Origin of the sequence: Oribacterium sp. NK2B42, assembly GCF_000424445.1 — a bacterium.
Lineage (GTDB): Bacteria > Bacillota > Clostridia > Lachnospirales > Lachnospiraceae > Oribacterium.
Genome location: NZ_AUJX01000033.1, coordinates 1 through 48,706, shown reverse-complemented (window position 1 = coordinate 48,706; position 48,706 = coordinate 1). Strand labels below are relative to the sequence as shown.

33 protein-coding genes and 2 pseudogenes are annotated in these 48,706 nt (G+C 42.7%); 27 read left to right on the top strand and 8 right to left on the bottom strand.

From position 1 onward, the window contains the following. Positions 1–380: 380 nt before the first annotated feature. The 4 genes from G625_RS0109660 (at position 381) to G625_RS0109645 (ending at position 3,862) form a co-directional block, all read left to right on the top strand. Positions 381–1,415 (top strand): aldo/keto reductase, encoded by a 1,035-nt coding sequence (locus G625_RS0109660; RefSeq protein ID WP_029200966.1) that lies wholly within the window; start codon positions 381–383, stop codon positions 1,413–1,415. A 92-nt stretch (positions 1,416–1,507) separates the two neighbouring features. Beyond that, a complete protein-coding gene (gene amrS / locus G625_RS0109655; protein ID WP_029200965.1) occupies positions 1,508–2,368 on the top strand; it encodes an AmmeMemoRadiSam system radical SAM enzyme in 861 nt (286 codons plus the stop codon). 192 nt (positions 2,369–2,560) lie between these two features. Continuing rightward, a complete protein-coding gene (locus G625_RS0109650; protein WP_029200964.1) occupies positions 2,561–3,649 on the top strand; it encodes a hypothetical protein in 1,089 nt (362 codons plus the stop codon). A gap of 15 nt (positions 3,650–3,664) precedes the next feature. Continuing rightward, positions 3,665–3,862 (top strand): hypothetical protein, encoded by a 198-nt coding sequence (locus G625_RS0109645; protein ID WP_029200963.1) that lies wholly within the window; start codon positions 3,665–3,667, stop codon positions 3,860–3,862. A 106-nt stretch (positions 3,863–3,968) separates the two neighbouring features. Here G625_RS0109645 and mnmA read toward each other — a convergent pair whose 3' ends face one another. After that, positions 3,969–5,027: a tRNA 2-thiouridine(34) synthase MnmA gene (gene mnmA / locus G625_RS0109640; RefSeq protein ID WP_029200962.1), complete on the bottom strand. Its 1,059-nt coding sequence runs from the start codon at positions 5,025–5,027 to the stop codon at positions 3,969–3,971. A gap of 226 nt (positions 5,028–5,253) precedes the next feature. Here mnmA and G625_RS19255 point away from each other — a divergent pair. Continuing rightward, a pseudogene (locus tag G625_RS19255) lies at positions 5,254–5,976 on the top strand (transporter substrate-binding domain-containing protein); the annotation flags it as partial. 162 nt (positions 5,977–6,138) lie between these two features. Here the strand turns inward: G625_RS19255 and G625_RS0109630 are convergent. Together G625_RS0109630 and G625_RS19250 are read right to left on the bottom strand one after the other, a co-directional pair. Further along, on the bottom strand, positions 6,139–7,281 hold the full coding sequence (locus tag G625_RS0109630; protein WP_029200961.1) for a M20/M25/M40 family metallo-hydrolase: 1,143 nt from the start codon (positions 7,279–7,281) through the stop codon (positions 6,139–6,141). A 303-nt stretch (positions 7,282–7,584) separates the two neighbouring features. Further along, complete coding sequence (locus G625_RS19250; RefSeq protein WP_049895833.1) at positions 7,585–8,886, bottom strand: hypothetical protein; 1,302 nt, start codon at positions 8,884–8,886, stop codon at positions 7,585–7,587. 460 nt (positions 8,887–9,346) lie between these two features. Here G625_RS19250 and G625_RS0109620 point away from each other — a divergent pair, with 460 nt between their 5' ends. The 7 genes from G625_RS0109620 to G625_RS21265 all read left to right on the top strand — a co-directional run bounded on the left by G625_RS0109620 (position 9,347) and on the right by G625_RS21265 (position 23,071). Continuing rightward, entirely contained in the window at positions 9,347–15,958 is a 6,612-nt protein-coding gene (locus G625_RS0109620) for a Cna B-type domain-containing protein (RefSeq protein ID WP_029200960.1), read from the top strand. A gap of 320 nt (positions 15,959–16,278) precedes the next feature. Then, positions 16,279–17,643 (top strand): class II fumarate hydratase, encoded by a 1,365-nt coding sequence (gene fumC / locus G625_RS0109615; protein ID WP_029200959.1) that lies wholly within the window; start codon positions 16,279–16,281, stop codon positions 17,641–17,643. A 150-nt stretch (positions 17,644–17,793) separates the two neighbouring features. Further along, positions 17,794–19,176, top strand: coding sequence for a 2-hydroxycarboxylate transporter family protein (locus G625_RS0109610; protein WP_029200958.1), 1,383 nt, complete (start codon positions 17,794–17,796; stop codon positions 19,174–19,176). A gap of 70 nt (positions 19,177–19,246) precedes the next feature. Beyond that, complete coding sequence (locus G625_RS0109605) at positions 19,247–19,762, top strand: hypothetical protein (protein ID WP_029200957.1); 516 nt, start codon at positions 19,247–19,249, stop codon at positions 19,760–19,762. Between the two features lie 12 nt (positions 19,763–19,774). Beyond that, a complete protein-coding gene (locus G625_RS0109600; RefSeq protein ID WP_029200956.1) occupies positions 19,775–20,947 on the top strand; it encodes an NAD(P)-dependent malic enzyme in 1,173 nt (390 codons plus the stop codon). Between the two features lie 238 nt (positions 20,948–21,185). Then, positions 21,186–21,641 (top strand): IS200/IS605 family transposase, encoded by a 456-nt coding sequence (tnpA, locus tag G625_RS0109595; RefSeq protein ID WP_029200955.1) that lies wholly within the window; start codon positions 21,186–21,188, stop codon positions 21,639–21,641. A gap of 407 nt (positions 21,642–22,048) precedes the next feature. Next, the gene (locus G625_RS21265; RefSeq protein ID WP_049895832.1) at positions 22,049–23,071 is read left to right on the top strand and encodes a hypothetical protein; all 1,023 of its coding nucleotides are present in this window, start codon (positions 22,049–22,051) and stop codon (positions 23,069–23,071) included. Between the two features lie 688 nt (positions 23,072–23,759). Here the strand turns inward: G625_RS21265 and G625_RS0109585 are convergent. Then, positions 23,760–24,308 (bottom strand): histidine phosphatase family protein, encoded by a 549-nt coding sequence (locus G625_RS0109585; RefSeq protein WP_029200954.1) that lies wholly within the window; start codon positions 24,306–24,308, stop codon positions 23,760–23,762. Between the two features lie 321 nt (positions 24,309–24,629). Here G625_RS0109585 and G625_RS21260 point away from each other — a divergent pair, with 321 nt between their 5' ends. From G625_RS21260 to G625_RS0109545, 8 genes are all read left to right on the top strand, one after another. Continuing rightward, positions 24,630–25,469 carry an SH3 domain-containing protein gene (locus tag G625_RS21260; RefSeq protein ID WP_029200953.1) on the top strand — a complete coding sequence of 280 codons (840 nt, stop codon included), beginning with the start codon at positions 24,630–24,632 and terminating at the stop codon, positions 25,467–25,469. A 91-nt stretch (positions 25,470–25,560) separates the two neighbouring features. After that, positions 25,561–26,802 (top strand): metallophosphoesterase family protein, encoded by a 1,242-nt coding sequence (locus G625_RS0109575; RefSeq protein WP_029200952.1) that lies wholly within the window; start codon positions 25,561–25,563, stop codon positions 26,800–26,802. Between the two features lie 4 nt (positions 26,803–26,806). Further along, positions 26,807–27,307: a hypothetical protein gene (locus G625_RS0109570; protein ID WP_029200951.1), complete on the top strand. Its 501-nt coding sequence runs from the start codon at positions 26,807–26,809 to the stop codon at positions 27,305–27,307. A 1-nt stretch (position 27,308) separates the two neighbouring features. Then, entirely contained in the window at positions 27,309–28,430 is a 1,122-nt protein-coding gene (locus G625_RS0109565) for a DUF6765 family protein (RefSeq protein WP_029200950.1), read from the top strand. Positions 28,431–28,498: 68 nt separating this feature from the next. Beyond that, positions 28,499–29,035 (top strand): DUF308 domain-containing protein, encoded by a 537-nt coding sequence (locus G625_RS0109560; protein ID WP_029200949.1) that lies wholly within the window; start codon positions 28,499–28,501, stop codon positions 29,033–29,035. Positions 29,036–29,459: 424 nt separating this feature from the next. Beyond that, on the top strand, positions 29,460–30,314 hold the full coding sequence (locus tag G625_RS0109555) for a PRD domain-containing protein (RefSeq protein WP_029200948.1): 855 nt from the start codon (positions 29,460–29,462) through the stop codon (positions 30,312–30,314). Between the two features lie 364 nt (positions 30,315–30,678). Next, entirely contained in the window at positions 30,679–32,640 is a 1,962-nt protein-coding gene (locus G625_RS0109550) for a beta-glucoside-specific PTS transporter subunit IIABC (protein ID WP_049895830.1), read from the top strand. 18 nt (positions 32,641–32,658) lie between these two features. Beyond that, positions 32,659–34,098 (top strand): glycoside hydrolase family 1 protein, encoded by a 1,440-nt coding sequence (locus G625_RS0109545; RefSeq protein WP_029200946.1) that lies wholly within the window; start codon positions 32,659–32,661, stop codon positions 34,096–34,098. A gap of 210 nt (positions 34,099–34,308) precedes the next feature. Here the strand turns inward: G625_RS0109545 and G625_RS21255 are convergent, their stop codons facing one another. Further along, complete coding sequence (locus tag G625_RS21255) at positions 34,309–35,268, bottom strand: hypothetical protein (protein ID WP_049895829.1); 960 nt, start codon at positions 35,266–35,268, stop codon at positions 34,309–34,311. A 279-nt stretch (positions 35,269–35,547) separates the two neighbouring features. Here G625_RS21255 and G625_RS0109535 point away from each other — a divergent pair, with 279 nt between their 5' ends. Then, positions 35,548–36,732: a GGDEF domain-containing protein gene (locus G625_RS0109535; protein WP_029200945.1), complete on the top strand. Its 1,185-nt coding sequence runs from the start codon at positions 35,548–35,550 to the stop codon at positions 36,730–36,732. Positions 36,733–36,948: 216 nt separating this feature from the next. On the opposite strand, the gene G625_RS0109530 is transcribed toward G625_RS0109535, so the two are convergent. Beyond that, on the bottom strand, positions 36,949–37,164 hold the full coding sequence (locus G625_RS0109530) for a hypothetical protein (protein WP_029200944.1): 216 nt from the start codon (positions 37,162–37,164) through the stop codon (positions 36,949–36,951). Positions 37,165–37,809: 645 nt separating this feature from the next. Between G625_RS0109530 and G625_RS19230 the strand changes: the two genes are divergently transcribed. The 6 genes from G625_RS19230 (at position 37,810) to G625_RS0109480 (ending at position 47,162) form a co-directional block, all read left to right on the top strand. After that, entirely contained in the window at positions 37,810–39,051 is a 1,242-nt protein-coding gene (locus G625_RS19230; protein WP_049895828.1) for a haloacid dehalogenase-like hydrolase, read from the top strand. A gap of 368 nt (positions 39,052–39,419) precedes the next feature. After that, the gene (locus tag G625_RS0109515) at positions 39,420–41,309 is read left to right on the top strand and encodes a leucine-rich repeat domain-containing protein (RefSeq protein WP_084152837.1); all 1,890 of its coding nucleotides are present in this window, start codon (positions 39,420–39,422) and stop codon (positions 41,307–41,309) included. A gap of 93 nt (positions 41,310–41,402) precedes the next feature. Further along, complete coding sequence (locus tag G625_RS0109510; RefSeq protein WP_029200942.1) at positions 41,403–42,755, top strand: CapA family protein; 1,353 nt, start codon at positions 41,403–41,405, stop codon at positions 42,753–42,755. Between the two features lie 20 nt (positions 42,756–42,775). Continuing rightward, the gene (nagA, locus tag G625_RS0109505; RefSeq protein ID WP_029200941.1) at positions 42,776–43,954 is read left to right on the top strand and encodes an N-acetylglucosamine-6-phosphate deacetylase; all 1,179 of its coding nucleotides are present in this window, start codon (positions 42,776–42,778) and stop codon (positions 43,952–43,954) included. A 340-nt stretch (positions 43,955–44,294) separates the two neighbouring features. Continuing rightward, positions 44,295–45,887 carry an AAA-like domain-containing protein gene (locus G625_RS0109495; RefSeq protein WP_029200940.1) on the top strand — a complete coding sequence of 531 codons (1,593 nt, stop codon included), beginning with the start codon at positions 44,295–44,297 and terminating at the stop codon, positions 45,885–45,887. A gap of 423 nt (positions 45,888–46,310) precedes the next feature. Then, positions 46,311–47,162, top strand: a complete 852-nt coding sequence (locus tag G625_RS0109480) for a hypothetical protein (protein ID WP_029200939.1) — start codon at positions 46,311–46,313, stop codon at positions 47,160–47,162. A 367-nt stretch (positions 47,163–47,529) separates the two neighbouring features. On the opposite strand, the gene G625_RS0109475 is transcribed toward G625_RS0109480, so the two are convergent. After that, the gene (locus tag G625_RS0109475) at positions 47,530–48,390 is read right to left on the bottom strand and encodes a TrmH family RNA methyltransferase (protein ID WP_044932184.1); all 861 of its coding nucleotides are present in this window, start codon (positions 48,388–48,390) and stop codon (positions 47,530–47,532) included. Between the two features lie 70 nt (positions 48,391–48,460). Continuing rightward, a pseudogene (locus G625_RS22850) lies at positions 48,461–48,706 on the bottom strand (hypothetical protein); the annotation flags it as partial.

The following is a 48,706-nucleotide window of genomic DNA, read 5'->3' as shown; positions in this document are numbered from 1 at the left end:
GGGTATGACCCGAACGCACCACCACCGGCGGTTCCACCTGCCGAAACCGAACGCTGCGAATGAGGGGCCGGAAGGCTGGCTTTAGTACGGACGCAAAGTCCAAGTCACGAGATGCCTTACCGATTGCCCCATCATTCTACAGCCTAAGCAACAAGATGGCCATGCTCATAACTGGCTGCTATGTTTCATGACCATCTTTATAGTAGTAGTCACGAGAATGCGGCGGCAATTATTCAACAAGTATATTCCTTATAACCTTATCTTAAATTGTCGAATATAAAAGTAGTATAAGTATTTTTTCAGATGTATTCAGTTAGAATTTGAAGAATAGTTTTTATCGTATTTTATTTGAACCTAAGTTTAAAAACGGAGAGAAAACTATGAAAAACGTGGTATTGGGAAGAACTGGAATCGAAGTGCCCCAGAACGGGTTCGGAGCATTACCTTTACAGAGGGTTTCGGTTGAGGAGGCTGTAAAGATTTTGAGACGAGCTTACGACGGAGGCATTCGCTTTTTTGACACGGCAAGAGCCTACAGTGACAGTGAGGTGAAGCTAGGGGAAGCCTTCGGAACGGGATATGTGGATCGTAAAGACATATACATTGCTTCGAAGACCAAGGCTACAACACCGGAGGATTTTTGGAAGGATCTGGAAACAAGCCTTTCAAATCTTAAGACGGATTATATTGATATCTATCAGTTCCATATGATGAATACCTGCTACAGACCGGGTGACGGAAGCGGCATGTATGAATGTATGGAGGAAGCAAGGCGTCAGGGGAAGATACGTTTTATTTCCGGAACTGCTCACAAGTATGGAATCGCACAGGAGCTTATCGAGTCGGAGCTTTATGATACGGTTCAGTACCCCATGAGTTATTTGGCTTCGGAAAAGGAAATCGAACTGATTGAGTTTGCCAACCAGCATAATGTTGGCTTCATCTGCATGAAGGGTCTGGCAGGTGGTCTCATCACGAATTCAAAGGCTGCCATGGCTTTCATATCTCAGTTCGAAGGCGCAGTTCCCATCTGGGGAATACAGAGGGAGTCAGAGCTTGAGGAGTGGCTTTCCTATATGGATGAGACACCGGTCATGGATGACGAGATCTTTAACTTCATTAAGTCAGAGCGTGACGAGCTTATGGGAGAATTCTGCCGGGGCTGCGGCTACTGTATGCCATGTACGGTTGGTATAGAAATAAACAACTGCAACAGAATGTCTCTGATGCTGAGACGGGCACCCAGCAAGGGCTGGTTCAGTGAACATTGGCAGAAAGAGATGGAGAAAATCGAAGACTGCGTTAATTGTGGAAAATGTATAAGCAAATGTCCGTACGAGCTTCAGATACCGACACTCCTCAGGAAGAACCTGGAGGACTACAGGGAGGTTCTGAAGGGGAACAGGAAGGTTTGATACCGGAGTAAACCACCGTGGACGGTTCTCGCCGGCGAGAACCGTCCACGGTGGTTTACTGGTATATTATAAAAGGTTTTGGGAGACCAACTATGGCAGAATGTAATGTATGTTTCAGACATTGTCATATCGATGAAGGGAAATATGGGTTTTGCAAAGTGAGAACCTGCAGAGGTGGAAAAATTGTCCCTGACAATTATGGGAAGGTAACATCCATAGCACTGGATCCCATAGAGAAAAAACCTCTTAACAGGTTTTTCCCGGGGAGCATGATAGTTTCCGTGGGAAGCTATGGCTGTAATCTGAGATGTCCATTCTGTCAGAATTACAGTATTTCATGGGCTGAGGAAATTGAAAAGTGGCCTGAAAAGGCTAAAAATATTTCCCCGGAGGAGTTGTGTCGTATAGCTGTAGCAGAGAAACCTTATGGAAATATCGGAGTTGCTTTTACTTACAATGAGCCCCTGGTTTCCTACGAGTATGTTCTGGATACAGCAAGACTGTTGAAAGAGCATGATTTGAAAACAGTTCTTGTTACAAACGGCATGGCAGATGTTTTGGCTGTCGGTGAACTTTTCGGATACGTTGATGCCATGAACATCGATCTAAAGGGCTTTTCGGATCATTACTATGAGAATCTCCTGAAGGGAAACCGTCGGATGGTTATGGATTTCATCAGAGAAGCGGTGAAGCATTGCCATGTGGAAGTCACGACTCTTATCATCCCCGGTGAAAATGATACCGATGATGAGATATTTGAACTTAGCCGATGGATACGCGAGCTTACAGATAATGACGGAAATCAGATTGGCGAAAATATTCCCCTTCACCTGTCCAGATTCTTTCCAAAGTTCCATATGACTGACAGAGACGCCACAGATGTAGCTAATGTTTACCACTTAAAAACAGTAGCAGAAAAGAATCTGAAGTATGTGTATACGGGGAATTGCTAGTTGTAAAAAAAGAACCCAATGACACCTGATAATAGAGTGCCATCGGGTTCTTTTTTTGTAACCTGAAATCAGTAAAGTATTGAGCCAAAAGTAAAATATTGATATCATAGTAATGAAAAGTAAAAAAACAACCCTTTTAGTAATGAAACGTAAAATTATCTGATATATAGTAAAAAACATGGAGGAAAAGTAATGACACCCAAAATTGATCCGTTTACCAGAACTCCGGGGCTGGCAGGCAAAGCATATATAGATACAGGTATTGCTGATACTGTAATTGCAAATTTTAAAAGTGATGAATCTGAAAAACATGTTTATAAGATCACAGGCCTTCGTGGGTCCGGCAAATCAGTTGAATATGGAAGGATTATGAAGGCGTTAAAGGAAGAGAAAAACTGGCTTGTATATAACCTTTCCTCTGCCGGAAATACAATTGCTACATTTCATGATCTACTTGCAAGCGAAAAAGGTTTAGGTATAAATAACAAGACAATTGAAAAAAGTTTCAGTGCATCTCTCGGAGGAAGTTTTCATGGTGCGTCAGGAGAAGGGAGCGTAAAGGTCACAAATACAAAAAGCATTGAAAAGTTTCATAAATCCGAAGAAGCTGCAATAATAAAAATGATAGAGACAGCCAACAAAAAGAAGTACAGGATACTTGTTGGGATAGATGATATTTCCAAAACAGAAGAAACAGTCAAGCTTCTTTCGATAATAGGGTCAATGATAGTTGTGGGAGCAGAACTCTATCTTGTTGTGACAGGACTCTCGGAGAACATTGAAGAATTTTCAACTGAGAAAAACCTTACCTTTTTTAAAAGAGCTGACGCTATTGAAGCAACTACTCTAAACAAATACGACATAGTGAACAGATATCAGGACTTACTTGATATAGACTCATTTGAAGCCAAAAAGATTGAACAAACAACACGGGGTTATGCTTATGCGTATCAGGTTCTTGGTTCATTATATTTTTGCAAAAAGGAAAATGAGACTCTTGAAGATCTAATGCCGGCCTTTGAGAACATAATGTTTAAAGATTCATATGATATGATATGGCAGAAGCTGACAGAAGGCGAAAAGGAAATGGTCAGATGCATCTGTAAAACAAAAGATGGGAAAACAGAGGACATAAAGTCTTTGATGAAAAATCCGGCATCATATAATGTATTCAGAAATAATCTCATAAATAAGCATCTGGTGGATGGAAGTAAAAGAGGATATTTGAAAATAAATCTCCCCAGATTTGACAATTTCGTTGAACTTTGGGGTGATGATTAAAGGGAGGAAATAATTATGTTAACTATATCCGCTGTTTTGCTGCTGAGCTTTCTGACGGCCTGTGACATGGCATCCGGTATCAGCACGGTGGAAAATAGCGCCAGCACGACGGAAAATAGTATCAACTCAGCGGAAAATAAACAGGAGGACGGAGGCGGCATCGAAGGACTTCGTATACATGGCGGCTCTGGCATACCCGCCAACAGAAGTTGAGCATTAAAAAAACGGAAGAAGTAGTCATTACCTTTTGCGGATGCGAACAGGAAGACAGGGTTGTCAGTAAAGGTTTGAAATGATAATGGGTGATGATTTGTTTTTGTCAGCAGATTACTCCTCCGCCGATCACACAGTCGTTTTCATCATAGAACACCGCGGCCTGTCCCGGAGCGGCAGCCCTCACGGGAGAGTCAAAATGTACCTTTATATGGTTATCATCCATCCGCTCAATGTACGCTCCCTGACCGGGATGATGATAGCGGACTTTAACATTACAATGAAGCTTCCCGGTAAGCTCAGGAATACTCATAAGGTTAATGTCTCCGCATATTATCTCATCACTGAAAAGCGACTCTTCACTCCCGATAACAACCTCGTTACGGTCGGCTCTTATTGCCTTTACATAAGCAGGATATCCCAGCGCGATACCAAGACCCTTTCTCTGACCAACGGTATAGTGGATGATGCCTTTATGAACTCCCAGTACATTTCCTTCTTCATCAACAAAATTACCGGCCTCAGGCATAGGCGCATCCGAGTACTCTGCTATATAGTCAGTGTAGTTTGTACCCTCACTGACAAAACATATTTCCTGGGAATCCGGTTTTTCCGCAACCGGAAGACCGGCCTCCGTCGCGATATTCCTGACTTCATCTTTGGTAAGCTTCCCGAGAGGCATCAGCGTTGCCCGGATCTGATCCTGGGTTAGGGAATACAGCATATATGTCTGATCCTTTTTTGCATGAAGCGCCTGCTTAAAAGTGAACCTTCCGTTTTCAAGCTTCACCACCTCGGCATAATGTCCGGTGGCTATGTAATCCGCCTCCATTACCTTTGCCACATAAAGCATCTTGTCCCATTTTACGTATCTGTTGCATCTGGTGCAGGGATTCGGGGTTCTGCCTGAGATGTAGTCATTGACAAAAGGTTCTGTAACGTTTTTCTCAAATTCCGCAATGCAGTTGAAGGGATAATATTTAATCCCAAGCTTCCATGCCACCCTTCTTGCATCATCGATCTCGCAGCATCTGCTTTCTTTTCCATCCTTTGACTGCCAGGTACGGAGGGTCACTCCTATAACCTCATGTCCTTCCTGCTTCAGCAGATATGCAGCAACCGCACTGTCCACTCCTCCGGACATGCCTACAATAACCTTTGACATATATAATCCTTTCTGATTCCGGGTCAGAATCATTTTCCCCGGTGGTATTGCAGTTTTGATCTATTACCTATTATAGCGATAGGTAATATTTATATCCAGTGATAAAACACCGGTATTATACGAACTGGCACCAAGGTGGCATAATCTCATTATGAAATTGAGGAAATCAAAAAGGGTTTGGGGAGTCCCTTTACGATGAACCGGTTTCCAAAAGGAGGAGAAGATTATGAAAAACAAGATTATTGCAGCAGTACTTGGCACCGCAGTAGTGGCAGGAACATTGGCAGGATGCCAGACAAACAGTGTTCCGGCAGGCACTGAAAAATCAACGGAAGCCGAGGCAAAGGGGGACGGCAAAGTATATAGAACTCTTGATGAGATCAAGGAAAGCGGAACCATCAACATAGGAGTTTTTTCAGACAAAAATCCTTTCGGATATGTTGATGAAAACGGTGAGTACCAGGGCTATGATGTTTATCTCGCAGAGAGACTCGGCAAGGATCTGGGAGTAGAGATCAATTATGTATCAACTGAGGCAGCCAGCAGAGTTGAGTACCTGGAGACTGGCAAGGTAGATATCGTACTTGCCAACTTTACGGTAACCGAAGAAAGAGCAGAGAAGGTTGATTTTGCACTTCCTTACATGAATGTTGCACTGGGAGTCGTATCACATAATGATAATGTTATCGAGAGTCTGGATCAGATCTCCGCGGATGACCAGGTTATCGTAATTTCGGGTACTACAGCTGAGACTTATCTTGAAAAGGAGTATCCTGACATCAAGCTACAGAAGTTTGATACTTATGCGACAGCCAAGACAGCTTTTGAAAACGGAACCGGTGTTGCCTGGGCAAACGATAACACAGAGGTTATCGCTTACGCCATCGAGAATGAGGGATATACAGTCGGTATCCCTTCACTCGGAAGCCAGGATACCATCGCACCTGCTTTCATATGAGAGGTAATAAAAATCCGGTTCTCAATCACGAGAACCGGATTTATTTGTTACTATTAAGGATTGTGGAACCCGAAAACAAACCATTTCCATCCATTACCTGTAGCTTGCCAAAACAGTACATACTAGGCTGATGTACAGCGATTTTTTATATTATCATTCAAATAATCTTGATTTATATGTCATGAGATTTAACGTTAGTTCCGCGGATCGGTACAGATCCTTCAGATATACATATTCTTTAGTGGAATGAACCTTTTCCATTCCGCAGGCATTAACTATGGTTGTAATGCCAAATTCATTTAACACATTGGCATCGCTTCCTCCCAGAGTTATCACAAGCTCCGGATCAAGCCCGGTCAGTTTTGCTGTTTTAACAAACCTCTTTACAACTTCCTCATCCTTCGAAACATTATATGCCTTAACATGTTCTGTGAAAGAGAAGCCCAATTTCGCTTCCACTTTTGATGAGCATTCTCTGAAAATTTCATTAATCTCATTTATCTGCTTCAGAGCCTTTTCGTGGTTAAGGCTTCTTACCTCACCGGCAAGCTTTATTCTCTCGGGCACAATGTTTCTGGCAGTTCCGCCTTCTATAGTACCTACATTAACTGTGGTATTTTCGTCCACCCTTCCGGTTTTGATATGAACCAGGGCTTCTGCTGCCACGTTTAATGTATTGATCCCTTCCTCTGGTGCAAATCCTGCATGTGCAGCTTTGCCTGTGATGTTTGCCTGAAATGAGACGATGGAAGGAGCGCATATGGCACTGCTTCCGATGGGCCCCGTAAGATCGAGTGCATATCCAAACTTTGACTTAATGAGATCATAGTTAAAATTGACGGACCCTACGCCAAATACTTCCTCTGCAACGGTGAAGAGGATTTCAATATCCGGATGATCCAGATTCTTTTCTTTAATAACGGATATCGCTTCCATTATAGAAGAAATTCCCGATACATCATCCGCTCCTAGAACAGTGTCCCCCTGAGAAGTAATGAATCCATCTTCCGTTATTACGGTTTTTTTATTGATCCCGGGAGACACGGTATCCAGATGAGCTGTAAAAAGGATTGGTTCTCCGGGAATATTTCCTTTGAAAAAGGCATAGATATTTGGATGGGAATCCGGGTGCTCTTTCAGATAAGTTTCTTTGGTAGTATTTTCCGTGTCAACCTGAAGCCCGAGATTTAAAAGCTTGCCTGTAACATATTTCCCAATCTCTTTTTCTGAATATGACTCACTGTCAAAAGCGACAAGTTTCAGAAATGATTTTTTTAAACGATTTTCATTAATCATATTTTTCATGCCTCATCTTCGGGAACATTGACCTGTTAAAAGATCGATTTATACGGGACCGCTCCCACTGTATTATGGTTTGTTGAATGCTGTACTATGATTATGCCGTATAAATGACTGACAGTAAATTATGAGCAATTTATCTTGGGGTATAGGCAATACCTATTACGACCTCTAAAAGACAAAAATTAGAAAAAATCCGGTTCTCGTAATTGAGAACCGGCCTTGCTTATTTTGGAGAAATCCACCGTGGACGGTTTTCGCCGGCGAGAACCGTCCACGGTGGATTTCTTTTTACTGTCTTTACTTTTTGACATTCTGCGGTTTTTCCGTCTTCTCGGTCTTGTAATACAGGAAACGGTCAACATTGGCAGCTAATTTCAGAGAACTGTCCTTTAAATATCCCGCTGCAGTACGCTTAGGAGCGATGGTGTTCATGGCGCCCTTAAGTCCGTTTGCGTACAGCCATCCGACGAGAAGAGCGATCACTGCAGCGATCAGTTCTCCCGTAAGTGTTATTCCGTTTGAAGTAAAGAGTAAAGAAAATGCAGAGCATATGATGAAAGCTATGAGCCAGGCAATGCCCATATATTTATAGTATTTACCCATATCTATAGGAAGGCTGCCCACCAGCTTGCCGCTCTGACCGTTTATACCGAAGGTATAGGATTTGCCTTCGTATTTTGTGGTCATCATCCATACCGGAAGCATGGCGTATTCTGCCTTGGCGTTTGTGAGGTTAATGCTTTCGCTTTTCTGCGTAACCTCCGTATACCCGTTCACGGCATCCCGCATCTTGCTTCTGAAGGAGTTCTGGACTCTTTCATTGGCTCTGGGCTGAGCGTCACTTTCCTTTACATCATAGCGGTCAGCAAGATAGCCTGAGAAGTAGGCGGGATCATATTCCGTTGCTTTATCAAAATCAAAGGGCTCCAGGGAATCCATTGTGGCATCATCCATTTGGGATGCGGCATCTACAGGGATTCTGTTAAAGTCCATCTCTCCGGATCTTGTGATGTGATAATGATTCTTTCTCACATATGTGTAGTTCGCATCTTCCCAGCATTTTGCCTTAACTCCGTCGAAGGAAACAGAACCGGAGGCATGACAGCTGTAAAGCCAGAAGGGTACGTAAATACCCGTAATCTTTTCTATACGGTTTCCGGCTGTAAAGGAATCCGGCAGAAGCTTTTTGCCTCTGGTGAATTCCTTCAGTTTTTCACTTGCCTGCTTTTTACCTACGGCAAAGGGGATCATCAGATCCGGGCGGTACAGCCCCTCGAAGGACTGAGGAATGATGGAGGGATTTCCGCAATACGGGCATTCTGTTGCGGCAGTATTTTCATCCGCAACCATTTCGGCTCCGCAGGACTGACATCTGTAACCCTGCACCTTTCCGTTTTCATCACTGATTATCTGTTGATCCGCTGTGTTCCACACCATATTATTGCCGCCGGTTGAATCCTTCAGAGATTCTTCGGCAGCCTTTATCTGTTCCATGCTGAACTGTGAGCCGCAATACTCACAGGTCATCTCCTGTACCTCTCCGTTGTAAACCAGTTTTGCTGCGCAGCAGGGACACTTAAAGTTCATTACATTACCCATATACACACCCCTTTATTATGATTTTGCTTTAAATTTTCACGAATTTAAAATCCATCTGAATAATATTGTAATATTTTTTCTCCGAATAAGGAATGTTTTTAATACAAAAAAGGTATATAAGGATGTCCGGGATCGGCTCCCGCAGGTGAGAACCATTCCTGATGTGTTCTCATAAAATGGTGTGATAAAGTGGTTAACTATTGGCTGAAAAGAACACACCAAGGGTGGTTCTAATAGCTATGTAAGAAGCCTTATCAGAAGAGAAGACAGTCAGGATGATCCAAACAGCACTGAACTCCACGGAGGACAGTTCATACTTAACGGAGAGACACTTGTAAACCTTATAACAGATAAGGTTACTGTTAAGGCTACCAAGACCTGGACAGCAACTGCAAGACAGGATGTTGACGCAAAGGTTGAGCTTAAACTTTACAGCCGTGATAAAGATGGAAATGTTAAGGTGGCATCATCTTCAACACTTACAGGATTCTCATCTGAGCAGAAGTCAAAGAGCCATAGCTGGACTATGGATAAATATGATAAGGAAGGTAGAAGACTTTACTACTATGTAGAGGAAGGTGAAGTATCTACTAAGGTAGTAAACGAGGATAAACAGGAGGTATTTGAGGCTGCCGAGAAGAGACAGGAAAATGGCAATGGTCCGACATACTATCTGACAGCTGACGGATACAGATATATTCAGGAAATTGCAACAAAAAGCAATACTGACGATAATGTAGATATCGAAATCAAAAACAGACTTGTGGGTAATGCTGAGATTAAAATCACAAAGACATTCCCTAAGGGAATTTCACCTACCGATCTTACCAAAAAAGAAGCAACGGTTAGTTTTGATGTATTCCAGAACAACAATAAGATAGGTGTTATTACCAAAACCTATAAAGTCGGAAGCACGATCCAAAGCTATGACAAGGATGGTAATTTAATTACTACAAAAATAGAAGATCTCACTCAGTTACAGAAAGAGTTTACTGATGTGATAATCGTAAACAGGTATGACGATCCCAATGATGATATGACCCTTGAGAAAGGTTTCAGTAAATTTACCGATCTTCTTCCAAGGTATGATCATGAGGGTGCCGAATACACATATTCTGTATTTGAACATGAGGATGCCATAGACCACGGATATAATCCAAAATATGAGAATATAATCTCTGAGGCGGTTTATAAAGTCACAAGTACAACGGATGTTAACCCATACATTGCCGACAGAGACAAATATCTGGTAGACGAGATCAAGATCAGTAACGATATCGGTGAGGATGAGTACATCACTGTATATAAGGAATGGCTTGACGGAGAAGAGTCTCAGAAGAGACAGGCAGTAACCTTTGTTCTTCAGCATCAGAAGACTGCAGGAAGCGAATGGGAGGATGTAAGTACACCATCAACTATCGATCCGACTGCCGAGGTATATTCAAAGTATTCGTTCATGAAGATACCCACAGCTGTTCATGATGAGTTTATTGACTGGAGAAACAATAATTACAGTCCTACTGAAACATCCGGTGACTTCCGTGTTATAGAGACCTATATGGGATCTAATCCGGTGCACTATTATACAGGCGAAGGAAGAACCATCGTTGATGATTTCCCTAACAAGGATTATTACATTGGACATGTTTGGGATAAGTATTCCGGTGATGAGGCAACTTTCTCAGAGCTCCAGAAAAAGCAATATGAAAATGATGATTATGGTTTCGTACAGGGGAATTTCTATGATTATGATGTACTGATCTGTAACAGTAAGACAGCTAATGGCAGATACGTTAACTATCAGTACACTGAGGACGGCAATGTCATCGGTAACAGAAACTTCGACTTCGCAATTTCTAATGTAAGAGTCGGTGTAATTTACATTGACGTTACAAAGGAATGGGTTGATGGTCGTATGGCTAAGACTGCAAGACCTGATGCCTTAGAGCTTCAGATCAAGGTTGGAGAGAAAACCAAGTATGAGAAAACTGAGACTGTAACACTTGATGATTCCAATAAGTGGACAGCTAAGCTTGGTCCATATCGTAAGTATGATGATAAGGGTAATCTTATAAACTACAATCCACATCTTGAGAAGTATTCGGATGATAAGTACGAGAAATTTGTTTACGACGCAGGAAGAGAGGATGCAGCAGAGAAGTATAAAAACGCTTATGTAATGAGTGGAAATACTGCTGAATTTGAGCTTGGAAAGGATCACCATACAGGTGACAGATACTCATTCGCTATCAAGAATACCCTTTCAGCTACGATAACTCCTGTAGTCAACAAGTTCTGGGATGACTATGACGACAGAGATAATGACAGACCTGATATTTATTCTCATCTCTATCGAAAGTATACAGATGATAATAATGTAGATCATGTTGAGCTTCTCGATACGAAGAGTTACATCGATTACGATTGGGATACAACAAGTTTTGATAAGAAAGCTCATAACTGGTGGCAGGTTAAGTACAATCCTCAGTCAAGATTTACAAAGGAATTCTACGAGTATGACTACTATATTAGCGAGTCTTATGCTTCTGAGAATACCAACGAGTATGTGGAGATAGGTGCATATGAAGGAGCACCTAAATATACGGATGTTTCAAAGAATGTGGCTACCTTCTCAACCGTTAACAAAACGATTCAGAAGTTAGAGTATGAAGAAAATGGTGAGAAAAAGGTTATAGTTGCTGCAAAGGTTGCTCTTGATGAGGACGATGCAGGAACTCTTGTAAACAGACCGAGAAACAAGCGTACAGTTAGCGGTGTTAAGATTTATGAAAACCTTCCGGATGGTTACAGCAATAAGAATCTTCCGGATGTAGAACTCGAACTCTGGAGAAGACCTTACGGAGAACCGGAGGGAAGTCCAAAGGAAGAAAAGGTTCCTGAGTATGACATAATAAGGGATCTTATGGGTCAGGAGGATATCGAGGCTACTGATAACAATCTCGTAGCTATACTTGAGGGAGCAAATGAACTCTATAAGAGAAACTTTACATTCTACAAGGGTAATAAAACCGAAAATGATGAAGACAAGGTTCAGGCATATGTACCGAAGTATGATAATACAGGACGTCCTTACACATATTTTGTAAAGGAAGCGGATACGTATTCCATACTTGACGCAAAGAAAGGAGACAAGGAAACAGCAGAAAGAATAAAGGTTCTGCATGCAGCCTATGACTTTGAGGTAACGGAAAATGATACTTTGACAAATGGTGTCAAGGCGGTCAATAAGTATAAGGAGACCAAGAACTATTCAGTCAAGTTCTGTAAGAAGTGGGATGGATTCAAACCCGAAAATGAATATGACGAGAAGTATCTGGATCCTGTTCAGGGCAATGATATGCCTAAGATCACCATTCGTCTTTACAGATATCTCCAGAATGCAGATGGCAATATCATTAACGGCACCGGTAAGAAACTTGATGAGCAGGAGCTGACATATAAGATTGACAAGAACGATCCTGATAAGTCGGGATACGCATATGCTGAGTGGAATGATCTGGTGTACTACGCACCAAACCTTAATCCATATAAGTATGTGATTTCTGAAAAGGTTGAGGAGACATCCGATGGCGGCAAAGTACCTAACACCAGAGCTTATGATGTATACAATGCTTCTGTAGCCGTTGACGAGGATGGTAATTACATTCTTGAGAATGGTCATGCAAAACTTGAAGCGAAAGAAAACCTGAAGACCGGAGCTTCATCAAAAATTACTTTTGATGAAACCAGGTCTGCGAAGGCAACAGCAAGTACTATCGAAGAAAGAAAGGTAGTCCGTCATGACAGCAGCTGGGATGGATATGATGTCGCAGTAGATGGCAGCTATGACATTGACAGCGGTAAGGGTAGCGGTGTTGCAGGTATCATCAATACCTATAGAAAGGACCGTGAGCCACTTAAGGTCTTAAAGCTTTGGGATACTAAGGATAGCGGATATGATGGAATTAACATCCTTCTTGAGGAAATTCATTTCAATCTTTACAGACTGTATCATAACAACAGTACGGCGGCAGATAACAGAACATTAATCAAGAAAGACGATCAGGATTATACATTCACTCTTAATGAGGCTAACGGATGGACTGCTACAATAAGTGAGCTTCTGAAGTATGAGCCAACAAGAGGTTACTACTACAGATACTATGTAGAAGAGGTTAAACCTGAAGGCTGGAAGAATTATGCTCCGTTTGTTGTTGAGACAAGAGACGGCAGCTTCTGGTACGGAGGTGCAGGCGTAAAGAATACACCTGACGGAGTGGTATATCTTGACGGCGGTGTAGACGGAACCAATCCACCTGACGGTAAAGTCGTTGATGAGAGCGGTAAAGGTGTTACAGTTACCGGCCGAAAGAACGTATTCAAGACCATTGATCTTCATGCGGTCAAGAAGTTTAAGACCGGTAATGGTAATAAGGAGATTTCAGGAGAAAAGCTTTTGGAACTTTACAATAAGAAAGCTTTACCTGAGACCATCACATACCATATTTACTATCAGATCCAGGATGGTAAAAACGAATGGAAGCGACTTGAGCTTAAAGAGAAGGATCCGGATACCAACGAAAATATTCCGGTGACAATGGAATCTGTATTCAGGAAAACAGTGGATGAAAATGGAAAGGAGACAGGCGCTTACAGTATTGCAGAGAAGACAGGACTTTTCCCTTATGCTTACGATGATGTAAATCATACTTATCATGAGATAAAGTACCGTGCTGTGGAGTACTTGGTAACATATCCTGAGGGTGCAGACGGAAGCACGATTGTGAGAACTGTCGAGAATCCTGACAGCATTTCCGGAGAACTTGCGGGAGAAACCAATGGAACAGGCTTTGGTGAATTCAGTAAGGTTGAATCAGTTTACGATGTAACGGGCGAGGATGGCACGATAACAAGTGAAGTAATCAGCGCAGAACTCTCACATGAAGATGCAGTAGCGAAGAAGACAGTATCCTTCGAATACTTACCAACCAAGGATTCGAATGGTAATGAATATTCTTACAGAGCGGTTGAGAAGAAGATCGTTCTTAAGGATGGAACAGTTGTTGATGTTACCGGAAATGAAAACGGTACCGGTAACCAGGAAGGTGGCACAATAGCTTATGAATATAAGTCTGAGAACACCGATCCTGAGAAGTCTGAAGGCATTTATACAAAGGTACTTAAGACAGATTTCACCAACAGACTTAGATTAGGAAGCATTTCCGTATCTAAGATCTGGGATGATATGGATGATAAGTACGAACTCCGTACAGACATCAACGTTAGACTTACAGCATCTGTAGACATGAATGACAAGTCCGGTGAGAAATCTATATCGAAAGAGATCAAGACACTTAACGCCGCTAATGGTTATAAGGAATCATGGTCAGAGCTTCCTATATACGATGCAGACGGCACTGCTATCAACTACACTGTTAAGGAATACGCTGTTGTTGAAGGTAAGGAAGTCGAACTTAATCTGTTAGGTGCTGAAAATGAAGTTCCGGAGGAGGAGTCAGACGAAGACGCCGAAATCAATCTTACCGAAGGTGAGATGTCGATGAGTAATTACTCCAACATCCACAGGATCAGTACAGTAGATATCGATGCTGTAAAGAAGTGGGATGATTCGGACGACAAGTATGTCGACAGACCTGAGGAAATCAAGGTTACACTGTATGCTACATATACAGATGCCGATGGTTCTGAGGTTACTGAAGAAGTAAAGAATCTTGAACTAGCTTATGGCGAGGACAAGAAGATTACAAATCCTGAAACCCTCAAGGCTTCAAATGACTGGAAGGCTTCATGGACAGGACTCCCTGCTTATAAGAGAGGACTTGTGGGAAGCAAGATCACTTACAGCGTTGAAGAAACAGAGGTTAAGGGTTACACAGGAGATATCACTCTTGCAACTGAGTCTTCAATCGAGAAGAACGATGTTGAGAAGTGGGAGTTCAGCATTAAGAACACACTTGATCCTGTAGATATCGTCGTAACCAAGAACTGGGACAATGAATTTGCCGGAATCGGAGATGGCGTAACAGGAGCCGAGGTTGTACTCCAGAGAAAGACCGGAGCAGCTGACTGGGCAAATGTTTACGAAACTTTTGATGGTAAAGAATCACTGGTGACTCATGTGATCGACAAGACAGATTCAAGCTGGACTGTAAAGGATCTTCCAAGGTTCGACAAGGATGGTAATGAGTACAGCTACCGTGCAGTGGAGAGCAGAATCATTCTCTCTGATGGAAGAAAGGTTAATGTTAAGGACGATGGTCTCGTAAAGGGAACAGTCGGAGCTTATGTTTACACATCAACTACCGGAAAGACCGGTACAGGATTCCGTACGGATATCACAAACCGTATGGATACTGCATCACTCAAGGTTTCAAAGATATGGGATGATGAAAATAACAGTGGAAACAGACGTCCTGCAGAAATCAAGGTAAATCTCAAGACAGTTACCGTTTCAGACGGAAAGGAAAATGAGATTAACATTGATGGAATAGCAAAGACTGTAACATTGTCCGCAGGCAACAGCTGGACAGACACAACTACCTGGGATGATGTACCGGTATATACAGCAGATGGAAAGCGTATTTACTACGTTCTTTCTGAGGAGAATGTAAGCGATTATACTGCTTCATATTCATCCGGAACCTATGGTCAGGCTGCTGTAACCGGAAGCGGAAGCGAGGCAGTAAGGGTTTACCTTGAAAACGGACAGACCTCTGAAGTTCAGTTTACGAACTACTACAGACCGAACGGAGGAGGACATGATGACGATGATTCTTCGGATTCATCCGGAGACAGCTCTGATTCATCCGGAGACAGCTCCGGTTCATCTTCAAACGGAAATGTCCTTGGTGCTGACAGAGAAACTCCTGATGAAGGAAGTGTTCTCGGTGCCGACAGAGATATGCCGGAGGAGCCAAGTGTTCTCGGAGCAGCGAGACGTCCGGGAACCGGAGATATGTCTCATATGACAATCTACGGAATCATATCCGTCTTCTCACTTGCAGTACTTGGCGCATGGCTCAGTGTCTACAAGAAAAAGAAAAAAGCATAATGCGGTGTAAACCGTAAAACGGAAAAGGTCATGGGCAGTTTGCCTGTGACTTTTTTCTGTTTGAACTTATATCTGCCGGTAACCCACCGGGGACGGTTCTCGCCGGCGAGAACCGTCCCCGGTGCTCCATTCAGGATTATCTAAATAAGATGATTGCTGCTAAGGGTGGGTTATATTAGATATCTGTCACAGGACGATTCGGTGTCGACTTTGAGACTTATGTCATGATATGATGTGAATGTTGCTGTATGAAATCTGCACGATGGTACAATTAAGTGGATTTCGAATTTGAAGTGGAAGCAATTAAATGAGGAGAAAGCATGGAATATAGGATAGAGCATGACACAATGGGAGAAGTAAAGGTTCCGGCAGATCATTTCTGGGGAGCCCAGACTGAGCGTTCTCTTGAGAACTTCCGTATAGGAACAGAAACTATACCGAGAGAGGTTATATTTGCATTTGCAGTTCTTAAGTCTGCGGCAGCAGGTGCTAATCTGAAGCTTGGAAAGCTTGCAAAGGATAAAGCGGAAGCCATCATCGATGCCTGCGAGGATATCATGGATAACAAATATCCGGAGGAGTTTCCTCTTAAAGTATGGCAGACAGGTTCCGGCACCCAGTCCAACATGAACATGAATGAAGTCATAGCCCATGTTGCGGTGCATGATCACCCGGAGGTAAGCATTCATCCTAATGACCATGTAAATATGTCGCAGTCTTCCAATGACACTTTCCCCACCGCCATGAACATGGCTGCAGTTATCGCCATACATGAGAATCTGATTCCGGCTGTGGACACGCTTATAGAAACCTTCAAGCGTCTTGAAAAGGAAAATGAAGACATCATTAAGATCGGACGCACACATCTTCAGGATGCGGTACCCCTCAGGTTCAGTCAGGAAATCTACGGCTGGAGAGGAATGCTTGAGGAATCAAAGGCTCAGATCATTGAAGCCTCAGCACATCTCAGAAAGCTCGCTATTGGCGGAACTGCCGTAGGTACAGGTCTTAACTGCCCTGAGGGATTTGACAGGATTTGCTGCGAAGAGATCTCATCCATCACCGGACAGGAATTCAAGCCGAGCGAGAATAAGTTCCACGCCCTTACATCAAAGGACGGATACGTTTACGTAAGCGGTGCCTTAAAGGGACTTGCCGCAAACCTTATGAAGATTGCCAATGATGTAAGATGGCTTGCCAACGGCCCCCGCTGCGGTCTCGGTGAGATAAGCATTCCCGAAAACGAGCCGGGAAGTTCCATCATGCCGGGCAAGGTTAACCCTACCCAGTGTGAATCCATGACCATGGTGGCTATCCAGGTTATGGGTAATGATGCCACCATCGGTATCGGTGCATCTCAGGGTAACTTCGAGCTCAATGTTTTCATGCCGGTGCTTGCCTACAACATGATGCAGTCAATCAGGCTCCTGGCAGATGGTATAGTTTCTTTTGACAGGAACTGTGCATCGGGCATAAAGGCAAAGAAAGACAAAATGGAGGAGAACCTCAGAAATTCCCTTATGCTGGTAACCTGCTTAAGCCCTGTGATCGGCTATGAGAATGCAGCAAAATGTGCACATAAGGCATTTGAAGAGAACACAACACTTCGTGAAGCTGTTCTTTCTCTCGGTTTCTTAACCGGAGAGCAATATGACGAAACGGTTAGACCGGAGAAGATGGTTTGATGATGTTAGCTGGGAAGGTTTTCAATCGAGAGAATCTTCCCGGATTAATATTATTTAATCTGATAAATTATTGAGGGACCTTCCTCCGGGTTCATTTTGATGTTTTCGATGAGGTTGTGTCTTAAATCAACATTAATTTAGGAGGTTTTTATGACAAAGAGTACGGAAGGATACAAGGGTTTAAAATTGTTTGAGATGCCCTGGACGATATTTGCTATTTTTTCAGCGATCGTTCTTGCGGCAACTTATCTGGGTGTTTTACCGCAGGGCATGGCAGGATGCTTTGCATTTATGATCGTTATCGGAACAGTTCTTAATGAGATCGGAAACAGAACACCGATAATCAAGGATTATCTCGGAGGCGGAGCCATCGTTGTTATTTTCGGTTCTGCGGCTCTCAACTACTTTAATCTTATTCCAAAGCTTTTAGACGCAGAGAACAAGGTTTATGCAATGGGCATCAAGCTTGATCTCATCGGAAACATTACCACATTCTTCAAGCCTACAGGTGCATTCCTGGATTTCTATATCGCAGCACTTATCTGCGGATCAATCCTCGGAATGAACAGAAAGCTTCTTGCTAAGGCAGCAGCCAGATATTTCCCTGCTATCTTCGGAGCTATCGTTCTTTCCTTCGCTATGGCAGGTGTTGCAGGTGCTGTTATGGGCTTTGGAGTTGTAAAGTCAATTCTTCTTATTGCACTTCCTATCATGGGCGGTGGAATGGGAGCAGGTGCAGTTCCTCTTTCAAAGATTTTTGAGTCATCAGGAACCATGACAGCTGATGAAGCAATCTCAACCATGACACCCGCCGTAGCCATCGGTAATGCTATTTCCATCGTTATGGCCGGTGTTCTTTCAAAGGTTTTATCCGGTGGTCTTAATGGTAAGGGTGCTCTTATGAGAACAGGTGCGGCTAATGCTGCCGAGTATGAGATCAGCCCTGAGATGCAGAAGAAGAGAGACCACATAAGTGTTGCTAATCTCGGAAAGGGACTTTTCGTTTCCTGCTCATTCTTCGCATGGGGCTACATTGTTTCCAAGTTCTGGACCATGGCTGTTCCTTCAGTAAGTATCCACGCTTATGCTTGGATGATCATTTCCGTAGCTGTATGTAAGGTGCTTGATGTTATCCCTGAGGATATCGAGATCTGCTGTTTCCAGTGGTTCCAGTTCATAATGAAGAATCTTACAACAACTCTTCTTGTAGGTATCGGTATCTGCTATCTTGAGCTTGGTACTGTTATCGCAAGTTTCTCACTTACATATCTTGTTCTTTGCCTCCTTACCTGTATCGGCGCATTTGTAGGGGCTGCATTTGTTGGTAAGCTAGTAGGCTTCTATCCGTTGGAGGCAGGTATCACAGCAGGTCTTTGCATGGCTAACATGGGTGGAACCGGTGATGTTGCTGTTCTTTCAGCAGCAGACAGAATGGAGCTTATGCCATTTTCACAGATTTCATCAAGAATCGGTGGTTCCATCATCCTGATCATAGGATCATTGATGTTATCAATACTTGGAGGAATGTTGTAAAACATTTATGAATTGCAGCAATTGCCAAAAAGAAGCTGACTTCCGGTACCGAGTACTGGAAGTTCAGACTTTGAACGTGAGATCCCTTAAGGGTTATAATAGGGTTCAGGCTATCGGTAAATTTCAGGATTACGGAATCTGCATGAGCTGTGCCGAAAGGAAGCTAAGGGAAACGCTGGAGTTTTCCGGCGAGAAAAGAAAACACTGTATCTTCAGTATTATCATCATAATATTGGGCTTACTCATTATTCTGAATAAGGGCAGTGAAGATATTGTTGGATTTACCGGAATTTTCTTTATCCTGGGAGGCGTTCTGATAGAATACGGAACCGTAAGCGAATGGCTGAAACTCAGAAAAGAGCTTAATGCTCTTACGCCTGAAAAAAGAATAGAGAGGGCGGCATGGATGGAGCTTCTGGATGTAGCTCCGAAAAAATCTATAGATTCTGACATTTCCTATATCCCTGTGAGGGAGGAAACTGTTAAAATGAAAAAAGGGGATTTCATGGTCATGTATGACCTGATTCCCGAAATAGTAGAGAAGGCATGGTCTCTGGTAAATGCAGACTATTCAAAAAATAATTAAAAGGAGAAAATTATGGATTACGCAAAGGTATCATTGGAGAAGCATTATGAGTGGAAGGGCAAGATAGAGGTTGTTTCAAGAGCGGCAGTTGATTCTTCCGAAGCACTTTCTATCGCATATACACCGGGCGTTGCTCAGCCTTGTCTTGAGATTCAGAAGGATGTAAACAAGTCTTATGAGCTTACCAGAAGATGGAACACAGTTGCCGTTGTTACAGACGGAACCGCAGTTCTCGGTTTAGGTGACATCGGACCTGAGGCAGGTATGCCGGTTATGGAAGGAAAGTGTGTTCTTTTTAAGGCATTCGGTGATGTAGATGCTATACCTCTCTGTGTGCGTTCCAAGGATCCGGATGAGATCGTTCATACTATAGAGATGCTTCTCGGTTCCTTCGGTGGAATCAACCTTGAGGACATTTCCGCTCCGAGATGTTTCGAGATCGAGAAGAAGCTTAAGGCGGTTTCCGATATTCCTATCTTCCATGATGACCAGCATGGTACAGCAGTTATCACTCTTGCAGGTCTTATGAATGCCCTTAAGGTAGTAGGAAAGAAGATCGAGGATATCAAGATCGTTACTTCCGGAGCAGGTGCTGCCGGAATCGCCATCATTAAGCTCCTTATGGCTATGGGACTCAAGAACGTTATCATGACAGACCGTAAGGGCGCTATCTATGAGGGAAGAGAAGATCTCAATCCTATCAAGCAGGAGATGGCAAAGATCACAAACTTCAACCACGAGAAGGGAACTCTTGCAGAGGTTATCAAGGGAGCTGACTGCTTCATCGGTGTATCCGCACCTGGAACACTCACACCTGATATGGTTCGCACCATGGCTAAGGATCCTATCATCTTTGCATGTGCCAACCCTACACCGGAGATCTTCCCTGATGAGGCAAAGGCAGCAGGCGCAGCAGTTGTTTCAACAGGACGTTCAGACTTCCCTAACCAGATCAACAACGTTCTCTGCTTCCCGGGAATCTTCCGTGGAGCTCTGGATGTTCGCGCATCTGACATCAACGATGAGATGAAGATCGCAGCAGCAAAGGCTATCGCAAGCCTCGTATCCGATGAGGAGCTCAATGCTGATTACATCCTTCCGAAGGCATTTGATCCACGTGTAAAGGATGCGGTTGCCAAGGCTACAGCAGAGGCTGCAAGAAAGTCAGGAGTGGCTAGAATCTAAAGCTACATATTTTACAATTTAAGTATATCCGGTCCTGGCTGTTGCCGGGACCTTTTGTTTGTAGGTCGTGACCACGTGCCGTGCGCTGCTTCAAGTTTTGCCGGCAGCAAAACGATCAAGCGCGTGGGACATAAAACCACCCGCTATGCGGGTGGGTGTTCAAGTTATACAAAATCACCGTATCCTCACTATAATAGTAGTGCTCAAGCCACTATACAGAAAGGATACGGTGATATAAATGGCGAATAAAGAATACTCGCTCGCCCATACGAAATGGATGTGTAAATATCATATCGTATTTACACCAAAGTATAGACGAAAAATAATTTACAATCAATATAAGGAAGATTTGCGCGATATAATAAAGCACCTATGTAATTACAAAGGTGTAGAGATAATAGAGGGGCATCTGATGCCAGATCATATACATATGTTGGTGTCAATACCACCCAAATATAGTGTTTCATCATTCATGGGGTATCTGAAAGGTAAATCTGCATTGATGATGTTTGATAAACACGCAAATCTGAAATATAAATTTGGAAACAGACACTTTTGGTCAGAAGGTTACTATGTGTCAACAGTAGGACTTAACGAAGCAACAATCAAAAAATATATCCAAGATCAAGAGAAACACGATATAGCAATGGATAAGCTAAGTGTTAAGGAATACGAAGACCCCTTTAAAGGGTAGCTGGTAGTACAAACACCGCTTTAGCGGTAGCGACGAGTCAAACGCATAGTGGCTTGAGCAAAGTGAAAGCCAGCGCCTTGAGACGCCGGCTGAGTAATCAGAGGCTTATAGCCTCAGAGCAAACCACCCGTTTGACGGGTGGTTGTGATTCTTTTATTTGTATAGCTCACTAACATCCATAAACCTCGTCTCCCATTAACATATGGTCTGAAAATAGACAATATGAAAAGTTGTTGGACTATGATATGATGCTAAGGTCTAATAGACATTCAACGATTATAATCTTGAAATTCTTTTCAGAATGATCATTCCCGATAATACAAATTTAATTATCAGCTTTGCGCAGAACTGATATATAATCAAGGCGAGAAGTTCATATCTTTTTCGCTGTACTTTTAGGAGTAGATATGGAACAATTAACAGGATTGGGGAAAGCCATAGTAGCTGCAGACCCTGACAAGATCCGGCTGGATATGACGGTGAAAAACATCCTTGCGTATAAGCCTTTACTTGCAAGGATCTTCAAAGAAGTTGTATCGGAATGTCGGGATATGAATTATGACGAGATTGAGGCCTGTATAGAGGGTGATGTTCTCGTCAGCAAGGTTTATGTTGACAGCGGACTTACCAATGCAGGTGAATGTATTGATGGTCTGAATACAGAAGCATATCTGAATGAAGAAGGTCTGGACAGATACGATATACGTACGTATCTCAGATTACCGGACAAAGGTGATTCAGAGTATATTAAACTTATTATAAATCTTGAGGCTCAGAACGAAGATAAACCAGGGTATGATTTGCAGCTAAGGGCATTATTCTATTGCTGCCGAATGATCTCAGCACAGCAGGGAGTTGAATTTACGACGGACAGTAATGACTACGTGAAGTATGGCAACATCAAAAAGGTATATTCCATCTGGCTTTGCACTGAATCGGCTCAGACCAGGGCTAATTCCATTGAGATTTATGATATAAACAGAAACTTTCTATTTGGCAGTAATTCGGATGATCCGAGGTATGATATCCTGAATGCTATCATCATTTATATCAGTGAAAAGCATGATTCAGAAAATGCAAAGAATGAAATGATCCGTATGCTTACAGATCTTTTTGATGAACGGATCAATGGAGCAGATAAAGTTCAAATATTAAAATCAGAATATGGACTTAACATGACAAGAGAAGTTGAAATGGAGGTGACGAAATTGTGTACATATGCAACAGCTATGGAGAACAAAGGAATAGATAAAGGTTTCAAAAAAGGAATGGAAAGTGGTCTTAAAGCGTTGGTTAAAAGTTTAAAGTCATATGTCAGTGACTTTGATGAGTTATATACCGCTGTTACAAAAAACGAAGACTATGAAAAGGTTTCAAGAGAAGATGTAATGAAGTATTATTGTGAAACTGAGACTCCTGTAAATTCATAGTTTATTGTAGCCGAAATCAAAATTTTTATAAAATCAGGTACCGTTTATTGTTAAGAGACTAATTACAGATGTAATATTATCTTAACAATATGCGGTACCTCTTTTTGAGATAGACGAGGAAAGTTACAAAGATTTAGATCGCTATAAAGCTTCGGATCTTGTAAGTTATTACGTTATTCATGATGTAGATAACGTAAGAATCTTTAGAGCTTATAATGTTAAAGTGCATGATGGAGAAGTTAAATCTTAGAAATGAAAAAACCTCCGAACCGAAAAACACCGACCTCCAATCGTTAGATTTTGGTTTAACTTTTGGGAGGTTCGGAACAACCGGTTCGGAGATGATTTTACCCTTCTGCCCAGTCTCCGCCGCCACCTAAGGGCTGTTTGCCCTGAGCAATCAGATCAAGATCTCTGTGCATTTCCGCTGCGGAGAGATCATCATAGCAAAGTTCTACGGGATTTCCTTCAATGACTGGTGCAGTCTCAGTTTGCCAAAAAGTCTTTAAGGTTTTATCGTAGAAAAGATATTCCGGTACATATATTGAAGTTGCACCGATGCGGGCACCTGTATCGATTCGACCGGAGCGTTCATAACATGAATATTCTCTTCCGTGTGTGCCATAAGGAAGATTGTAATCACCATATGCATCAGTAGCAATAAAGTATACCTATTGTACCATAAGAATTAAAAATCAAACTCTTTCAGCTCTGCGTTTTTGATTCCGTAGGCTGCAAATTCTTCGTTTGTCATGTCTCTGAAGTAGGACATGATAAATCTGGAGATGCCGTTATGGGCAACAAGTAAATATACCTTGTCAGGCTCCCTTTTGATATCATCCAGAAGATTATAAATTCTCTGAGCCATTCGGAACATGGATTCTCCGCCTTCATAGCTGTCAATGAAGTTTTGCTTTGCTAGCTTGAAGTTACCACCATCTCTAGGAGTTGACTCCCACTTTCCGAAGTTCTGCTCTATAAGCCTTTGCTCTACCCGCATTGGAATACCTGTAATTTTTGATATTTCCTCTGCAGTATCATACGCCCTGGTTAAAGGGGAAGTAAGGATCTCGTCGATATGAATTTTACCGCTGTCAATGTCTTCCTTAATCTTCATAGCGGCCTCTTTTGCCTGTTCATGACCTTTATCTGTAAGCGGGCTGTCTGTGGCCCCACAGATCTTATTCTCTACATTCCAAACTGTCTGTCCGTGGCGAACAAAATATAACTTTCCCATAGTGAGCTCCTTTTTGATCCGATATATGCTTAATACATATTATACTGTTGAAAAGATCAAAGCAATAAAAACCATCATGACCTTTGTGGACGGTTCTCGCCGGCGAGAATCGTCCCCGATGGTTATAAAGAAAACCTTACACATAGTTGCCTTCATTTATATAATCCATAATTCAAGTCGACCTAACTATATATATCGCCTGATGATTATGGGTTTTCCGTCGGCATATTATTAAAATTCCATGTTCATCCGGTATCGGTCGATATAGAATTGCAAATGACAATGTACCGGTTTTGACATTTTGAAAGCGGGGTGCGACTCATGTTTTTTCGCAAACTGATCTTAGCTTTGATAGTTTTCATATTCGTGATATCAGGTACTGTTTCGTATTCCTACGAGATAGATTATTCACCATACTATATAACATCAGACTACTGTGTTTCACCGGGATATCTTCTCTACGTGGTAAATTGTGAGGTAAGCGTATCACTGAGATATTCTCCGGCTACGGATGCGGATGTTATAACTCAGGTTCCGTTATACTCACCCGTTCAGTATCTGGGTAATGCCCGAAACGGTTACCTGTATGTTGATTACAATGGGATGATTGGTTACATTCTTGCGGCATACCTTGACTACAGGGAGCCGAAAACTTCAGTCGGTCATTTTGGAACCATTGCCAATGTCAATGAATCTGCAAGTCTTCGCAGTCTTCCTACAGCTGCTTCTCCTGCATACACACAGATGCCGAAAGGCTCCACGGTTACTGAGATTTCTGACATAAATGATGGTTTTTATAAAGTTACTTACAACGGCATGAAGGGATATGTCATGAAATCCCTGGTTCAGCTTTATACGGATTCCTCCCAGAAGGTTTACGGCACCTACTATAATCAGAGCCTTATGGAGTTTATAGATGTTACTCCAAACGATCCCACTTCCATAACGGTGGAGTTTTATGATTATACGCCTACAGGAGAACGAAACCCTTCGTATATGAAGGTGAATTATGTGATGGTAAATAACAACACCTGGAGCTCTGTTGCAGCCGATTACGGTAAGTTCAGCCTGGATGCCGGAGCACAGGTCATATGTTATGACGGATTAGATACTATTGCATTCGTGCCTTATGGATATTCACCGGTTTATTACTATAGGTGAAAAACCGGGAAGCTTTTGAAACCACCGGCTTTGACCAGTTCTTTTTGAAGGATTGAGAAGCTGAAGAACTGATATGTCAGGAGTAAGGCTTATGAGAACACTTTCAGAATCACTGTTGATTATCTTTTTGACCTTTATTCTTACGGGGTGCTCAGCCTTTGCAAAAAAATCTCCGGAAGGATCTCATGCTGCCAATGCTTCTGACATGGTCGTGGTCACGGACTCTGTGAAAGCTGACCCCGTATGGTCTGATCCGGAAGTACTTCACGCGCTTATCATTTCGGATATCCATTATACAGAGAGGGAGAGTGCGGATCACCTTAGTGTTCCGGGTATAGCTCTTTCAGGTGAGTTTACAGATGCCATAGTGGAAGAAGTGATCGCGAAAAATCCCGATGTTTTCATCGTGACAGGTGATAATACAAACAGCGGGGCATCAGAGGATGTGACCGGACTTACAGCCAGGCTTAAAAGGATAAAGGATGCAGGAATTCCGCTTGTTATCACCACCGGTAATCACGATTTTGACCTTATGGATGAGGATGAATACGAGAAGGCTTACTTCGGACTTCTGGATCCTGTTGACAGAGATTTGGCATCACTGAGTTACACCTATATCTCAAAGGATGTAGTGCTGCTTGCCATGGATGACAAAGCCTTATCCCGGGGGGCACAGAGCGAATTCTCTCCTGAAACCATGGGCTGGCTCCGGGAGATGCTGGAAAAATATAAAGGGAAAAGAATCATCTTCCTTTCACATCACAATGTTTTGTATAACTCCTCCGGAAAAGAAACCGCCACCAATATCATCCATAACGATGACCTGGCTGAGACATTGATCAAGGGTGGAGTAAAGCTTTGCATAACTGGACATATGCATTCCCAGTATATCCTGGAGAAGGACGGTCTTTGGGAAGTGCTTAGCGGGATGCCCTTTTCAGGGAAACATCTTATGGGGAATCTGGCAGTGGGAAAGGACAGGATCCTTTATTATGCGGAGCCTCTGGAGTTTGATGCTTATGGAAAAGATGTGTCAGAAAAGCTTCGTCCTTTGGAAGAGGAACGGGATCTCTATATGGACAAGGTTTTCTCGGAGCTTTTAGACAGTGAAGGTCTGAAGGGGCAGAAAAAGGACGGGGTCAAGGAACTGATATTCCGGTTTTTTGATTACTATGAAGAAGGTTCCCTGGCTGATCACCGCCCGGAGATAATGGCGGATCCGAACTATAAAGCTATGTTGGACGCATTGTGGGATCATAATTACGGTCCATGGATGAAAGAGATGGCAGAAAATACGAAATACAGTGGAAGGCAGCTGGAGATAAGTTGGTGACAGCATGGATGAAGAAACAAAAGTAAAGTTAAGAAGATACCGGAAGAATATAGAATTAAACGGGCAGGCAATGTTGCTGATCGGACTATGGACTATACTGAAATATATCATTATCAATTACTTTGGTGACAAAACCATTTTGGGGTTAATTGAAGTAACAGAAGAAGAACTGAGGTTATGGGGTGGGGATATGTATGTACTTTTATTCGCACTCCTGGGATTCATGTATCTGATGTATCTGTATGTGGGAAGAGAAGCCATAAGCTTTGCAAAGGGTCATAGGAAAAGTATTGTATTTTTGATATTTGCCGGGCTTCATTGGTTTCTTCTCTTTATCGGAATTCCGGGATATATAATTGAAATTAAAGATAATCTTATGAACCTGGATGCCATATTGGCTGCGTTACTTGTGGACATTGCCACCTGCTATGTGCTTGGGGATATAATATATTCTGTCCTTCAGGTAAACAAACTTTTAAAAGGCATGGATTTAAGTGAGGTGTGATATGCAGGAAGATTTTCATTATTATGCCACCTACTGTGCGGCGTTCCTTGCCGGTTTCGTCCATGAAGAGTGCCTGGATATCTGCTTCAGTGCCCAGTTTGTAGATCTTTGTTCAAGAACGCTTCTTTTAAAGATAGGCGCCACTCAAGATGCGGCAACAACACAATTACAGCTTGAAATGATGGATGCAGGTACAGACATATTGGGGATTCAGGATATAACCAGGATATGGGCATCGTTTCATTTTTTGCCCAAGGATCTTTATGCGGAAAAAGCAAAGCGGACCAAAAGGTACATGGACAGGTACAGGCTGATCTGCGGTCCTAATGGGGAGCTTTTGAAAAAGACCGTGGAGCTTGCTAAAGGGCATGGTCTCCAGCATGTCGGGATAGCCATGCATGTTCTGGCGGATACCTGGGCTCACAGATATTTTGCGGGAACACCGTCTCTGGTTATCAATAATACAGATGAACATTTTTACGAGTTTCGAGAAGCGGCGGGAAGGGTGGAAAATGATTCTTCAGAAGCAGAGGGAAAATGGATGAAAGTAAAGTTCAGGCATAATCCTTCAGCTCCCGATGATGTTGAAAAGGGTCTGTATTCCAACAGCCTTTTTCAGAGTCGTGAAACCTCCATCATGAACCTCGGACATGGAAGAGCAGGGCATTTCCCTGATTATTCCTTTGCGAAGTATAAGTATCTTCCGGCCTGGGGTGAATATCATGAGCTGATAAAAGATAATCCCGAAGATTACAGGAAGGCCTTTTCTCAAATGGTGTACGCCCTTAAGTATCTTAAGGGAGACAGTGAAGGCTTTGAAAAAAATCGGTATGATGAATCGGTACTTGAGATGTATGGGGGCCGGATCGATAAAATCCTACGGAAGAGACAGATCAATGCCTGTTCAGACTGGAAGGAGTTTGGGGAGGAGCTTTCAGGACGGGAAATCCCTGATTTTGATGTTGAAAAATATCAGGATGAGTACAGTAAAGCCGGTAAAGACGAAAAAGAAAAGACCTTTATCGGAAAATTTATAAAAGGAGCTCTTGCCCAAAAGGGTATGGTGACAAGCGAGATTTTTAAATCGGGAAATATGCTTGCCGGATTCTCAAAGATGGCGTGATGATTTGAGTAAAAATTCAGTTTTTCAGACACTTTTTTGCCGGTATCGTACCGGAATGGAGTTTTTATATGACAAAATTTCAAAGGTTAAGCAGAATATTGTTTGGACTTATGATGATCCTTATTGCCGGCTTCATGGTGAAATATGCTAATGAGTCCTATATAGCAATTCTGGCGCTTATCGGAGGGGGATTTCTTGTCTCCGGGGTTGGTAAGCTGTTCTATTACTTCACTATGGCAAAGTTTATGGTGGGAGGAAGAAGAGCTCTTTATAACGGTATGGTACGGATGGATTTCGGAATCCTTACCATGTCATTGATTGATGTTCCAGGTATGTATGTACTGCTTTATCTTGCCATGTTACATGCCTTTTCGGGAGTGATAGAGATACTCCGGGCCCGGGAGACGAGGAAAAACGGGTCGAAGCATTTCAAACTGAAACTGAGCCACGGTATCATAGATGTGCTTCTGGCTCTTTGTTGTATCATATTTTTAAGGTACACGAAGCTTGCTGTGTTCATTTATTGCATCGGACTCGTATATTCGGGAATAATGTATGTGATATCAGGTTTCAGAAGAACCGCGATGCTCCAGTATATACCGTAGTGATCTGAAGCACGTTAATCTGAACCTTTTCTATGGTTATCTGTAAAACCTTCCTGCAGGGCCCCTCGGTGTGATGTGGCCTCGGAAAGGTTTGCGAAAGAACGGAAAATCTTTCTGAAATCGTTGAAGGCGTCATTTTGTGAATTTTACACAAAAACAGGTGGTGGATTTTGGATGCTGCTATTTTGGTGCAATATTGACAATTTTTTCAGTGAATGATAACATGCTTATCAGTTAATTGTGATTTGTGACTGGTAAAGCAGGCAAGGCTCACAGAAAATTTTGAGGCTTATAGTTTAGATGAACTAGTTATTCTATAGTGACCGATTTATTTTCGTGCAGGCCTTTTTTTTGTGTTTATAGCTTGGATCAAAGGCGTATTATTCCTTAACTGCAGCATCCTGAGTGAACCATGGAGGAAAAAGTGAAGGTTATTAAAGCATTGAACAACAACATGGTTTTGGTTCAGGGTACGGACGGAGTTGAAAAGATCTGTCAGGGTAAAGGTATCGGTTTTGGCGTGAAATCCGGTGACGTACTGGAAAACGAAAAGGTTGAAAGAACATTTATACCGGCGAACTCTGTGGAAAGCAGTAAGTTCCAGCAGTTGTTCTCGGAAATTCCGGACGATTATTTCAAGCTTGGCGAAAAGATAATAGATTATGCCAGGGAAAATTTCGCAATTAAAGTATCTCAGGGAATCATCCTTCCTTTGTGTGATCATATGGCGGGATCAGTTGAGAGATACAAAAAGGGTGTTGTGCTCAGTAACCCGATGCTTTGGGATGTTAAAAGAGTTTATCCCAGGGAGTTTAAGACAGGTATGTATGCGCTTATGCTCCTAAAGGAGTATTTCGGTGTTGAGCAGCGGGAGGATGAGGCAGCATTTATTGCATATCATTTTGTTAATGCTGAACTCGACAATATGACTCCCGGGGCGTCACCTGAGACGCTTACGAGGATGATAGGGGAAATCATTGATATACTTCAAAAATCCTTCCAGATAACATTGGATGAGAATGACTGGAACTATCAGAGATTCCTTACACATCTTAAGTTTTTTGTCAATCGTCTGCAGCTTGATCAAAGCTATGGAGATAATGAGGATGACGAGCTGTTTACGGAACTCAGGGATAAGTATCCGCATGTTTATCAATGTGAGGAGAGGATAGCAGATCATATCCTCATTAAGTATCATCATGAGGTGAGCAGAGAGGAAAGATTATATCTGCTTATTCACATAGAAAGAGTTACCAGAAAACTTCGGAAGAAGGGTTGATTTATACTTAAACATATAAAACGCATATATTTGTGCGTTTGATCAGAAGTGATGTGTTATCGAATAACACATTAAGTCAAGAATAAAACAAACCATCAAACAGGGTTGTGACCTTAAGTGGGCAAGGCCTGAGATGTGTCAATAGTAGTCGGATGCAGAGTCTGGTACCCTGTATCTGTGGGGGTGCTGCATTAATATCACTATACTGTTGACATGTTTCGGACCTTGCTTTTTTATTTCAGGTTCTCATGAGTCACATATATCTATGGAACTCATGTAATGATCATTCAAAATGAAAACAGTATCTACTGTCATTCATATAAAACATGTTAACATCACATATTTACCAAAGGAGGACAATGAGATGGCACTGAATTATGAAGAGACTTCGAAGAAAATACTCGAAGCCGTAGGAGGCGAGAAAAACATCGCTTCTGCAACACATTGTATGACTCGTCTGAGACTTGTATTAAATGATGAGTCCAAGGCACAGGATGACAAGGTGCAGAGCATCAAAGGCGTAAAGTCAGTCATCAAGCAGGGAGGCCAGTATCAGATCGTAATTGGAAACGAGGTTTCCAACCTTTTCAAGACATTTGAAAAGATGGGGAATTTCGGTGAAGGTGAGAGCAAGGCCGCAAAGCCTGCAGGAAACATTTTCCAGAGAATGTTCGGATTTGTAGCAGGCTGCATGACACCGATGCTTCCGGCCATGCTCGGAACAGGTATGGTCAAGGTGCTTCTCACACTTCTCACAACCATGGGAGTAATGTCGGCATCCAATCCAACCTACATTATCTTTTTCTCAATGGCGGACAGTTTCTTCTATTTCCTGCCTGTATTTATCTCGGTACAGATTGCAAAGAAGACTAAACACAGTATGTCTCTTTTCATGGTTGTCGGCGCAATGATGTGCTATCCTGACCTCATCACACTTCTTGGCGGCGGCATGGAAGGCATCACCATGGGCACATTCCTGGGTATGAGCTGCACCTATCTTTTCGGTTTCATCCCGGTGATATCTACAACCTACACCTCATCACTTCTTCCCATCATGCTCATGACTCCAGTTATGTGTTGGGCAGAGGATTTTGCTGACAGAGTATCACCTAACCTTGTAAAGGCATTTTTGAAGCCAATGATCTTCTGCCTCATCTGTACACCTATTGCACTCTGCGTTCTCGGACCTTTAGGCGGAGTTATCGGTAATGTTTTAAGCGTAGGTGTAAGTGCACTTTACAATGCTGCTCCATGGCTTACAGTTGGTGTTCTTTCAGCGGCTATGCCATTCATTGTAATGACAGGTATGCATTATGCTCTTATTCCGCTCTGCACAAACAACCTTGCAGTTCTCGGCTATGATGTTATCCTGATGGTTACTATGTTCTGTTCAAACATCGCACAGGGTGGTGCATCCTTTGGTGTTGCTATGAAGACAAAAAATGAAGAGACAAGGTCAGAGGGTATCGCCTGCGGTATCTCAGCTGTAGTTGCAGGTATCACAGAGCCTGCCATGTACGGTATCAACCTTCGTTTCATGAAGCCAATGATCGCGGCAGTTATCGGTGCGGGAATTTCAGGTCTCGTACTTGGCATCACCGGCGTTAAGGGCTACACCATGGGCGGCTCACCTTCACTTCTTACAATAGTTACCTTTATCGGCGGGGATAAGCCGATGAATGGTATAATATTTGGTGCAATCGGTGCTGTTATTTCAGTGGTGGTTCCATTTATTCTTTCATATATGATGTACAAGGATCCGGTGGAAGATGTGAGTGAAGTTGTAACTGCTTCAAAGGAAAACGCTGCAGCAGAGGCTGATGTTTCTGACACTGCAGAAGAGGCTGATGCCAAAGCTGCAGAGGCACTCGTTGCAAAGGTTGAGCTTGCTGCTCCTATGACCGGTAAGGTTATCCCACTTTCAGAAGTTCCCGATGAGGTATTCAGTTCAGGATGTCTCGGTGAGGGTGTTGCCATCATCCCTGAGGACGGTAATGTCTATGCTCCATGTGATGCCAAGGTAACAACAACCATGGATTCAAAACATGCTGTGGGACTTACAACCAAGAGCGGAGTTGAACTGCTTATCCATGTAGGACTTGATACAGTAAGTCTTGAAGGAAAACCATTTGAGTATATGGTCAGGGAAGGCGATGAAGTAAAGAAGGGACAGCTTCTTCTCACTGCAGATCTTAAGGCAATTGAAGCTGCAGGGCTGAAGACTCATACACCGGTTATCGTTACAAATGCTGATGATTTCGTCTCAATCAAGGGCATTGAAGCTGATATTGTAAAGAATGGCGATAAGTTGATCACTATAGTTTGATATTAGAGGAGAAATAATATGACTAAACTTCGTAAAGATTTTCTTTGGGGCGGTGCAACTGCCGCAAATCAGTTTGAGGGTGCATGGAATGTAGACGGAAAGGGAGATTCGGTTTCAGATCACTGCACCGGTGGATCATTCACAAATCCTAAGAGAGTTACAGTAGATATCGAGCCGGAGACATTCTACCCAAGTCAGGATGCCATCGATTTCTATCATCATTATAAAGAGGACATCAAGCTTTTTGCGGAGATGGGATTTAAGTGTTTCCGTTTCTCCATTGCATGGACACGTATCTTCCCCACAGGTATGGAGAAGGAGCCTAATGAGAAGGGACTTCAGTTTTACGACAATGTTATCGACGAGTGCCTAAAGTATGGCATTGAGCCACTTATCACAATCTCACATTATGAGATGCCGTATGCACTTGTTGAGAAGTATAACGGCTGGTATGGGCGTGAGCTCATTGATTATTTTATGAACTACGTTAAAACCATCTTTGACAGATATAAGGGTAAGGTTAAGTATTGGCTCACATTTAATGAAATAAATGCAGGTACCATGACGATGGGAGCAACATTATCACTCGGTACCATTAAGGGCTATGAAGGACCTATGATCCGGGTTCCGGATGAGAAGGCAATACGTTTCCAGGCATTGCACCACCAGTTCGTGGCAAGTGCGCTGACTGTAAAGTATGCTCATGACAATTACCCTGAGTACAAGATCGGAAATATGATCTGCTTCCTTTCAAGCTATCCCTTCACCTGCAACCCTGACGATGTTGTTGCAAACCAGAAGGAGATGCAGATCAAGAACTGGTTCTGTTCAGACGTACAGTGCCGTGGTTACTATCCTTCATACATGAACCGTTACTTTGAGGAGAACGGCATTGTGATCAGGAAGGAAGAGGGCGATGATGAGATCCTGAAAAACGGAACAGTTGATTTCTATACATTCAGCTACTATATGACAAGCTGTACAAGTACAGATCCCAACGCCAAGACTGTTGCCGGAAACATAACGGGAGGAGCCAGGAATCCTTATCTTGAGGCTTCCGACTGGGGCTGGCAGATCGACCCTAAGGGACTCCGCTGGACTCTCAATGAAATCTGGGATCGTTATCAGAAGCCGCTTATGGTTGTTGAGAACGGTCTCGGCGCAAAGGATGTTCTTGAGGAGGACGGAAGCATTCATGACTCCTACAGAATTGATTACCTTCGTAAGCATATCGAGCAGATGGAAGAGGCTGTGGCAGACGGAGTTGATCTCATGGGTTACACACCCTGGGGATGCATCGACCTCGTTTCAGCATCCACCGGTGAGATGGCAAAGCGTTATGGCATGATCTATGTTTCAAAGTATGACGATGGAACAGGCGATTACTCAAGAAAGAAGAAGGATTCATTCTTCTGGTACAAGAAGGTTATTGAGAGTAACGGTGAGGATCTGGGCTGATCAGGAAAAATTTATTGGAGAAAATCAGGAGCCTGACGATATATATAGAATCGGAATAGCCGTAATAAAAAACTATCCCCCGGCTGCGCGACTATGCCGGAGTTTAAAGTGACAAAGAAAGGATGCAACAGATGATATGAATCTGTTGCATCCTTTCTTTGATGTCCACAGGCTAAGACCGACTGTGCTAAGTGATACAGATGAGGATTATCAGAAGCTTCCGCCCAGATTTTCAAATGTGTCTATAACGACTACACAGTCCCCGGTTACTTTCTGCATCACAAGCTTCATGATGTTCTCAGGAAGAGCAACGCATCCGCCGGTATAAGGCTTAAGTGGTCCGAAGCAGTGGAGGAATATAGCAGAGCCTCTTCCGGGAGCACCCTCTTCATTGAAGCTGATGTTGAGGCAGTACTGGTACTGATACTCATAATCTGTGATATGCTCGCTGTTGTCCTTTACAAGCTCAGGAAAATCCTTTATATCCACCATTTCGTTATAATGCATACCTTCGCGGTCATCACCTGACCACCAGGTATCGTCGTCTACCTTTACATAAGGAATCTGACATCCCGGGTCATCGGCAATTCCGAAAGCTTTATTGAAGTGGTAGGTGCCTATAGGAGTCTGTGCGCAGCCCTCTTTATGATCCTCATCAAGGCAGAGACCGTTAAGTCCTACAAATCCGGGAGTTGACAGAATCTGTATCCAGTTTCCGCTCTTATCTCTTTCGTGCATTGAAACAGTAGCGGTTGTTTTATCCATGCCCATTCCGGCAACAACGAAAAGCTGCTTGGTGTTTTCGTCCCTGGCAGCATCCAGATTTGTTATCCATTCAGGAGATGGCTGTTCCTTTTGAATATCTGCGTGGAGTTCAACATTAGCCTTGGCGTCTGGTTTAGCGCCGGAAACATCATCTTTCTCTGCGCCGACAATCTCTCTGCGAACATTTGATTTTTCGGCAGTTGTTTCTTCAGCGACCGTGGTCTCTGCAGCAGCTTCTCCGGCTTCGGTAGATTCCTCCGTAGCGGCCGTGGTTTCTTCTGCCTGAGCTGAAGTTTCCGCAGTGGCAGAAGTTTCAGTAGTGCCTGCAGTCGGAATTTCGTTAGCGCCGCAGCCTGCCAGAACAAGACATAAAACAGATGCCAAAAGAATAGATTTTTTCATCATGATAATTACCCTCTGATCAAAAAGATATGTAACAGTTTCAACATAATAAGTTTATCACAATATGAGACAAAACAAGATGCAATTCTTTCGATAATCAACGGAAACTTTAAGTTTTACGGACATTGGTTATATACTATCGATTCCCTGCGATATAATCACTATCTACAGTTTGGAAGCTGTGATTGTCAGCTATTTTATTACTGAAGAGGCGTTTAGATCTTTGCAGGATTCTCCGCCGGAATCCACATTAACTGATAATAAGCTAAGGAATAGAAAAGAATGAATGTAAATTTAATATTTATAGAATTGAATGTGCTGTGTGTAACCGTATTGGCTTTGATCCTAAAAAAGGTCGTTTCAGGTTTTAGAAGGAGTGACAGGGTTAATGTTTCATTTACGAGGGTTCTCACAGCGCATATTTTTATGACAGTTTTTATATGTGTGACAGAGCTGCTCAGCAGTTTCGGAGGACTTGGTAAAGATTACAGAAATCTGATCCTGATATCCAGAACCTTATGCGATATAACAGTTTATCTGGCTGTTTACAGCTGGATATCATTTATTATAAAAACTGAGAAACCTTCCTATGAAAGAGATAAAAAGGGAGAGCTTTTCTGGGCGATGCCCTTTGTGGGATTGACAGCATTATCCTTATATTCCCCATTTACAAGGATGTTTTTTTACATCGATGGCAGTGGAATGCTTCATAACGGAGAGCTTGCTTTATTCCAAAAAGTGGTAGTTTACATGACGGCTTTGCTTGCATCTTCCACCTGTTTCAGCAATTCGAAAAAGTGTGATGACAGTGATAAAAGAAAACTTGTTGCAAGCATAGCGTTATATCCGGTTCTTCCGTTTATTGCGTCTGTTACGGAGCTTTACATCACCTCCTGTCTGGTGCCTGCAGCGTCAATGCTTATGCTTTTGACCATATATTTCAATAAGCAGGAAATGATGGTATGCAAGGATCCGCTTACGCAGCTAAACAATAGGACAAGACTGCTAAGGTATCTGGAAGAACGGATGGAAACAGGCAAGAATGGTCTTTATGCCATTATGATGGATATAAACCAATTTAAAGATATAAATGATCACTATGGTCATGTTGAAGGCGATAAGATGATTGTTTACGTGGCTGATTCAATAAGGGCTGTTCTTGATAAGGTTCCGCGAAAAGCATTTCTGGCAAGATACGGTGGAGATGAGTTCATACTGATCATCAATATGGACTCGGAAGGAGACATTAAAAACCTGATAAAGGCAATAAAAAGGAAGATCGGAAGTTTCGGACCGGGATTAAAGAAGATACCTTTGTCAATTGCCTGTGGTTATGTTAAATATGATAAGAAATATTGCGATATAGACAGTTTTATAGAGGCTGCTGATGAGGCAATGTACAGGGACAAATATAAGAACAGAAATGATGATGCCGATATGATGTTGGGACAGGCACTGTCAGGCTGAATCAATAAGGCTTTTTTCATATAAGTCATGCAAAGGAGAGTTATGGAAATCCATGACTCTCTTTTTGTATTGCAGAGTCGCCGATGGGAATGTGTCTGAATCGCAGATAGGTGGACTGCGGGTGAGTAGTGATTAAAAAAACAGAAAAAGAATACCTGAGTCCAATAGGGATGGACTCAGGTGTTCTTTTGATGGGACACTATTTAAGTAGATGATCTAATAGTTAGCAACACGTTTCATGGGCTTCTGAACTCTGCGGTTCTGTTTTGAACCTTTCAGTATCGTAAAAGATTTTGAAGCCATTCTTTTACGACGTACCCTTTCAACAGGATCGGACTCGGAAACAAAAAGTGAAAGAATTGCATCGAGAATATAATATCCTATGGATGCAATTGCAAAAAACAGAATAAGATTCATAAATAAATATTCCATATTGCCCTCCCTGCAAAAATATGTTTTTCATATTATCTTCATCGCCAACAATAAAAAGAATATAAGCCATTTATGAAATATGTATAAATCTTGTATGAAAAAAGAAAGAATTGGAGATTATAACACAATAGATAGTGGTGAGCAGGATGTGATTTAAGAGCTCATTTGTCATGCATACCGTATTGCCAGTATACGTTCCAAAAAATACATTCACCACTACAGGAAATAAGTACATGACCATATCTCCTCTGCCAGGGAGATAAAACCTCCATAGTATTACGTTTCTTTTCTACCCTTTCGATTATACTCTTTCCGTTTATGCGTTTACCGGAAAGTTTTATAGCTTAGATCTTTAGAGGTGAAAAAAGGAAGTAGTTAGGAATCCATATAACTATTGTATGTATGATGAGCTGTTAAAGCACTATCGACAATTACTGTTTTTATAAAAAGAGGAGCTTATGCACGGAAGGATTTGATATCCTTTGGTGTATAAGTTCCTCTTTGATTTGTAATACAATGGGGACAGTAGTGAAAAATAATACTTAAATATCCACTATAAGATCTTTTATCATGCTATAATTCAGTTGTCTATTTTTACATTGAGTAAATCAACTATTTTAGTTCATTTATATCAGGGGGTTAATTTTGGAACGGGAAAACACTACATCGATCGTATGGAAATATATAGCCATAGTGCTCATCGCAGTAACGATAGCTCTGACAGTTGCCATGGTCACACTTACAAACAGCAAGCTAAAGTCACGAACAGTTGCTGAAGAAACAACAGCTTCCGTGCAGGAGACCATTGCGGAAAGTGTTCCGGAGACTGTTCCGGAAACAGAAGCTCCTGTGGAACTATCTGCGGCAGAAATGGCCATCGAAACCGGCAATAACATGCTTAGCTACTGGACTGATTCAGCTCTGACCAAACAGCAGCTTATAGCCTATATGTCTGATATTACAGACGAGAGCAGTCCGAATTTCATACCGGTGGATCGTCGTATAGCGGTTTTTGACTTTGACGGAACATTGTTCTGCGAGACAGATCCGAACTACTTTGCTTACAGCCTGCTGACATATCGTGTTCTTGAGGATGAGGGATACAAGGGTAAGGCGAGGAAGTTTGAAAAGGCAACCGCCAAAAAGATTGTTGACCTAAATGAAAAAGGTAAACAATCAGCGAATCTTCCTTTAGATCATGCTAAGAGCATTGCTTCTTCCTTTGCGGGAATGACTCTTGATGAGCTTGATGCATACATTCAGAATTACAAAACATTTCCTATGCCGAGTTACAACGGACTTCTGAGGGGAGACGCATGGTATCTTCCCATGCTTCAGATCGTTGATTATCTTCAGGCCAATGACTTCACTGTTTATGTTGTAAGCGGAACCGACAGATTTATATTGCGAAGCATAGTGAAGTATTCTCCACTTAATGTTCCCATGAGGCAGATAATAGGTTCTGACGAAGCTGTTATTGCTACCGGACAGGATGATGAGGATGGTATCGAATATACATTCAAAGTAAAAGACAGGATTATCCTTGGAGGAGAATTTCTGAGAGGGAATGTTAACATGAACAAGACAACTGCCATCATTCAGGAGATAGGAGTGCAGCCGGTACTTTCTTTCGGCAATACCATGAGTGATGCCAGCATGGCCATGTATACCATAACCGGCAACCCTTACAAGAGCCTTGCCTTTATGCTTTGCTGTGATGATCTGGAAAGAGAAAACGGAAATCTTGATAAGGCCAATGCCATGTACCAGAACTGTGCCGAGTTTAACTGGATTCCGGTTTCCATGAAGAATGACTGGACAACCATTTACGGAGACAGTGTTACAAAGAAAGTCGGGGTAGATGAAGCCCTGGCTCCCTCAGCATGAAAATGGGGTCAGACCACACTGCAAATTTCTAACAAAAAATCTTTTAAACTGTAAGTGGGTATGACGCCCCTTACACATGAAGTGCTTTATATAATCGAAAGAGCGTAGATGAAACAATCAAGGGTTTCATCCACGCTCTTTTATATTGTTTATTAGTCAGTCCGCTTTGTCCACCGGCTGATTTGTTACTGATACTTCCTATTTTAGCTAATCGGCGATATGCGGACAATTATAAAAACAAAGATATTTAACGGCTCATAGTATCAGTCAGATAAATATAGGTAAGATATGTGTTGAAGACTGAGATTATGTTAAAATAACTAATAAAGATAACCGGTGTTTCATGTTTAAGGAAGGAACAATGTGGGATGAAACGAGTATGGATTATTTTAGTGGGGTTAATGATGTTGTTTGGATTATTCGGATGCAGATCGGAGGCCATGGGTGGTGAAAAGACCAAGGGGGAAACAGGCACCTGCGGTGAGAATATAACCTGGACTTACGATAAATCAACCCAAACTCTGACTTTCTCAGGTACCGGAGAGATGGATGCGGAGAAGTTCATGTGGTCGGATTATAAGATTAAAAAGCTTGTCATCGGCGAAGGAATTACGTCAATAGTGAGAAACGCATTTTATTCGAACCAGAATCTTACCGGTGAACTGGTGCTGCCAAGTACACTGAAAACCATAGGCGAGTTCGCATTTTACGGTTGTGAGGGACTGACAGGTGTTCTTACGATTCCGGATTCAGTGGAGAAAGTGGGAGACTATGCCTTTACTCGCTGCAAGGGCTTTACAGGTATCAAGTTGTCCAAGTCTTTGAAGGAGATCGGAGCGGAAGCATTTGCAGACTTCGAAAATGCTGAAGGCACGCTGGAACTGCCGGATGGTCTCGAAACCATAGGAAGATGTGCTTTTATAAGAGCTCGAAAACTGAGAGGAGATCTGATCATTCCGGATTCTGTGACTTCCATGGGAGACTGGGTTTTCAGCGAGTGCGGCTTTGACGGGAAACTGAAGCTGCCTGCAAATCTTGAAAAGATCGAATACTCCTGCTTTAACCATTGCGAGAATTTCGCCGGTGATCTTGTGATTCCGGACAGTGTTAAAGATATCGATTTCCACGCGTTCTGCGGATGCGGCTTTGACGGAACATTAACTTTGCCTAAGGGACTTGAGCATATCGGAAACGGCGGATTATCCTATATGAAAAGACTTAAAGGTTCGGTGGTGCTTCCCGACAGCCTGAAGCTTATGGAGAACAATGCCTTTGAAGGAGATGAGTGCATCACGTCGCTTAAGCTTCCGAAAAATCTGGAATACATCTGTTCCGGATGCTTCAGGGGATGCAATAGTCTTACCGGTGAGCTTGAGCTGCCCGAATCGCTGCTGGTTATCGGTGACCATGCTTTTGGTGGAACTGCTTTTACCGGCACTTTGAAGCTTCCTTCAGGACTTATTTCCATAGGTGAATCAGCATTTTCCGGCTGCCGTGGCATTACTTTCATAGCAGGCTTTCCGGAAACACTTACACACATCAAGGATGGCGCATTTTCCGTTTGTGAAGGAATATCCGGGGAATTGGTATTCCCTGACGGACTCGCTTACGTGGGTAAATATGCATTTACCGGATGTGTTGGCATTACCAAGGTTACCTTCGGAAACGGCATCAGCAGCATCGGACCTGATGCCTTCGGAAAGTGCGAGGGACTTAAGTCTGCCGAGTTTACCGGCGCCATAGCAGATTATTACGGACAGGAGGAGAAGTATCCAAGCTTCCCCGAGGAATGTGTGATCAATGCTCCGGCATCTGCAGTGAAGCGTATGGACATCTGGAAGGAAAACGCGTCGAAGGCAGAGCCCGGAAAAGAGAGCAGCACATCATCCTCATCTGATTTTGGAGAGGAAAGGGAAGTGCCGTATTACTGGACTTCGGCGCTTACAGGCGAAGAATATGTCGGTGAAGGCCGACTGGCTGATGTTGTGCTGCTTTTTGACGATAACACTTTAAGTGTAAAGATTAATGGCCGCGAACTTCTTACCGCAAATTACGAAGCAGACATGAATGCAGATCCCGAGGATCGTACCATCACCACCAACGGATTCTTCTGCCGTGATGGCTGGATAGAGAGCCTTTCGTACGATACAGGTTTCTACAGCGATGACATACTGACCGGCACTATGGTGAAGGACGACGGTTCGAAGGAAGAGGTTCGGTTCCACACCGGATCGGAGGAGAGTCTGTATATCAAATAAATTGGGCAAAGATAAAGCATAGGATCATAAAGGTATTTTAGTTTGTATTATCAACAGGGGCATATTCATATATATTTTTTCGGAGGTAGATGAATGGCTAAAATAAGAAAGGGCTCTGAGTCAGGAATCAAGATGAAAAATGTGTGGATCAAGGTGAGCGTGGTGCTCCTGTTGTTTCTTACGGTTCTGTCAATTGATATCATGACTATGACTGCATCAGCAGGTTCCAGGGTGGCGGGTCATGGATGGCAGCCGGAAACCGGTGGAGCGGGAACCGGTATGCAGACTGAGAATGGAACCGGCATGCCGACCGGAATCGGAACCGGTATGGCGGCAGCGGGACCAACGGTGCCTTACGCCGGGGAAATATCGGGATTTTCCGGGACAAATGCTGCCAATAACAATAAAACCGGATCAGGGATGTCCGGCAAGCTTACAATGATCGCCGCCGGTGATAATCTGATCCATAAAACCATCGTGGACAAGGCCTGGCGTCCCGAGCTGGGAACCCATGATTTTCATTTTCTGTACACACCGATTCTTGACACCATACAGTCCCGGGACCTGGCTGTGATCAATCAGGAGACCATATTTATCTCTGACAATTCCCTGATAAGCGATTACCCCACCTTCGGAACCCCGCAGATCATGGGAGAGGCACTGGTGGACACCGGATTTGACATTGTGCTTTCTGCTACAAATCACACCTGGGATAAGGGAGTCCGCGGTGTGAATGATACATTGAATTACTGGAAGACCTTCCACCCGGAAATCACGCTTCTCGGAATTCATGATTCTCCGGCAGCCTTTAACACTATTGACTATGTGGAGAAGAACGGTATACGCCTTGCGATGTTCAACTATACCTATGGACTGAACGGTTTCAGTGTACCAGGTTCCCTGTACTACATGGTGAATCTGTTGGGACAGAAGGAAAAGTTCCTGAATGACGTAAGGCTTGCAGAGAATGAAGCAGACATGACAGTCTGTTTCCTGCATATAGGAGAAGAATATCATCATCAGCCTACGGCCTTCCAGCAGGCTTATGTGTATTCTCTCATTGATGCCGGAGCGGACCTTGTTATCTGCGCACATCCTCATGTTGTGGAGCCGGCAGGTTATGTTACCACAGCATCCGGGAACAGCGGCCTTGTTTTCTGGTCCTGTGGAAATCTGATCTCGGCACAGTCCAAAGTGCCGCGGATTCTCGGTGGCCTTGCGGATGTTAGCATAATAAAAGATGAAAACGGCACAAGGATAAGTTCCTGGGATTTCATCCCGACAGTTACACACTTCTCCGGAATGGACGTGAGGGTATTTTTACTGAAGGATTATAATGACTGGCTAGCTTCGAAGAATCATGCAAATTATAATGATGGCCCTCTCACCACAGACAGACTCTGGAATCTGTGGACCTCCGTTACGGGGCTTCAAAGAGAAGGATAGCGGGAAACGGAGGTATATTCTTGATATATAAAAATCTGAAAATTTTTACGGAGAATGGTATATTCCGTCCGGGTGTCATAGAAGTCCGTGATGATATCATTGCCAATGTTTTCATCGGAAATGATGTGCCGTCAGCCTTATCCAGTGAAAGCCTGGACTGTGAAGGCGCTTACTGCTTTCCGGGTATGACAGACCTTCACTTTCACGGTGCCATGAATTGTGACGCAGGCGATGCCACGGCAGAAGCTCTTCAAACCATAGCGAGATATGAGGCCTCAATAGGAGTTACTTCCATTTGCCCCGCAACCATGACAGAGCCGGTGGAAACATTGGAACGTATTTTAAGTAATGCGGCGGATTTTCGGGAGGATCAGATTGGCCACCCTGAAAGACATGTGGGTGAGGCGGAGCTTTGCGGTATAAATATGGAGGGGCCTTTTATCAGCATTGAAAAAAAGGGCGCTCAGAATGAGGCAAATATTTTGCCCTGCGATGAAGAAATATTTAGAAGATTTCAAATGGCCGGAAGAGGCATAGTGAAATTCATCGGACTTGCGCCGGAGATGAAGGATCCGACGGAGTTCATAGAGACTGTCGGAAGTGAGGTTAATGTAGCCATTGCACACACAAATGCAGACTATGATACCGCACTTAAGGCCATGAAAGCCGGTGCAAAACACCTTGTCCATATGTACAATGCCATGCCGGAGATGACTCACAGAAACCCCGGAGTAATCGGCGCAGCCTTTGATTGTAAAGATGTTAATGCTGAGATTATATGCGATGGAATCCACATCCACCCTTCGGCTATCCGTTCAACATTCAAAATGTTTGGAAGAGACAGGATCATCCTTATCTCAGATAGTTTAAGAGCCACCGGAATGGGGGATGGAACCTATTTTCTGGGTGGTCTCGAAATGAAGGTCGAAGGAAAGCAGGCCAGGATGCTCAGGGACGGTGCCCTTGCGGGATCCGTAACACCGCTCCCGGATTGTGTCAGGATACTCGTGAAGGAGATTGGAATCCCATTGGAAGATGCCATATACTGTTCAACAGTTACTCCTGCGAAAGAGCTTGGGATAGCTGACAGAAAAGGATTTCTAAAACCCGGAAGACAAGCGGATATTGTGTTTTGGAATGAAGATCTGTCTCTGAGATATGTGTTAGTGAATGGAAAAAATCCCAAATCACAACTTTAAGAAGTTTGAACACCACCTGGGATGGTTCTCACCGGCGAGAACCGTCCCAGGTGGATTTTATTGGAGGTGCTTTAAGCAGCCGCGTACCGTGTAGCGGTAAATTTCTATAAATATTTGTTCCTTAAGCTTGACAGATGAGGATTTATGTGAAGCTTGTCCGAAAGAAGATGTTAAAGTATGGGCTTGACGAAGAGCTTGCCTTGCAGGTGAATATTATGGAGTATTTGTGAGTACTATGGTAATATAGAGGTCGAAGAGGCCGCACGACTGGATTACTGATCTGGCCGTGCGGCTGTTTGTTGCAGTATTATGAGAAAGATCACGTGGAGAAAGATAAACAATGAAAGAGTTCAATACGACAGCAGTATGTATTCCGTCAAAACATTATATGGTTGATCTCTCTGATAGAGTAAAAGAAATAAAGAAGCTTGTGGATGATGGTAAGTATTTCGCTATTAATCGTGCGAGACAATATGGGAAGACGACTACACTTACAGCATTACGACAAGTGCTGCTTGATGAATATATTGTTCTTTCACTGGATTTTCAAAAGATAAGTAATTCCGGATTTGCAACAGAGGAAAAATTTGTTCAGGAATTTTGCCGACTTATTTGGAATAAAAGAAAAGTAATTGATGGAATATCGGTTGATTTATTAACAACGATTGAAGTATGGAAAGATGCCGAAAAACCTTCGACTCGTTTAGGAGAATTGTTTGATGCATTAACTGAATGGTGTGAAACATCAGATCGTGGAATAGTGTTGATTATTGATGAGGTTGATAGTGCTACAAATAATCAGGTGTTTTTGGATTTTCTGTCACAGCTTCGAGATGGATATATTAGTCGGGATACAGATGGTGTACCGGCATTTCAATCAGTTATCCTCGCGGGAGTCACAGATGTAAAACATCTTAAGTCGAAGATCCGAACCGAGGACGAACATAAGGTAAATAGTCCTTGGAATATAGCAGCAGATTTTGATATAGACATGAGCCTGTCTGAGGTCGGAATTAAGGGTATGCTCGATGAATATGAGGCTGATCATCATACAGGGATGGATGCGGCTGAGATAGCGAAATCCATAAGGAAATACACAAATGGATATCCATACCTGGTGAGTCGTATCTGTGAGCTGTTGGATAAAAAGCTGGTTCCTGATACGTTTAAAACACTTGCAGAAGCCTGGACAGATTATGGGGTTGATGAGGCAGTAAAGAAAATACTATCAGAGGAGAGCACACTGTTTGAGTCCTTGATAGGGAAGCTTACAAACTATCCGGAACTTAAGGGGCAACTTCGAAGGATTCTGTTGAGGGGTGAAACCATAGCTCATCTCCCTGATGATGAGGAACAGAAACAGCTTCGTATGTATGGTTTTATAGTAAACAATCATAATACGGTTGCTGTTGCCAATAGGATATTCGAAATGAGGCTGTACAATTACTTCATTGGTGAAAGTAAAGTTAACGAAGATTTAAGACAACTTGCGGCTTCGGATAAATCAATCTTTGTAGATAAGGATGGATGGCTTGATATAAGTAAGATCATGAGCCATTTTATCAAGGAACACAATATCATTCATAAGGATGATACTGAGAAATTCCTTGAAGAGGAAGGCAGGGAACGTTTTCTCACATATCTGGCTCCGATAATAAACGGAACCGGAACATATAGTATAGAAGAGCAGACCAGAGATCACAAGAGGATGGATGTTGTGATCCATTATCTGGGAAGGCGATATATCATTGAGCTCAAGATATGGAGAGGTGAACGATATAACGCTGATGGAGAAAAACAGATAGTAGATTATCTTGATAGATTTGGACTGGATACAGGATATATGCTTAGTTTTAACTTCAATAAAAAGAAGAAACAGGGCGTTGAGAGGGTTTGTATTGGAGATAAGATATTGTTCGAAGGGACAGTGTAGTCTTCCGGAGTTGTGAAATAATCAAATGTGAATGTAAGATACACCAAGATGACAAAGTGAAAATATCTATGGCGGACGGGAATTCCTGTCCGCTTTTCTGATATAAAGATGCTTTATGTTTTGATGTTCCTGTCTGAGTGTAGTTTTGGTGACCACGGTTTTCGGAAAAGTATAAAAACATCGAATATTTTGATTCTTGGGAAAAATTTCCATATTTATTGTGGGATTATATAATCACTGAAGCGAACATGACCCGGGAAAAGTTCAAATCAGAAATATGGGAGGAAGAATCAAGTGGCTACCGGAAACTTGGAAAGGTGGCATATGACAAATGTGCAAATTAGTATTACCTGAAATAAAAGAATTTCAGTATGATGAAATGTCATACGACTTAGAGTTTGATAATATAGGAGTTATAATGATATGAACAATGGTAAAAAGAGGTATTTTGTGGAATTGCAGGAGTATATAGATGGTTTTATACCGATGGAACCGACTCTGAAGATAACTGATCCATTAAGTTTTCTTCATGACTACCCCGGAATACATGATCAATTACCAGATTGGTTAGAAGGCCAGATGTTTGGAGTGTATTACTGGGATCGTTTTCTTGAAAAAGAGACTGCAAACTTTAAATATAAAGATGTTGAACAGACAAGAGATGTTTTGAATTCCAAACAGCTGAACGAAATATTAAAACCTATTTTCGACGATAGTATAAATATTAGTGATTATACTTTTGTCAGTTATACCAAAACTTTTCCGATTCCAGAGCAAAGGGAAGCTACTTACTCTATGATCTTTGTTGATGGAGACCGTGTGGCATTTGCTATAGACAATACCTATAAATACGAAGATTGGGGTGAGCTTATTGACGACATGATTGGTAAAAACGATAGAATTTGTGGAAGAGAAGGATTACATCATGCGTTTGTAATGTATACGGATTCATCGGATTCTTTGCCAATTTGGACATTCTATGAAAAAACTGTGGCCGGTTTTATTGTGGATCATGTCAGAAAACAATTGACTGCCTTTTCTCCTGAATCTGCAGTGCTTATTTATCATTTGCTCTATCGTTTATGTAGTGCCCAATATAGCCCTTTCTTTGGACAGTCATGGAGAACAGGCACAAAACATATACATGATGATTCAAAGTACTATCTTGGTGATAATCCATATATCCAAACATTTCGGCAAAAACTGGAAGAATTTCAGGAAAACTTTGATATGAACAGTATTGTGAGGATGTACTACGGATATATTTTTGATTAAAGGGGAAAGGAGACACAGATATTGTTTATGGATTTTCCAGAAGGGGTAAGAGTACCAGGCACCGTTAACTATTACGGAAACCGGAGCTGCACCGGATGTAAAGCTTGATGTGTATTGCCCGTACATGAGATCACCTTCTTAAAACTACGCGAGTTTTTTTTACACTTATATCATCACATTTTTCGTATAAGTTATGTGTAAAAATGTACGAGCCGGGTATAAGTTTTGTATAAGGATGGTATAAGGCGAAAAATCCACCGGAGAAGGTCCCTGTTGGTGAGAACCTTCTTCGATGGATTTTTAAGTGTCAAATGAAAACAGATATTCGAAAAGTATCGGCAGTCTGTAAGAATATATAGTACATTCACTATGCCAGCTGCCAGAAGATCACTGCACTTGAGGCGGCTACATTTAAGGAATCCACTCCATGGGACATGGGGATTTTGATGACATAGTCGCTGGAATTTAAGGTTTCTTCCATGAGACCATCTCCCTCGGTTCCGAAGATGATGGCAAGCTTTGGCTCTTCAAGGAGAGACGGGTGATTAATGTTTACGGACCGGTCCACAAGAGCCATAGCGGCAGTCTTGAATCCAAGTTCTTTAAGAAGATTCATTCCGGCAGCCGTCCAGTCACCGGGGTTTCCCTTATCAGAAGGAATATAGGTCCAGGGAATCTGAAATACGGTCCCCATACTTACTCTGGCGGCCCGCCTGTACAGCGGATCACTGCATCCGGAGGTAAGTAATACGGCATCGATATTGAGCGCGGCAGCAGATCTGAAGATAGCCCCGACATTAGTTGGATTTACAACATTTTCCAGTACCGCTATGCGGCGCATATCCTTACAGAGTTCCTTTACATCCGGAAGTGCCCGTCTCCGCATCGCACAGAGAACTCCGCGTGTGAGATTGAAACCGGTTATCCGGGAGAGAAGCTTCATTTCGCCGATATATACGGGGAGCTCATCTGAAGTATCAGTTGTCAATGCTCTGAGCTTTTTCATGAGTTCGGAAGTCTCTTTTCCCTCAAGGGTTTTCCCTTCAACAAGCAGAGAAATCGGTTCATATCCGGCATCCAGGGCACGGAAGATGACTTTGGGACTTTCGGCGATGAAAATCCCTAGATCCGGTTCATTGTAGTGGAGCAGTTGTCCCTCGTTATATTGAGAAAAAATTGCGAGATTTTCATTATCAAGACCGGTAATTGTGATATATTTCAAGTTCATAACTAATACTTCCCACACCCAAAAGGGCGTGAAACTCAGTGTTTACAATGTTTGCGGCGCAAAAATACCATTATGCCGCCGACAACTGCTCCGCGCAGGCCTCTAAGGGCGCTTTCAGATAGTTTGGCAGGTTGTTGATGAATTGCTGTACAAACCCTGCCATTTGAGCATCAGTGAGCGCAAAGAACTCTTTGACGGTTGAAAGCAGTGCGATCATGATTAGTCGCATAGAATGGTCAAAGGTTATTTCCGCTACTTCCTGGACATACAGGTAGAACAGTTCTCCGAGCGATCGGTGATCTGTGTTTGCCCTCTG

What these genes read in the sequence shown, in the direction of transcription:
- G625_RS0109660 (WP_029200966.1), top strand. Translation starts at nt 381, where the DNA reads ATGAAAAACGTGGTATTGGGAAGAACTGGAATCGAAGTGCCCCAGAAC.
- amrS (WP_029200965.1), top strand. Translation starts at nt 1,508, where the DNA reads ATGGCAGAATGTAATGTATGTTTCAGACATTGTCATATCGATGAAGGG.
- G625_RS0109650 (WP_029200964.1), top strand. Translation starts at nt 2,561, where the DNA reads ATGACACCCAAAATTGATCCGTTTACCAGAACTCCGGGGCTGGCAGGC.
- G625_RS0109645 (WP_029200963.1), top strand. Translation starts at nt 3,665, where the DNA reads ATGTTAACTATATCCGCTGTTTTGCTGCTGAGCTTTCTGACGGCCTGT.
- mnmA (WP_029200962.1), bottom strand. Translation starts at nt 5,027, where the DNA reads ATGTCAAAGGTTATTGTAGGCATGTCCGGAGGAGTGGACAGTGCGGTT.
- G625_RS0109630 (WP_029200961.1), bottom strand. Translation starts at nt 7,281, where the DNA reads ATGATTAATGAAAATCGTTTAAAAAAATCATTTCTGAAACTTGTCGCT.
- G625_RS19250 (WP_049895833.1), bottom strand. Translation starts at nt 8,886, where the DNA reads ATGGGTAATGTAATGAACTTTAAGTGTCCCTGCTGCGCAGCAAAACTG.
- fumC (WP_029200959.1), top strand. Translation starts at nt 16,279, where the DNA reads ATGGAATATAGGATAGAGCATGACACAATGGGAGAAGTAAAGGTTCCG.
- G625_RS0109610 (WP_029200958.1), top strand. Translation starts at nt 17,794, where the DNA reads ATGACAAAGAGTACGGAAGGATACAAGGGTTTAAAATTGTTTGAGATG.
- G625_RS0109600 (WP_029200956.1), top strand. Translation starts at nt 19,775, where the DNA reads ATGGATTACGCAAAGGTATCATTGGAGAAGCATTATGAGTGGAAGGGC.
- tnpA (WP_029200955.1), top strand. Translation starts at nt 21,186, where the DNA reads ATGGCGAATAAAGAATACTCGCTCGCCCATACGAAATGGATGTGTAAA.
- G625_RS21265 (WP_049895832.1), top strand. Translation starts at nt 22,049, where the DNA reads ATGGAACAATTAACAGGATTGGGGAAAGCCATAGTAGCTGCAGACCCT.
- G625_RS0109585 (WP_029200954.1), bottom strand. Translation starts at nt 24,308, where the DNA reads ATGGGAAAGTTATATTTTGTTCGCCACGGACAGACAGTTTGGAATGTA.
- G625_RS21260 (WP_029200953.1), top strand. Translation starts at nt 24,630, where the DNA reads ATGTTTTTTCGCAAACTGATCTTAGCTTTGATAGTTTTCATATTCGTG.
- G625_RS0109575 (WP_029200952.1), top strand. Translation starts at nt 25,561, where the DNA reads ATGAGAACACTTTCAGAATCACTGTTGATTATCTTTTTGACCTTTATT.
- G625_RS0109570 (WP_029200951.1), top strand. Translation starts at nt 26,807, where the DNA reads ATGGATGAAGAAACAAAAGTAAAGTTAAGAAGATACCGGAAGAATATA.
- G625_RS0109565 (WP_029200950.1), top strand. Translation starts at nt 27,309, where the DNA reads ATGCAGGAAGATTTTCATTATTATGCCACCTACTGTGCGGCGTTCCTT.
- G625_RS0109560 (WP_029200949.1), top strand. Translation starts at nt 28,499, where the DNA reads ATGACAAAATTTCAAAGGTTAAGCAGAATATTGTTTGGACTTATGATG.
- G625_RS0109550 (WP_049895830.1), top strand. Translation starts at nt 30,679, where the DNA reads ATGGCACTGAATTATGAAGAGACTTCGAAGAAAATACTCGAAGCCGTA.
- G625_RS0109545 (WP_029200946.1), top strand. Translation starts at nt 32,659, where the DNA reads ATGACTAAACTTCGTAAAGATTTTCTTTGGGGCGGTGCAACTGCCGCA.
- G625_RS21255 (WP_049895829.1), bottom strand. Translation starts at nt 35,268, where the DNA reads ATGATGAAAAAATCTATTCTTTTGGCATCTGTTTTATGTCTTGTTCTG.
- G625_RS0109535 (WP_029200945.1), top strand. Translation starts at nt 35,548, where the DNA reads ATGAATGTAAATTTAATATTTATAGAATTGAATGTGCTGTGTGTAACC.
- G625_RS0109530 (WP_029200944.1), bottom strand. Translation starts at nt 37,164, where the DNA reads ATGGAATATTTATTTATGAATCTTATTCTGTTTTTTGCAATTGCATCC.
- G625_RS0109515 (WP_084152837.1), top strand. Translation starts at nt 39,420, where the DNA reads ATGAAACGAGTATGGATTATTTTAGTGGGGTTAATGATGTTGTTTGGA.
- G625_RS0109510 (WP_029200942.1), top strand. Translation starts at nt 41,403, where the DNA reads ATGGCTAAAATAAGAAAGGGCTCTGAGTCAGGAATCAAGATGAAAAAT.
- G625_RS0109495 (WP_029200940.1), top strand. Translation starts at nt 44,295, where the DNA reads ATGAAAGAGTTCAATACGACAGCAGTATGTATTCCGTCAAAACATTAT.
- G625_RS0109480 (WP_029200939.1), top strand. Translation starts at nt 46,311, where the DNA reads ATGAACAATGGTAAAAAGAGGTATTTTGTGGAATTGCAGGAGTATATA.
- G625_RS0109475 (WP_044932184.1), bottom strand. Translation starts at nt 48,390, where the DNA reads ATGAACTTGAAATATATCACAATTACCGGTCTTGATAATGAAAATCTC.